Source organism: Methylobacterium sp. Leaf93 (genome assembly GCF_001422345.1).
Lineage (GTDB): Bacteria > Pseudomonadota > Alphaproteobacteria > Rhizobiales > Beijerinckiaceae > Methylobacterium > Methylobacterium bullatum.
The window spans coordinates 112,958-168,770 of the sequence record NZ_LMMS01000026.1; the positions used below are offsets into that span (position 1 = coordinate 112,958).

At 66.8% G+C, this 55,813-nt stretch carries 56 protein-coding genes and 1 tRNA gene (1 of these 57 only partly in view); 18 read left to right on the plus strand and 39 right to left on the minus strand.

All coding sequences use genetic code 11. The features are described 5' to 3' along the window. Positions 1–23: 23 nt before the first annotated feature. The 7 genes from ASF26_RS14240 (at position 24) to ASF26_RS14270 (ending at position 4,651) form a co-directional block, all read left to right on the plus strand. Positions 24–419 carry an AtpZ/AtpI family protein gene (locus ASF26_RS14240; RefSeq protein WP_056255212.1) on the plus strand — a complete coding sequence of 132 codons (396 nt, stop codon included), beginning with the start codon at positions 24–26 and terminating at the stop codon, positions 417–419. 82 nt (positions 420–501) lie between these two features. Next, positions 502–1,257: a F0F1 ATP synthase subunit A gene (locus ASF26_RS14245; RefSeq protein WP_018044492.1), complete on the plus strand. Its 756-nt coding sequence runs from the start codon at positions 502–504 to the stop codon at positions 1,255–1,257. 90 nt (positions 1,258–1,347) lie between these two features. Continuing rightward, the gene (locus tag ASF26_RS14250) at positions 1,348–1,575 is read left to right on the plus strand and encodes a F0F1 ATP synthase subunit C (RefSeq protein WP_018044493.1); all 228 of its coding nucleotides are present in this window, start codon (positions 1,348–1,350) and stop codon (positions 1,573–1,575) included. 106 nt (positions 1,576–1,681) lie between these two features. After that, positions 1,682–2,245, plus strand: coding sequence for an ATP synthase subunit B (locus ASF26_RS14255; protein ID WP_056255215.1), 564 nt, complete (start codon positions 1,682–1,684; stop codon positions 2,243–2,245). A 72-nt stretch (positions 2,246–2,317) separates the two neighbouring features. Then, positions 2,318–2,803, plus strand: a complete 486-nt coding sequence (locus ASF26_RS14260; RefSeq protein WP_198290853.1) for an ATP F0F1 synthase subunit B — start codon at positions 2,318–2,320, stop codon at positions 2,801–2,803. 148 nt (positions 2,804–2,951) lie between these two features. Next, the gene (locus ASF26_RS14265) at positions 2,952–3,878 is read left to right on the plus strand and encodes an ABC transporter ATP-binding protein (protein ID WP_056255220.1); all 927 of its coding nucleotides are present in this window, start codon (positions 2,952–2,954) and stop codon (positions 3,876–3,878) included. Continuing rightward, complete coding sequence (locus ASF26_RS14270; protein WP_200925938.1) at positions 3,875–4,651, plus strand: ABC transporter permease; 777 nt, start codon at positions 3,875–3,877, stop codon at positions 4,649–4,651. Before ASF26_RS14265 ends, ASF26_RS14270 begins: the two co-directional genes overlap by 4 nt. 6 nt (positions 4,652–4,657) lie before the next feature. On the opposite strand, the gene ASF26_RS14275 is transcribed toward ASF26_RS14270, so the two are convergent. Further along, positions 4,658–5,422: an alpha/beta hydrolase gene (locus ASF26_RS14275; protein WP_056255223.1), complete on the minus strand. Its 765-nt coding sequence runs from the start codon at positions 5,420–5,422 to the stop codon at positions 4,658–4,660. A gap of 264 nt (positions 5,423–5,686) precedes the next feature. Between ASF26_RS14275 and ASF26_RS14280 the strand changes: the two genes are divergently transcribed. Next, positions 5,687–6,133 (plus strand): SRPBCC domain-containing protein, encoded by a 447-nt coding sequence (locus ASF26_RS14280; protein WP_056255226.1) that lies wholly within the window; start codon positions 5,687–5,689, stop codon positions 6,131–6,133. A gap of 235 nt (positions 6,134–6,368) precedes the next feature. Here ASF26_RS14280 and ASF26_RS14285 read toward each other — a convergent pair whose 3' ends face one another. Beyond that, positions 6,369–7,715 carry an MFS transporter gene (locus ASF26_RS14285; protein ID WP_056255231.1) on the minus strand — a complete coding sequence of 449 codons (1,347 nt, stop codon included), beginning with the start codon at positions 7,713–7,715 and terminating at the stop codon, positions 6,369–6,371. Positions 7,716–8,134: 419 nt separating this feature from the next. On the opposite strand from ASF26_RS14285, the gene ASF26_RS14290 reads away from it, so the two are divergent. Then, positions 8,135–8,983 (plus strand): FkbM family methyltransferase, encoded by an 849-nt coding sequence (locus ASF26_RS14290; protein ID WP_056255235.1) that lies wholly within the window; start codon positions 8,135–8,137, stop codon positions 8,981–8,983. A gap of 253 nt (positions 8,984–9,236) precedes the next feature. Here ASF26_RS14290 and ASF26_RS14295 read toward each other — a convergent pair whose 3' ends face one another. From ASF26_RS14295 to ASF26_RS14350, 13 genes are all read right to left on the minus strand, one after another. Beyond that, entirely contained in the window at positions 9,237–10,769 is a 1,533-nt protein-coding gene (locus ASF26_RS14295) for an acyl-CoA carboxylase subunit beta (protein WP_018044502.1), read from the minus strand. Between the two features lie 117 nt (positions 10,770–10,886). After that, a complete protein-coding gene (locus ASF26_RS14300) occupies positions 10,887–11,681 on the minus strand; it encodes an ATP12 family protein (protein ID WP_056255238.1) in 795 nt (264 codons plus the stop codon). 75 nt (positions 11,682–11,756) lie between these two features. Further along, positions 11,757–12,470: an HAD-IA family hydrolase gene (locus tag ASF26_RS14305; protein ID WP_056255242.1), complete on the minus strand. Its 714-nt coding sequence runs from the start codon at positions 12,468–12,470 to the stop codon at positions 11,757–11,759. A 7-nt stretch (positions 12,471–12,477) separates the two neighbouring features. After that, the gene (locus tag ASF26_RS22135) at positions 12,478–12,861 is read right to left on the minus strand and encodes a hypothetical protein (protein ID WP_082477643.1); all 384 of its coding nucleotides are present in this window, start codon (positions 12,859–12,861) and stop codon (positions 12,478–12,480) included. A 106-nt stretch (positions 12,862–12,967) separates the two neighbouring features. Then, complete coding sequence (locus tag ASF26_RS14310) at positions 12,968–14,386, minus strand: RluA family pseudouridine synthase (RefSeq protein ID WP_056255246.1); 1,419 nt, start codon at positions 14,384–14,386, stop codon at positions 12,968–12,970. A 70-nt stretch (positions 14,387–14,456) separates the two neighbouring features. Next, a complete protein-coding gene (locus ASF26_RS14315) occupies positions 14,457–15,704 on the minus strand; it encodes an Hsp70 family protein (protein ID WP_056255249.1) in 1,248 nt (415 codons plus the stop codon). Positions 15,705–15,781: 77 nt separating this feature from the next. Beyond that, positions 15,782–16,339 carry a TerB family tellurite resistance protein gene (locus tag ASF26_RS14320; RefSeq protein ID WP_056146310.1) on the minus strand — a complete coding sequence of 186 codons (558 nt, stop codon included), beginning with the start codon at positions 16,337–16,339 and terminating at the stop codon, positions 15,782–15,784. Positions 16,340–16,491: 152 nt separating this feature from the next. Further along, positions 16,492–17,988, minus strand: a complete 1,497-nt coding sequence (locus ASF26_RS14325) for a carboxypeptidase M32 (RefSeq protein WP_056255251.1) — start codon at positions 17,986–17,988, stop codon at positions 16,492–16,494. Positions 17,989–18,055: 67 nt separating this feature from the next. Further along, complete coding sequence (locus tag ASF26_RS14330; protein ID WP_056255800.1) at positions 18,056–19,372, minus strand: replication-associated recombination protein A; 1,317 nt, start codon at positions 19,370–19,372, stop codon at positions 18,056–18,058. 344 nt (positions 19,373–19,716) lie between these two features. Further along, positions 19,717–21,168 (minus strand): DegQ family serine endoprotease, encoded by a 1,452-nt coding sequence (locus tag ASF26_RS14335; RefSeq protein ID WP_056255254.1) that lies wholly within the window; start codon positions 21,166–21,168, stop codon positions 19,717–19,719. A gap of 82 nt (positions 21,169–21,250) precedes the next feature. Further along, entirely contained in the window at positions 21,251–22,000 is a 750-nt protein-coding gene (locus ASF26_RS14340) for a hypothetical protein (RefSeq protein ID WP_156462998.1), read from the minus strand. 134 nt (positions 22,001–22,134) lie between these two features. Further along, a complete protein-coding gene (locus tag ASF26_RS14345; RefSeq protein ID WP_056255261.1) occupies positions 22,135–22,494 on the minus strand; it encodes a phasin in 360 nt (119 codons plus the stop codon). A 319-nt stretch (positions 22,495–22,813) separates the two neighbouring features. After that, entirely contained in the window at positions 22,814–24,058 is a 1,245-nt protein-coding gene (locus tag ASF26_RS14350; RefSeq protein ID WP_244475939.1) for a glycosyltransferase, read from the minus strand. Positions 24,059–24,273: 215 nt separating this feature from the next. Here ASF26_RS14350 and ASF26_RS22755 point away from each other — a divergent pair, with 215 nt between their 5' ends. After that, on the plus strand, positions 24,274–24,456 hold the full coding sequence (locus ASF26_RS22755; RefSeq protein WP_018044516.1) for a hypothetical protein: 183 nt from the start codon (positions 24,274–24,276) through the stop codon (positions 24,454–24,456). Between the two features lie 83 nt (positions 24,457–24,539). On the opposite strand, the gene ASF26_RS14360 is transcribed toward ASF26_RS22755, so the two are convergent. From ASF26_RS14360 to ASF26_RS14450, 19 genes are all read right to left on the minus strand, one after another. Next, positions 24,540–25,343 (minus strand): succinate dehydrogenase iron-sulfur subunit, encoded by an 804-nt coding sequence (locus ASF26_RS14360; protein WP_018044517.1) that lies wholly within the window; start codon positions 25,341–25,343, stop codon positions 24,540–24,542. Between the two features lie 62 nt (positions 25,344–25,405). Next, positions 25,406–27,226: a succinate dehydrogenase flavoprotein subunit gene (gene sdhA, locus ASF26_RS14365; RefSeq protein WP_056255267.1), complete on the minus strand. Its 1,821-nt coding sequence runs from the start codon at positions 27,224–27,226 to the stop codon at positions 25,406–25,408. Between the two features lie 28 nt (positions 27,227–27,254). Further along, positions 27,255–27,668 carry a succinate dehydrogenase, hydrophobic membrane anchor protein gene (gene sdhD, locus ASF26_RS14370; RefSeq protein ID WP_056255270.1) on the minus strand — a complete coding sequence of 138 codons (414 nt, stop codon included), beginning with the start codon at positions 27,666–27,668 and terminating at the stop codon, positions 27,255–27,257. Positions 27,669–27,680: 12 nt separating this feature from the next. After that, positions 27,681–28,082, minus strand: a complete 402-nt coding sequence (gene sdhC, locus ASF26_RS14375; RefSeq protein ID WP_056255273.1) for a succinate dehydrogenase, cytochrome b556 subunit — start codon at positions 28,080–28,082, stop codon at positions 27,681–27,683. A gap of 156 nt (positions 28,083–28,238) precedes the next feature. Beyond that, entirely contained in the window at positions 28,239–29,561 is a 1,323-nt protein-coding gene (locus ASF26_RS14380) for an SLC13 family permease (protein WP_056255276.1), read from the minus strand. Between the two features lie 158 nt (positions 29,562–29,719). Further along, positions 29,720–30,355: a response regulator transcription factor gene (locus ASF26_RS14385; RefSeq protein ID WP_018044522.1), complete on the minus strand. Its 636-nt coding sequence runs from the start codon at positions 30,353–30,355 to the stop codon at positions 29,720–29,722. Further along, entirely contained in the window at positions 30,352–30,882 is a 531-nt protein-coding gene (locus ASF26_RS14390; protein ID WP_056255278.1) for a hypothetical protein, read from the minus strand. The genes ASF26_RS14385 and ASF26_RS14390 overlap by 4 nt, the downstream gene beginning before the upstream one ends. Further along, positions 30,879–31,814, minus strand: coding sequence for a cytochrome D1 domain-containing protein (locus ASF26_RS14395; protein WP_082477644.1), 936 nt, complete (start codon positions 31,812–31,814; stop codon positions 30,879–30,881). Before ASF26_RS14395 ends, ASF26_RS14390 begins: the two co-directional genes overlap by 4 nt. A gap of 14 nt (positions 31,815–31,828) precedes the next feature. Next, positions 31,829–32,380 (minus strand): SRPBCC family protein, encoded by a 552-nt coding sequence (locus ASF26_RS14400; protein WP_056255281.1) that lies wholly within the window; start codon positions 32,378–32,380, stop codon positions 31,829–31,831. A gap of 3 nt (positions 32,381–32,383) precedes the next feature. After that, positions 32,384–33,373, minus strand: a complete 990-nt coding sequence (locus tag ASF26_RS14405; RefSeq protein ID WP_056255284.1) for a vWA domain-containing protein — start codon at positions 33,371–33,373, stop codon at positions 32,384–32,386. Beyond that, entirely contained in the window at positions 33,370–33,924 is a 555-nt protein-coding gene (locus tag ASF26_RS14410) for an MxaK protein (RefSeq protein WP_082477664.1), read from the minus strand. The genes ASF26_RS14405 and ASF26_RS14410 overlap by 4 nt, the downstream gene beginning before the upstream one ends. Positions 33,925–34,118: 194 nt before the next feature. Beyond that, positions 34,119–35,159 carry a vWA domain-containing protein gene (locus ASF26_RS14415; protein WP_056255285.1) on the minus strand — a complete coding sequence of 347 codons (1,041 nt, stop codon included), beginning with the start codon at positions 35,157–35,159 and terminating at the stop codon, positions 34,119–34,121. Positions 35,160–35,216: 57 nt separating this feature from the next. Continuing rightward, entirely contained in the window at positions 35,217–36,137 is a 921-nt protein-coding gene (locus tag ASF26_RS14420; RefSeq protein WP_056255288.1) for a hypothetical protein, read from the minus strand. 8 nt (positions 36,138–36,145) lie between these two features. Next, entirely contained in the window at positions 36,146–36,976 is an 831-nt protein-coding gene (locus ASF26_RS14425; RefSeq protein ID WP_244475953.1) for a DUF58 domain-containing protein, read from the minus strand. A gap of 38 nt (positions 36,977–37,014) precedes the next feature. After that, on the minus strand, positions 37,015–38,046 hold the full coding sequence (locus tag ASF26_RS14430) for a MoxR family ATPase (protein ID WP_056255292.1): 1,032 nt from the start codon (positions 38,044–38,046) through the stop codon (positions 37,015–37,017). Between the two features lie 110 nt (positions 38,047–38,156). After that, positions 38,157–38,447, minus strand: a complete 291-nt coding sequence (locus ASF26_RS14435; RefSeq protein ID WP_056255295.1) for a methanol dehydrogenase [cytochrome c] subunit — start codon at positions 38,445–38,447, stop codon at positions 38,157–38,159. Between the two features lie 90 nt (positions 38,448–38,537). Continuing rightward, positions 38,538–39,128 carry a cytochrome c(L), periplasmic gene (gene moxG, locus ASF26_RS14440; RefSeq protein ID WP_018044533.1) on the minus strand — a complete coding sequence of 197 codons (591 nt, stop codon included), beginning with the start codon at positions 39,126–39,128 and terminating at the stop codon, positions 38,538–38,540. 88 nt (positions 39,129–39,216) lie between these two features. Then, the gene (moxJ, locus tag ASF26_RS14445; protein WP_018044534.1) at positions 39,217–40,065 is read right to left on the minus strand and encodes a methanol oxidation system protein MoxJ; all 849 of its coding nucleotides are present in this window, start codon (positions 40,063–40,065) and stop codon (positions 39,217–39,219) included. A 240-nt stretch (positions 40,066–40,305) separates the two neighbouring features. Further along, complete coding sequence (locus ASF26_RS14450; RefSeq protein ID WP_056146245.1) at positions 40,306–42,186, minus strand: methanol/ethanol family PQQ-dependent dehydrogenase; 1,881 nt, start codon at positions 42,184–42,186, stop codon at positions 40,306–40,308. 548 nt (positions 42,187–42,734) lie between these two features. Between ASF26_RS14450 and ASF26_RS14460 the strand changes: the two genes are divergently transcribed. Both ASF26_RS14460 and ASF26_RS14465 read left to right on the plus strand, forming a co-directional pair. After that, on the plus strand, positions 42,735–43,037 hold the full coding sequence (locus tag ASF26_RS14460) for a hypothetical protein (RefSeq protein WP_244475940.1): 303 nt from the start codon (positions 42,735–42,737) through the stop codon (positions 43,035–43,037). 203 nt (positions 43,038–43,240) lie between these two features. Next, the gene (locus ASF26_RS14465; protein WP_244474540.1) at positions 43,241–44,017 is read left to right on the plus strand and encodes a trypsin-like peptidase domain-containing protein; all 777 of its coding nucleotides are present in this window, start codon (positions 43,241–43,243) and stop codon (positions 44,015–44,017) included. Positions 44,018–44,225: 208 nt separating this feature from the next. On the opposite strand, the gene ASF26_RS14470 is transcribed toward ASF26_RS14465, so the two are convergent. Together ASF26_RS14470 and ASF26_RS14475 are read right to left on the minus strand one after the other, a co-directional pair. Further along, on the minus strand, positions 44,226–44,486 hold the full coding sequence (locus ASF26_RS14470; protein ID WP_056255299.1) for a hypothetical protein: 261 nt from the start codon (positions 44,484–44,486) through the stop codon (positions 44,226–44,228). Positions 44,487–44,596: 110 nt separating this feature from the next. Continuing rightward, positions 44,597–46,033, minus strand: coding sequence for an amino acid permease (locus ASF26_RS14475; RefSeq protein ID WP_056255301.1), 1,437 nt, complete (start codon positions 46,031–46,033; stop codon positions 44,597–44,599). 209 nt (positions 46,034–46,242) lie between these two features. Between ASF26_RS14475 and rocF the strand changes: the two genes are divergently transcribed. Then, positions 46,243–47,172 carry an arginase gene (gene rocF, locus ASF26_RS14480; protein WP_056255303.1) on the plus strand — a complete coding sequence of 310 codons (930 nt, stop codon included), beginning with the start codon at positions 46,243–46,245 and terminating at the stop codon, positions 47,170–47,172. Between the two features lie 321 nt (positions 47,173–47,493). Here the strand turns inward: rocF and glnA are convergent, their stop codons facing one another. Then, positions 47,494–48,906 carry a type I glutamate--ammonia ligase gene (gene glnA, locus ASF26_RS14485; protein ID WP_056146229.1) on the minus strand — a complete coding sequence of 471 codons (1,413 nt, stop codon included), beginning with the start codon at positions 48,904–48,906 and terminating at the stop codon, positions 47,494–47,496. 253 nt (positions 48,907–49,159) lie between these two features. Next, positions 49,160–49,498, minus strand: coding sequence for a P-II family nitrogen regulator (locus ASF26_RS14490; protein WP_003600526.1), 339 nt, complete (start codon positions 49,496–49,498; stop codon positions 49,160–49,162). Between the two features lie 216 nt (positions 49,499–49,714). On the opposite strand from ASF26_RS14490, the gene ASF26_RS14495 reads away from it, so the two are divergent. Further along, positions 49,715–51,208 carry a bifunctional ADP-dependent NAD(P)H-hydrate dehydratase/NAD(P)H-hydrate epimerase gene (locus ASF26_RS14495; RefSeq protein ID WP_056255306.1) on the plus strand — a complete coding sequence of 498 codons (1,494 nt, stop codon included), beginning with the start codon at positions 49,715–49,717 and terminating at the stop codon, positions 51,206–51,208. Here the strand turns inward: ASF26_RS14495 and ASF26_RS14500 are convergent. Next, positions 51,201–52,715 carry a multicopper oxidase family protein gene (locus ASF26_RS14500; RefSeq protein WP_056255308.1) on the minus strand — a complete coding sequence of 505 codons (1,515 nt, stop codon included), beginning with the start codon at positions 52,713–52,715 and terminating at the stop codon, positions 51,201–51,203. The two genes, ASF26_RS14495 and ASF26_RS14500, sit on opposite strands and share 8 nt — an antisense overlap. A 196-nt stretch (positions 52,716–52,911) precedes the next feature. Between ASF26_RS14500 and ASF26_RS14505 the strand changes: the two genes are divergently transcribed. From ASF26_RS14505 to clpX, 4 genes are all read left to right on the plus strand, one after another. Next, a tRNA-Leu gene (locus ASF26_RS14505) sits at positions 52,912–52,996 on the plus strand. A 174-nt stretch (positions 52,997–53,170) separates the two neighbouring features. Next, entirely contained in the window at positions 53,171–54,607 is a 1,437-nt protein-coding gene (gene tig, locus ASF26_RS14510; protein WP_056255310.1) for a trigger factor, read from the plus strand. A 132-nt stretch (positions 54,608–54,739) separates the two neighbouring features. Beyond that, positions 54,740–55,366 (plus strand): ATP-dependent Clp protease proteolytic subunit, encoded by a 627-nt coding sequence (locus ASF26_RS14515; protein ID WP_026176059.1) that lies wholly within the window; start codon positions 54,740–54,742, stop codon positions 55,364–55,366. Positions 55,367–55,589: 223 nt separating this feature from the next. After that, a protein-coding gene (clpX, locus tag ASF26_RS14520; RefSeq protein ID WP_018044550.1) for an ATP-dependent Clp protease ATP-binding subunit ClpX crosses the window boundary here: on the plus strand, positions 55,590–55,813 show its start. The gene runs 1,048 nt beyond the window's last position; 224 of the gene's 1,272 nt are visible here — the first part of the coding sequence; it begins with the start codon at positions 55,590–55,592; the stop codon falls past the right edge of the window.

Here is a 55,813-nt window from a genome sequence, read left to right on the forward strand (position 1 = left end):
TCTCGCCAATGTGAGTTTTCGCCGTGAGCGGTAACGACGCAGGGGATGGGAATGGAGATGGACGGCAGAAACCGGACGAGGATCTCTCGGCGAGACTGAAGCATCTCGAGAAACGGATCGAGGAGAAGCGGCCCGCCGCTCCTTCCCGCCCCTCGTCGGGTGCTGGTGCCTCCAACGGGGCGTCATCCTTGGGTCTGGCGATGCGACTCTCCACGGAGTTCATCGCCGGTGTCCTCGCCGGAGGCATTCTCGGCTGGTTGTGCGATCAGTTTCTGGGGACGAAGCCCTGGGGTCTGATCGTTCTGCTCATGCTGGGCTTCGCAACCGGCGTCTATAACGTCATGCGTGTCTCGGGCTCGCTCTCGAGGCCGGCCGCGAAAGTCGCGGTCGACAAGAACCGGGATCGGGAACGGTCCTGACAGGCGAATTTTGCCGCTTTCGAGCGGTCCTGAGGCAAAGCGGGCATCTCGCCCGCTCGTGGACAGAAGGACGGTAGCGGCAATGGCCGTAAAGATGGATCCGATCCACCAGTTCGAGCTCAAGCCGCTCGTATCCTTCGGTCATATCGGCAATCAGGAAATCGCGTTCACCCAGTCGGCGCTGTACATGTTTGCCGCTGTCGGGATCATCGCGCTGATCACGATCGTGGCGACGGCGCAGCGCTCGGTGGTGCCGGGCCGCATGCAGTCAGTGGCCGAGGTGTTCTACGAGTTCATCGGATCGACCCTCCGTCAGTCGGCCGGGCACGGGTCCGAGCGGTTTATGCCGCTGATCTTCTCCCTGTTCATGTTCGTCCTCGTCCTGAACATGTTCGGCATGATCCCCTATGCGTTCGCCGTGACAAGCCACATCATCGTGACTTTCGCGTTGGCGCTCCTCGTGATCACCACCGTCATCGTCTACGGCTTCATGGCCCACGGCACGAAGTTCCTGAAAGTGTTCGTGCCCTCGGGTGTGCCGGGCTGGCTGATGCCGATGATCGTCGCCATCGAGATCGTCTCCTTCGTCTCGCGGCCGATCAGCCTCGCGGTGCGTCTCTTCGCCAACGTGCTCGCCGGCCACATCGCCCTCAAGATCTTCGCGGGCTTCGTGCCGGCGCTCCTCGCCGCGGGCGCTTGGGGTGCGATCTCGCCGCTGCCGCTGGCTCTCAGCGTCGCGGTGACGGCCCTCGAGTTCCTCGTCGCCGGTCTGCAGGCCTACGTCTTCGCGACGCTCGCCTCGATCTACCTCAGCGACGCCCTCCACCCCGGCCACTAGGCCCCGGCGGTATCCCCTTCCGTCCCCGGTCCGCGGTTGCGGCCGGATTTCTCTCCACGCAACGAACGAACCGACACCAGGAGCAATTTGATGGATCCCTTAGCCGCTAAGTACATCGGTGCCGGCCTCGCCTGCCTCGGAATGGCGGGCGCCGCCATCGGCCTCGGCAATCTCTTCGGCCAGTTCTACGCCGGTGCCCTTCGCAACCCGTCGGCCGCTGACGGCCAGCGCGGCAACCTGCTCCTCGGCTTCGCGCTGACGGAAGCGCTCGGCATCTTCTCGCTGCTCGTCGCGCTGCTCCTCCTGTTCGCCGTCTAAGACAGGCGACGTTCGTCGTCCCGACAGCAGACCCGGACCGGGCGCCCCATTCACCTGGACGCGCGCCCGGTCCTCATTCACGAACTTACTGTGAGCGAAAGACGTCATGGCTCAGCCGGCCCATCCGACCGCAACCCATGAAGGCATCATGGCATCGCCCGCGTCCGAACATGGCGGCGGTTTTCCGCCCTTCGAGAGCCATACCTTTCTCTCGCAGCTGATCTGGCTCGCGCTGGCCTTCGGCCTGCTCTACTACCTGATGGACAAGGTGGCCCTGCCCCGCATTCAGGCGATCCTGCATGACCGCGCCACGCGCCTCTCGTCCGATCTCGACGAGGCCCAGCGCATGAAGTCCGAGGCCGAGGCAGCCGGCGCCGCCTATGAGAAGTCCCTGGCCGACGCCCAGGCCAAGGCCCGCACCATTGCCGCCGAGACCCGCGCTGCCCTGAGCTCCGAGGCTGAAGCCCGTCGCAAGACCCTCGAGGCCGAGCTCAACGACAGGATCGCCGCCTCCGAAGCCACGATCCGCACCCGTACCGCCGAAGCCATGGGCAGCGTTCGTTCCATCGCCGGCGAAACGGCCACCGCCATCGTCGAGCGTCTCACCGGGACGGCTCCCGACCAGGCCAGCCTCGATACCGCACTGAACCGCGTCGCCATCCCGCACTGAGTGCGCCTGTAGCAGACGTGACCGGTCCGGCCCCGCCCGGCCGGAGGCCAACGAAATAGGACGACGAGAATGTTGTTGGATGCCGAGTTCTGGGTCGCCGTCGCCTTCGTCCTGTTCATGGGCGTCGTGTGGAAGGTCGGCGGCTTCGCTCAGATTACCAAGGCCCTCGACACCCGCGGCCGCCGCGTTCGCTCCGAACTCGACGAAGCCCGCCGCCTGCGCGAGGAGGCCGCCACGGTGCTGGCCGACTACAAGAAGCGCCGCAGCCAAGCCGAGTCCGAAGCCGAAGCGATTGTCGCCGGAGCCCGCGAGGAGGCCCAGCGCATCGCCGACGAGGGCCACGCCCGTCTGAACGAGTTCATCGCCCGTCGCACCAAGTCGGCCGAGACCAAGATTGCCCAGGCCGAGGTCCAGGCCACCGCACAGGTCCGCGCGGCCGCTGCCGACGCGGCCGTGAAGGTGTCCGAGGTGGTGCTCCGCGAGCGCATGCAGGGCGACGCCGCCCTATCGCTGGTCCGCTCCAGTCTCGATGAGGTCAAGGGCCGTCTCCGGGCCTGACGTTTTCAGAACGATCGTTTCATGAAAGCCGCCCACGGGGCGGCTTTTTTGTTGCCCGACGTGCCGCATCACACTCGCGGGTCGCACCCCCTGTCGTGGTATGGCGGCCCACACGTCCTTCCCCACAAAAATAATCCATGGAGATCAGATGCCGCCGATCATCTCCATATCCGGCCTGTCGAAGGTCTACGCCTCTGGCCTCCATGCCCTCAAGAATATCCACCTCGACATCGAAAAGGGTGAGATCTTCGCCCTGCTCGGTCCTAACGGCGCCGGTAAGACGACGCTGATCAGCGTCGTCTGCGGCCTCGTTCGTGCAAGCTCCGGTACCGTCACGGTGGATGGCCACGACATCGGAGCGGATTACCGCGAGGCGCGCAGGGCCATCGGCCTCGTGCCGCAGGAGCTCACCACCGACGCCTTCGAGACGGTGTGGGACACGACGAGCTTCAGTCGGGGCCTGTTCGGCATGAAACCCGACCCCGCCCATATCGAACGGGTGCTGCGCGACCTGTCCCTGTGGGACAAGAAGAACAGCCGGATCATGACCCTGTCCGGGGGCATGAAGCGGCGCGTGCTCATCGCCAAGGCGCTCAGTCACGAACCCCGCATCCTGTTCCTCGACGAGCCGACGGCCGGTGTCGACGTGGAACTGCGGCAGGACATGTGGCGGCTGGTACGCAAGCTCCGCGACCAAGGCGTCACGATCATCCTCACCACGCATTACATCGACGAGGCCGAGGAAATGGCCGACCGTGTCGGCGTGATCCGGAAGGGCGAGATCATCCTGGTGGAGGAGAAGGCTGAACTGATGCGCAAGCTCGGCAAGAAGCAACTGACGCTGCAATTGCAGAGCCCCCTCCGCGCCCTGCCGGACGAGTTGGCCCCGCACGGTCTGGCCCTGTCGGCGGATGGGCAGGAGCTCGTCTACACCTACGACACCAAGAGCGAGCGCACCGGGATCACCACGCTCCTCACCGACCTCGCCGCCGCCGGCATCCCCTTCCGCGATCTCTCCACCAGCCAGAGTTCGCTCGAGGACATCTTCGTGGATCTCGTGAGAGAGCAGGCATGAATCCGTTGTCGATGAACTGGCCGGCCGTCGGTGCGATCTACCGCTTCGAGATGGCCCGGTTCTGGCGCACGGGGCTGCAGAGCATCGTCGCGCCGGTCATCGCCACATCGCTCTACTTCGTGGTCTTCGGCGCGGCGATCGGGTCGCGTATGGCCTCGGTGGATGGCGTCGCTTACGGCGCCTTTATCGTGCCGGGGCTGATCATGCTCTCGCTCCTGACGCAAAGTATCGCCAACGCCTCGTTCGGCATCTACTTCCCGCGCTTTGCCGGCACGATCTACGAGATCCTATCGGCGCCGGTCTCTCCCTTCGAGATCGTGCTCGGCTATGTCGGCGCGGCCGCCTCGAAGTCCATCCTGATCGGGCTGATCATCCTCGCCACCGCCGCCCTGTTCGTCCCCTTGCGGATCGAGCATCCGCTCTGGATGGTGGCGTTCCTGCTCCTCACGGCGGTGACTTTCAGCCTGTTCGGCTTCCTCATCGGCCTCTGGGCCGACGGATTCGAGAAGCTCCAACTCGTGCCGCTCCTGGTCGTGACGCCCCTCACCTTCCTCGGCGGCAGCTTCTATTCCATCGAGATGTTGCCACCGTTCTGGCGGGCGGTGAGCCTCGTGAACCCGGTCGTCTACCTCATCAGCGGTTTCCGCTGGAGCTTCTTCGGCACCTCCGACGTGCGGGTCGAGATCAGCCTCGCGATGACCCTGGTCTTCCTCGCCCTCTGCCTCGGCAGCGTGACCTGGATCTTCCGCACCGGCTATCGGCTGAAGAGCTGATCCTCCTCAGGGTCGCCCGTCGAGGAAGGCCAGGACGCCCTGTCGGTGCTGCTTGTCGCCCACCGCCGTGCTGTGATCGCGGTTGGGAAGTTCCAGGCTCCTGGCATTGGGCATGAGGCCAGCCAGCGCCGGTGCCGAGCCGGCAACCGTGTCGAGCGTGCCCACCGTGACAAGGGTCGGCGCCTCGATCTGCGAGACCTCTTCCCGCGACAATGTCTGGCGCGAGCCGCGCATGCAGGCGGCCAGCGCTTTGAGATCGCTCTTCGTCTGCTCGGCGAAGGTGCGGAAAGCGGCGGCGGTGAGGTTGGGCGCCTTCTCGCCGGGGGGCGCTTCCAGGGCCTCGGCGATCCCGTTCGGCAGTCCTTTGCCCTCGACCAGATGCAATCCGAGACCGCCGAGAAGCACCGAACGTACCCGCGCCGGCTCATCGAGGGCGAGGTAGGCCGCTATCCGCGCGCCCATGGAATACCCCATGATGTCGGCGCGGGCGATGCCGAGATGGTCCAGCAGCCGCCGCGCGTCCTGCGCCATGATGTCGGAGCCGTAAGCCTCCGGATCGTAGAGCTTCTCGCTCTCGCCATGCCCGCGATTGTCGAGGGCGACGACCCGGCGCCCCGCCTCGGACAGGGTCTTCACCCAAAGCGTGTTGACCCAGTTCACGGAATGGTTCGAGGCGAAGCCGTGGATCAGCACGATCGGATCGCCGCTGCCGCCCTTCGCCGGTACGTCGATATAGGCGATGGTGGTCCCGTCGGAATCGAAGGTCTGCATCGGGCTTGTCTATACCTTTCATAGACGGCGCCATCGGTCGATGGACGGCCTCCATGGGCCGCCAAATTCGCCCCTGAACGGAACGGAGGCAAGGTGCGAATATCCGAAGGGGTGACAGGAAAGCTTTTTCCTCGTTTCGCGCGGGTTTGGCCGGCTCAACTCCCCTTGCTGCTCGGCGTCTCCGGCGCGATGAACGGGGGATCGTCACAGCCGCACCGCTCCGGTCGGGTCGTCCCGGTCGATTTGCGAGGATACGGACGGCCCATGATTCAGATCGTACCCGTTGTCGTCCTCAAACACGTCGTGCGCGCCCCGCATCCGGATGTTTTCCGTGCCTGGACCGATCCTCTGCTCATCATGCGCTGGCTCGCGCCCGGCGCCTCCGTCATGGAACGCGCGGAGACTGACCTGCGGGTCGGCGGCGCGTTTCTGTTCCGGCGGCGCGATCCGGACGGAGCGTCCCATTCCGTGACCGGGCAATACGAGGAAATCAGGCGGGGGCATTCCCTGCATCAGACCTGGACCTATGAGGGGCCGAACCCGCTCCTGCGCATCGGCGAAACCATCATCCATGTCGATCTGCTCTCCGTCGGCGACCGGGCTACGGAGATCACGCTCACCCATCGCCGCATTGTCAGTGCGGATGTCCGAAATGCCTATCGTGAGGATTGGCGCAGCTGCTTTTCGAAGCTCCAAGCCGCTTTGGCGTGACGGATTTCGAATGGATCGACAGCCAGTTACTTCCGCGCACCCACCTTCGAAGGGGGTGAAGCGCAGCAGAACCCTATTTCGGATCTATACCGACAGCCGCGCTGCGGCCCTTGCTGGTATCTGGATCACCTTCCGTTGACGCCCAGGTCTCCGGGAAGGGATCCGTTTCCTCTCCGGCCGAATCCAACGACCAAGGGACCGCAGCCTGCGCCGCGGCCCCCGGGGTGATCGTCGTTCAGGCGAAGGCCGGCTGACCGCTGGTAACGGCGCGCTGGGCGACCGCCTCGTCGTAGAGCTTCTGCTCAGTCTCCTTGTGCGTGAGCGAGAAGCGCACCGAGATTGCGCAGAGCGACGAGATCAGCACGGCGATGCCGAGGATGAACAGAGCACCGGGAAGGTTACCGACCCCCTTGAGCAGGAAGCCCGCCGCCACGGCGCCGACATTGCCGCCAGCGCCGATGATACCGGCAACGCCGCCGAGCGCTTTGCGGTCGATGAACGGAACGAGGGCGTAGGTGGCGCCGCAGGCCATGTGGGTGAACAGGCCGAAGGCGAGCATGGCGACGACGGCCAGTACCACCGAGCCGGCATAGGCGAAGGCGAGGAGGCCGATTCCTTCACCGACCATCAGGGCGAACAAGAGCAGAGTGCGGCCGTCGAGGCCCTTCGAGCGCGCGACCCGGTCCGAAGCGATGCCGCCGAGCGCGCGGGCGAACAGGGCCAACAAGCCGAAACTACCCGCGGCCATGCCGGCCTGGGTCAGATCGAGGCTGAAGCGCTCGACATAGTAGGTCGCCGCCACCGCATGGATGAAGATCTCGACGCCGAAGCAGGCACCGTAGGTGATGGCAAGCATCCACACCCGGTAATTCGTCATCGCCTGCTTGAAGACCGCCCAGCCACCCTTCTTGCCGGAATCCACCGCGACGCCGCGGGCGCGCAACTCCATGATGTTGCCCTCGGGCGTGTCCTGCGTGAACCGGTAGTAGAGAAAGGCAACGACGAGCATCATCACGCCCGGCACGATCATCGACAGACGCCAGCCCATGGTCTTCTCGACGCCGATGCTGAGGAGGGCCGCGAGGATCAGGGGCATGACGCTTTGGGTCACGCCGCCGCCGGCATTGCCCCAGCCGCCCACGGTGGCATTGGCGGTGCCCACCACGTTGGGCGCGAACATCACCGAGGTGTGAAACTGGGTGATGACGAAGCTCGCCCCGATGGCACCGATGGCGAGGCGGAAGAACAGGAAGCTCTCATAGGAGTTGGCGAAGGCGATGCCGATCACCGGGACCGCTCCGAGGATCAGAAGGCCGGTATAGGTCAGGCGGGGGCCGAACCGATCGCACATCGGCCCGATCAGCAGGCGTACCAGGATCGTGATGCCGACCGCGGCGATGTTGATGTTGTAGACCTGATCGTTGGTGAGCTGGAACTCGCCCTTGATCACCGGCATCAGCGGCGCGACCGCGAACCAGGCGAAGAAGCAGACGAAAAAGGCGAGCCAGGTGATGTGGAACGCGCGCATCTGCGGCGTGGCCAGACTGAACAGATCGATTCGGGTGGCTTTTTGGGACTGCATGCGGAGAGGCTCCAGGCGATCTGATGTCTCCCGGCACTCGGTGCGAGTGGCCCCCATGGCGGGGTGGGGAGAGATTGGTCGCTCACGCCACAGTGAGCACGAGCCGCCCGACTTCGATGGCGTCTCTCGCGGGCGCCGTTGCCCACGTCAGGGCGTCTGCACGGCGCGTGCCAAGTCGAACGATTCCGCGATGCCGCTCCGCCAACTCGTGTTTTCCCAGAGGAGGCACTATTCCACGCCCCGATTCAGGAGGTTTCCAGCCTCGCGGCCGATGCCTCTCTGATGATCGCTTGCGCAGACGATAATCTCGGGGCTGCGTTGTTTGTGGGCATGGCACCGATTTGTGCAGGTCCAGCAGACCGTGTCGAGCGACATGCGATGCTTGCCGTGCGCCTGTCGGGCTGGCATCACCCACCACGATGACTGACACGCAATCTTCCACCATCCAGCCTTTCGGCACCTACGCGCCCAGGGGGCTGGTGGCGCGTATCACCGACCGTACGGTGACGCTCTCCGGCAAGAGTTGGGCGGGGCGGCGCATCGGCTTCTTTCTGCGCCGGCTGGCCATCACGATGCTGCATGGACGGCCCCTCGACGTGGAGCGGTTCGGCGCGCGCATGCGGCTGCACCCCTACAATAACAATTGCGAGAAGAAGGTGCTGTTTACCCCGCAATTCTTCGACCCCGAAGAGCGGGCGCTGCTGGCCTCACGCCTGAAGCCGGGCTGCACTTTCCTCGATATCGGCGCGAATATCGGCGCCTACGCCCTGTTTGTTGCTGCTTTCGCCGGTCCGGGTGCTCGAATCCTCGCGGTCGAGCCGCAGCCGGACGTGTTCGACCGGTTGACCTACAACATCGCCCAGAACCCGTTCGGCACAGTGAAGGCGGTGGCCTGCGCGGTGGCCGACAAGGCCGGCGAACTGACGCTGTTCGTGGACCCGCGCAACCGTGGCGAATCGAGCCTGAAGATCGTCGGCACCAACGAGGGCGCGCAGATCCGCGTGCCGGCGGTCACCCTGCTTGGGCTCGCCCAGGGCGAGGGCATTACCCGCATCGACGCGATCAAGCTCGATGTGGAGGGCGCCGAGGATCTGATCTTGGAGCCGTTCTTCCGCGAGGCGCCGGTCTCCCTGCACCCTCGTCTGCTCGTCATCGAGGATGGCACGGCGCAATGGCAGATCGACCTCGTCGGTCTGCTCGAGGGCCGAGGTTATCGGCAGATCGCCCGCACTCGGCTGAACCTGATCTTCGAGCGGACGGTCGGCTGAGCACGCTCATCCATCCCATCGAACCACCTCATCCGGAGGTGCCCCGCGTATATGGGCCTCGAGGAGCTCTTTCGTTCGCTCAGGTCCGGCTGGAGCCTTTCTCATCGTCAGGTGCAACGGCACCTGACGATGAGGTGGAGATTGGGATGGCCGAAGACGTCATCCCCGCTCCCGCACCCTACGTCCCGGCCCACCGTCCGCTTCACGGTGGGCCCCTGGGGGCAGGCTTCCCCGGTGGGAAGCCTGTCACCGCTTAGAGCGGGATGTTGTCGTGCTTCTTCCAGGGCTGCTCCATCTCCTTGGTGCGGAGCATGCCGAGCGCCCGGGCGATGCGTTTACGCGTCGAGTGGGGCATGATCACCTCGTCGATATAGCCGCGCTCGGCCGCGACGAAGGGCGAGAGGAAGCGGTCCTCGTATTCGCTGGTCCGTGCTGCGATCTTGTCGGTATCGCCGATTTCGCTTCGGAAAATGATCTCGACCGCGCCCTTGGCGCCCATCACCGCGATCTGCGCGGTCGGCCAAGCGTAGTTGATGTCGGCACCCACATGCTTGGAGGCCATCACGTCGTAGGCGCCGCCGAAGGCCTTGCGGGTGATGATCGTCACCAGCGGTACGGTGGCTTGGCTGTAAGCGAAGAGCAGCTTGGCGCCGTGCTTGATGAGGCCGCCATATTCCTGGGCGGTGCCCGGCAGGAAGCCCGGCACGTCGACGAACGTCACGATCGGAATCGAAAACGCGTCGCAGAAGCGCACGAAGCGGGCCGCCTTGCGGGAGGCGTCCGAATCGAGCACCCCGGCCAGCACCATCGGCTGGTTGGCGACGAAACCGACGGTACGGCCCTCGATGCGGCCGAAGCCCGTCATGATGTTGCGGGCATAGGTCGCCTGGATCTCGAAGAAATCGCCCTCGTCGGCCACGCGCCGGATCAACTCGCCCATGTCGTAGGGCTTGTTCGGGTTGTCCGGGATCAGGGTGTCGAGGGACTTGTCGAGGCGCAGCGGGTCGTCGAAGCTCTCGATCTCCGGCACGCCGTCGATGTTGTTGGCGGGCAGGAAGTCGACGAGGCGGCGGACCTGGAGAAGCGCCTCCACGTCGTTCTCGAACGATCCGTCGGCGATGGAGGACTTGGTGGTGTGGACCTTGGCGCCGCCGAGTTCCTCGGCCGTCACCACTTCGTTGGTCACGGTCTTCACCACATCGGGGCCGGTGACGAACATGTAGCTCGTGTCGCGGACCATGAAGATGAAGTCGGTCATGGCCGGCGAGTAGACGTCGCCGCCCGCGCAGGGGCCCATGATGACGGAGATCTGCGGAATGACGCCGGAGGCGGCGACGTTGCGGCGGAACACCTCGCCGTAGCCGCCCAAAGCCGCGACGCCTTCCTGGATGCGGGCGCCACCGGCATCGAAGATGCCGATGATCGGGGCGCGCATCTTCAGCGCCATGTCCTGGACCTTGACGATCTTCGCGGCATGCGTTTCGGAGAGCGAGCCGCCGAAGACGGTGAAGTCCTTCGAGAACAGGAAGACGGTGCGCCCGTTGATGGTGCCCCAGCCGGTCACCACGCCGTCACCGGGGATCTTCTGCTTCTCCATCCCGAAATCTGTGGAGCGGTGCTGCACGAACATATCGAATTCCTCAAACGACCCATGGTCGAGGAGGAGCTCGATGCGCTCGCGCGCCGTCAGCTTGCCACGCTTGTGCTGGGCCACGACGCGGTTTTCGCCGCCGCCGAGGCGAGCCTGAGCGCGCCGCTCTTCGAGCTTCTCGAGAATGTCCTTCATGCGCGGTGAGCCTTGAGATGGGTGCGAGGAATTGGCGCCATACCGCATGTCTGGGCACGGCTTGGCGGTTCAGAGTCAAAAGCGCCTTAGCACGGAGGGCAGGCAGCGAAAATGGATTTAACGGGCAAGCTTTGCCAACTCCGCTGCAGACTCGAATTCGGCCCTGCGCAGGGCGTGGCGCGCTTCCGCCTCGGCGTCGCTGCCCCAGACACTGGCCTGATAGGCCTCGTCCACATGTGCCGCCGCCCAGGATTCCTGCGGGGTCAGGCGTCCGTGCAGGGTAGCCAGCGCGATGAGGAGGGAGCCCGTGAGCGTGGTCATCGTGTGGAGAGCCGCCAGCCGGAACGGCCCGTCGACTGCTTCGATCGCGCCGCGCAAGGCGGTCACCGACGTCTCGGGTTGGGTGACGTGCATCACCCCCTCGCTGAGGATGAGACGCGCATGAAAGGTCTCGTGTGCCCATTCGATCACCGGATCCCAGGCGCGGGCCTGATCGGCCACGAGGCGTTCCGGGTCGGCGGCGCGGTAGGCGACGAGATCCGTTCCGGCATAGGCCGAGAGGTCGTCGATCACCGCCTCGCGGCGGGGGGCGACGCCGTCGATGGCGGTGTTGGCGAGGCGCGTCAGCGGCATGGTCGACGGGTCGATGAACTCGACCTGCGCTGCCCATTCGGCGGCCACGGCCTCGGCCAGCGCCCGCGTCGGCAGGCGCAGCGGGTTGCGCGCCGGCGTGTTGGCGGACCGTCCATCGAGGGTCAGGCGAAACCCGCCTTCGTCATCTGTGAGACCAGCCTCCGCGTAGAACCGCTTCGGCAGGGCGGCACGCGTCTGCGCGCGCACGGCCCGGTGTGGGTCGTGAACGGGAGGGGCATCGGAGGCGCCGAGCCAGCCGGCGGGATCGTCGTTGCTCATGGGGCGGGGTTCTAGCGCATCACGCATCGGCCCGCGAGCGCTGAGCCGGGTCGGATCTCTGTTCCGGCACCGCCTCTATTCGGGCGAGAGGTCACGGATGCTGGTGTCCGCGCCGGCCTCGCCAAAACTTCCGGAGAACATATCCGCCAGCGCGGAGGCGGTTTCGACCACGGTCACCGCCCCGGCTCCGAGCAAGGCCCCCGGCGGGTGGTAGCCCCACGCGACACCGATGGCGGCCGCTCCGGCACTCACCGCCATGTCCATATCGTAGGTGGTGTCTCCGATCATCACCGTGGTCTCCGGCAACGCGCCCACCTCGGCCATCGCCTGGTGCAGCATCGCCGGGTCGGGCTTCGACGGTGCGTCGTCCGCGGTCTGGATGGTCGCGAAAACGTCGCCCCAGCGATGACTTTCGATCAGACGGTCGACCCCGCGTCGGGATTTTCCCGTGGCGAGCCCGAGCCGAAGGTCGTCGCGGGCACGCAGGCGTTCGATCAAGTCGGCCATGCCCGGAAACAGCGGTTCCTCATAGGCGGCGTCCAGGCGAAGGGTGTTGAAGGCGCGCTTGTAGCTCTCGGACAGGCCCTCCACGGGCCCATCCTCGCCAACGAGGCGCCGGAAGGCCTGCGGCAGCGAGAGCCCGACGACGGAGAGGGCCACCGCGCGGGCGGGCGCTTCGATGCCGTGCTCGGCGAAGGCCATGCCTTGCGCGGCGACGATGAGGTGCTGGCTGTCGACGAGCGTCCCGTCGACGTCGAAGACGACGAGCTTCACGGGAGCGTCCCGCATGACAGAATCACGGCTGACGTCCCTGAGGCGATGGCTGGGCCGGAACCTGACCGGGCTTCTGACGCTCGTAGCCGAGCTTGCAGCGAATCAGGAAGCGACGTCGCACGCCGCCGCGCAGGCCGCGCGCATGAGACAACCGATTACAGCTGGCATAGGACCGTCGCCTGCGGTCGCCCGCCCGCACCTGCGATCCATGGCGGCCTACGGCGGGAGGCGGTGACGCCGGATTCTGCGCCGCCGGAACGGGAGCCGCTTTTGCCGCAGGACTCGGCGGATTCTGCTGTGGACCCGTCGCCTGCGCCACAGCCTCGGACGTCAGCGACGCTGATCCGAAGCACACGAACAGGCCGATCAGGGCGGTGCTGGCCATGGTCGCGAACGTCATCGGCATTTGTTCTCGCTGCAACGACGGGTGAGGTCGACCACAAGGATAAGGCATGGCGCCCGATTGCCAAGGCGCATCCGCGGATGCTCCCTACGGATGCGGCCAAAGCGGATTACGCCTCCGGCGCCTCGACGATGGGATCGTAGCGCGAGGCGTCGAAGCCCAGCAGGTTCCAACTCTGTGCCATATGCGGTGGCAGGGGCGCCGTCACATCCACCGGCTTCAGCGTGCGCGGATGCGGGATGACGATGCGGCGCGCCAGCAGGTGCAAGCGGTTCTGGATACCTCCTGGCAAGGCCCAGTTCTCGACGCTGAAGTATTTCGGATCCCCGACGATGGGATGGCCGATATGCGCGGCATGGGCGCGGAGCTGATGCGTGCGCCCGGTCACGGGCTTCAGCGAAAGCCAGGACAGCTTCTGCGCCGCGTTGTCGACCATGGCGTAATATGTCAGCGCGTGGGCGGCGCCGTCGTCGCCGTGCTGGGCAACCCGCATCCGGGCGTCGCCGTCGGGGGCTTCCTCCTTGGCGAGGTAGGTCGAGATCCGGCCCTGAGGCACGCGCGGGACACCGGCGGTGAGCGCCCAGTAGACCTTGCGGGCGGACCGCGAGCGGAAGCTCTTGGCGAGGGTCGCCGCCGCGAGGCGTGTCTTCGCGACGATGAGACAACCGGCGGTGTCCTTGTCGAGGCGGTGGACGAGGCGCGGCTTCTGCCCGTCCGGTCCGGTCAGGGCCTCAAGCAGCCCGTCCACGTGGCGCACGGTGCCGGAGCCGCCCTGGACCGCGAGGCCGAAGGGCTTGTTCAGCACCATCATGTCCGCATCCTCGTAGAGGATGAGGGAGCGCAGGAAGTCGGCATCGGTGGCGTCACGCGCGACACTGCGCGGCCGTTCCGCCACGGGATCGAGCTTGAGCGGCGGCACGCGCACGCTCATGCCCGGCAGGAGGCGGTCGTTCGGCTTGGCGCGCTTGCCGTCCACCCGCAATTCACCCTTACGGACAATGCTCTGGACGCGGGTGAAGGGCAGCTGGGGGAAGCGCGTGGTCAGGAAGCGGTCGATCCGCATCTCGGCCTCGTCCTCCTCAACGATCAGCGTCTGCACGCCGGAGGCGAGGGTCGCGGAGGCGGCCGCGCGCTGCTCGCGCCGGGTCGGTCCCTCGACCGCCGGTTCCGGGGGCTTGGCGCCGGTACGGCGCGGACGCGGCGCATCGAAGGCTTTCGCCGCGACCTCGTTGCGGGGCGCCCGCGTCCGAGGAGCGCGGGGAACCGAGACTTCGTTGTCGTCCGGCGTCTCCGGGGCATCGCCGGGGCGCCAGGGCGCACGCTTGTCGGCGTCGCCGCGCAACTGCGCCGCACGATGGGCGGCGTCGAGGGCGCTGGTGCGCGGGCCAGTGCCTTCGCGGTCTGGCCGGCGGAACGCGCCGGGCTTGCCGGGACGGTAGGGCTTGCCGCTGCTGCCGGGCGGCCGGCCCTTGCCGGCGCCGGAACCTTTGCGTCCGGCATTGCCGCGTGATGGTGGTCTGGTGGTCATCGGGTGCTCGTAACACCCTCGCCCCTCTCGGCAAAGCGCTTCGAGATCGGGGCGCCGCGTGAACCGGAGATCAGGCCGCGCGGCGACCCGCCTCAATGGTGAGTCCCGTCCCGACGGAGCCGAACGTGTCGCCGTCGACAACGCGGGCGTTCGGCACGCCCGCCACCAAAGCGGCGCGGACATGCGGCAGACCCGTCGACCCGCCGGTGAGGAACAGGGCGTCGATTCCCTCCGGCGGCAATCCCGCCTGATTCAGGCAACGCCCGATTCTTTCGGCGATGCGCCGCGAGAGCTCCTCCGTCTGAGCCACGAGGCCGGCATGATCGAGAGTGGCGGCGAGGCCCGGCTCGACCCAGCCGAGGGCCACGCCGCCCTGGCCCGCATCCGAGGCTGCGATCTTGGCGCCCTCGACCTCCATCGCCAGGGAATGCCCGCGCTCGGCCTCCACGACGGTGTAGAGCCGAGCGATCAGGTCCGGCCGGCGCGCGTCGCGACGGACCTCCTCGATCTCGCGCAAGGTCTTGGCGTTGTAGAGCCGGTTGATGCTCGACCAGGTAGCGAGATCGTGGAAATACCCGCTCGGCACGTCGAGATCGCCCCGGTTCATCGGGCTGCCGAGGCCAAACAACGGCATCACCGTGCCGAGGCTAAGACGCCGGTCGAAGTCGGTGCCGCCGATGCGCACGCCGTCATTGGCGAGGATGTCGCCGGATCGGTCGACCTTGGCATGGCGCTCGGGGGAGAGCCGCACGATGGAGAAGTCCGACGTGCCGCCGCCGATATCGGCGATGAGGGCGATCTCCTCCCCCGTCACCTGCTGCTCGTAATCGAGCGCTGCGGCGATGGGCTCGTACTGGAACGAGACGTGGCGGAAGCCGATGCTCCGTGCGATCTCGCGTAGGGCATCCTCGGCACGGGCGTCGCCCTCCGGGTCGCCATCGACGAAATGGACCGGGCGGCCGTGGACCACTGTGTCGATGGCCGTTCCGGCCTGCGCCTCGGCCCGCGTCTTCACGGCGGAGAGATAGCGGGCGATGACGTCGCGGAAGCGGATGCGCTCACGCCCCACCGGCGTCGTCTCCTCGAGCAGGGAGGAACCGAGCACCGATTTGAGGCTGCGCATCAGCCGGCCCGGCGTGCCCTCGACATACTCCGCCATGGCTGCGCGGCCGACGAGGGGCGTCCCACCCGGCGGAAAAAAGATCGCGCTGGGAATCGTGACGTGGTCGCCTTCCAGCCGCAGCAGGGCCGGCCGTCGCTCGGTGACGAGGCCGAGCGTGGTGTTGGACGTGCCGAAATCGAGGCCGCAGGCCGCCATGTAGGATCTCCGGACGGTCTGTCCGCTGGAAAGGGGGCCGCCGACCTACAGGCTGCGCTCCGCCGGGTCCACCGGTCTCAGCGCCCGAAATCGCCGGCCCGGCTCGCCTTCAACGCAGGGCTCCCGCCGGTGAGCCGGCGCTTGAGCCGCACGATCGCCTCGCGCTGCAGCTCGCTCGCGGCGGAATGGGCGCTGGCGACTTGCGAGAGCATGTCGATGAAGTGCAGTCGCTCGGCCTCGGTCAGGTTGTCCCGCAGCAGGGGCAGCAATTCGTCGGCCACCAGCGAGAACGGCCGCCGAGCCTCGGTGTAGGTCCAGGCTCGCTCGAACATGGCTGAGATCGAATCGATCTGAAGCGGAGAATCCATGAATTCCAGAATCTTGGTCTTCTCGGCGGCGGTGACGGGGCTGCCCGTGCGCACCAGCTGGATCATGAGGATCACTGCAGCGAGCCTGACGTCCCGCACTCGCTTCAGCGGCGTGCCGATGATCTCCTCCAAGGTCGACTTTGCCCGGCGCTGAAGTCCCTTCGTGTCGCGATTGACCTCCCTCAGCGCCGTCGCGGTGCCATGTGCGCGAATGATCCAGAACAGGACGGCACCCACGATCCCGATCACTGCGACGATGACGACCATGTAAACGAGCCTTTCCCCGGAGCCAGGCCGGTCGGATAATTGAATCGGCCGTGAGCATAGCGCCATGGCTGCAGCGGCAAACCCCGAGGGAAGTCAGACCCTGCGAAGGATCGCCACGCCGCAACCGATTCGCATTCAGCTGATGCGAGCGTTCAGCCTTCCCCGAGATAGCGGTGGCGCAAGTGGCGCATGTAATCCTCTGCGCCCAGGGGCTTGCCGGTGGCTGCCACGAGCAACTCGTCCGTTTCCAGGAAACTACCGCGCTCGTGTACGTTTTCGCGCAGCCACCCGCGCAAGGCGGTGAAGTCGCCCTCCGCCAGATCGGCGGGGATGCCGGGCAGGCTCTCGCGTGCGGCCCGGAAGAGCTGCGCTGCCGCCATGGCGCCGAGGGTATAGGTCGGAAAATAGCCGAAGCTGCCGCCGGGCCAGTGGATATCCTGAAGGCAGCCGAGCCGGTCGCTCGGCACGACGACACCGAGCAAGCCGCGCATGCCTTCGTCGAACGCGCCCGGAAGATCGGTGATGGCGAGGTCGCCGGCGATCATCGCCGTTTCGAGGTCGTAGCGCAGCAGGATGTGCGCCGGATAAGTCACCTCGTCGGCATCGACCCGAATCAGGCCCGGCTCCACCCGCGTGTAGAGGCGGTGCAGGTTATCGGCGTCCCAGGTGCTCCCCTCGCCTCCGAAAACATCACGCAGACAAGGCGCGAGGTAGGCACAGAACTCGACGGAGCGGCAGGCTTGCATCTCGATCAGAAGCGACTGGCTCTCGTGCAGGCTCATCCCTCGGGCATTCCCCACGGGCTGGTGCAGCCACGCAGGCGGCCGGCCCTGCTCGTAGAGGGCGTGACCGGTCTCATGTAGCACGCCCATGAGAGCGCGGGTGGCGTCGGCCTCGTCGTAGCGCGTGGTGATGCGCACGTCGTCGGTGGCCCCGCCGCAGAACGGGTGCAGGCTGATATCGAGCCGTCCGCGCTCGAAATCGAACCCGGCAGCGCGCATCAGCGTCAGCCCAAGGGCCTTCTGCGCCTCCACCGGGAACGGTCCCGGCAGTGGCATCGGCGCCGGCATCATCGCCTGTCGGTCGCGGATCGTCCCGATCAGGCCCGGCAGGGTCGCGCGAAGCTCGGAGAAGAGCGGGTCGATCACCGCCCGGCGCATGCCGGGATCGTAGCCGTCGAGGAGCGCGTCGTAGGGCACGAGGCCCAGAGCGGCGCCCTTCGCCTCCCCGACCTCCCGTTGCAGGCGCAGAGTCTCGGCGAGATGAGGCGCCAGCATCGCGAAATCGGATGCCGCCCGCGCTTCGCGCCAGACCATCTCGGAGCGGGACGACGCCTTGGAACTCGCGGCGACGAGATCGCCCGGCACGGCCGAGGCATGAAGATAGGCGCGGCGCATCTCACGCAGGTTGGCCCGTTCCCAGGCACCAAGGCCGGCCTCGTCGTCCGAGGCCTGCGCAATCAGGTCACCGGTCTCGGCGGAAGTGAGGATCTCGTGGGCAATGACCCGCAACTGGGCGAGCTGCTCGGCCCGGCCTTCCGCCGCGCCATTGGGCATCAGCGTCTGGGCGTCCCAACCGAGGATGCCGGCGGCATCCTCGACGGCGCCGATGCGGGCAAAGCGGGTGGCGAGGCTACGATAGGCGTGCATGGTCGTGGCTGGCCTTCTGCATGACTGAGTGCCGCCCTGTCACGGGATCAGGGAGCGGACGACGAGATCAGCGCTCCTCGTCACGGCGTTGCTTCCTCAAGGTTTCCCAATGGGCGAGGCGGTCGCCGTAGCGGGTTTCCATGCCCCGGTCGGTGGGCTCGTAGAAATGCTGACGGCCGAGCGCTTCGGGCCAGTAATCCTGGCCCGAGAACGCATCCGGCTCGTCGTGATCGTAGCGGTAGCCCTCGCCGTAGCCGATCTTGCGCATGAGCTTGGTCGAGCCGTTGAGGATCGTCCGGGGCGGCGGCAGCGAGCCGTGCTCCTTGGCCACCCGCGTCGCCGCCTTGTAGGCATTGTAGACCGCGTTCGATTTCGGCGCGCAGGCGAGATAGACCGTAACCTGCGCCAGAGCGAGTTCACCCTCCGGCGAACCGAGGAAGTCGAACGCATCCTTGGCGGCGGTGGCGACGACCAGGGCCTGCGGGTCGGCGAGGCCGATATCCTCCACCGCCATGCGCACGAGGCGTCTTGCGATGAACAGCCTGTCCTCTCCGCCGTCGAGCATGCGGCAGAGATAGTAGAGCGCCGCATCGGGGTCGGAACCGCGCACCGTCTTATGCAGGGCACTGATCAGGTTGTAGTGGCCTTCCTGGCTCTTGTCGTAGATCGGCGCCCGGCGCTGGACGATCTCCTGCAGGGTCGCGGCATCGAAGATCTCGTCGCGCTTGGCCGAGCGCCAAACCTCTTCCGCCAGGGTCAGGCAGGCGCGCCCATCGCCATCGGCCATGCGGACGAGGACGCTGCGCGCTTCTTCGTCCAGCGGCAGCGGCCGTCCGGTCAACGCCTCGGCGCGAACCAAGAGCTTGGCGATGGCCGCATCGTCGAGGGAGCGGAACAGCAGGACGCGGGCGCGCGAGAGCAGCGCGGCGGTGAGCTCGAAGGATGGGTTTTCGGTAGTGGCGCCGACGAGCGTCACGGTTCCATCTTCCATGACGGGAAGGAAAGCGTCGAGCTGCGCCCGGTTGAAGCGGTGGATCTCGTCCACGAAGAGCAGCGTCCCCTGCCCCATCGTCCTGCGCTGGCGCGCCGCTTCGAAGACCTTCTTCAGGTCGGCGATACCGGAGAAAATCGCCGAGATCTGCTCGAACTTGAGATCGGTCTCGTGGGCCAGGAGACGCGCTACCGTGGTCTTGCCGGTGCCCGGCGGCCCCCAGAACACGAGCGAGCCGAAGGATTTTCCGTTGAGGAGCCGGGTCAGGGAGCCGTCCGGCCCGGTCAGGTGCTCCTGTCCCACCACCTCGGCGAGGGAGCGCGGGCGCAGTCGGTCGGCGAGCGGGCGCGGCGCGTCGTTCTGCAGGCCGGCGGAAGCGAAGAGATCGGACATCGACGCATAGAAGACGTGGCCTGCGTCATCCCGCAATCCGCAAATGGCTCCGTCCCCGCGTTTCGGCGGATCTGCCCCGGTGCAGCGGATGCTCCTTGCCGTGTTCGAAGAGTGTCCCGTCCGCCCCGTGGATGATGCATTTAGGCGGCCTTTTGGCTCCTCATGAGAACAAGATGAACGGGGTTTGGTCGAAGGTCAGTCGTGGCCATGCGATGGCCATGTCGTCGTCTCCCTCCGCCATGAGTTCGGCATGAGCCAGGCCGGGACCTAAGCCGCCTGACTCTCCCGCAAGCGTATCTGGACGGATGGCCCCGGATGCCGGCAGCGAAGACCGACCTAAGACCCTACCCTCCGAACACCGAGGTCAGCACGGCGCCGCCCCGATTGATCGCAATCTCCCACATGCCCGAACTTGACCGGGTCAAGCGCTCGAGGTCCTTGGTTGTGGTCACCGGGACGCCATTGATGGCGACGATCACGTCGCCGATCTGAAGGCCGGCGCGGGCCGCCATTGACCCTTCGTCGATGGACGAGACCGCGACGCCTTCGCTGGCGAAGTCCTTCTGCAACTCCTCGGCCACGGCCGGCGAGGTATTGACCAGGGTGGCCCCGAAAAAGGGCGAGCGCGTGCGCACCTTCACGGCGTCGCGCGGTCGCGTCTCGGGGGCCGAGGCGAGCTTGACCGAGATAGTGGAGCGGGTGGTGCCGCGTAGGATGCCGAACTTTGCGGTTCCGCTGATGCCTTTGAGGGCGAAGCGGTAGCCGAAGGCTTCCGGATCGTCGACGACCTTGTCGTCCACCGTGAGAATCAGGTCGCCGCGTTTCAGGCCGGCCTCTTCGGCCGGGCTCTTCGGCTGCAGGCTCGCGACCAAGACCCCGGTCGGATGGTCGAGGCCCATGCTCTCGGCAATGTCGGGCGTGACGTTTTGCACCCGCGCCCCGAGCCAGGGGCGACGCACGGTGGTGGCGCCACCCTTGGCCGTCTCGACCACGGCGCGGACCATGCTGGTGGGAATGGCGAAGCCGATGCCGTGACTTCCCCCCGATTGCGAATAGATCGCCGTGTTGATGCCGACGAGCCGACCCTTGAGATCGACAAGTGCACCGCCGGAATTTCCCGGATTGATCGCGGCATCGGTCTGGATGAAGAACTGATAGTCGGAGGAACCGACCTGGGTGCGCGCCAGTGCGGAGACGATGCCTTGCGTCACCGTCTGGCCGACCCCGAACGGGTTGCCGATCGCCATGACGAAGTCGCCGACCTCGAGAGCTTCCGAATCGCCCATGGGCATCGGTACGAGCCCGCCGACGGGGCTCTTGATCTTGATCACGGCGAGATCGGTGCGGGGATCGCGCAGGACGATGCTCGCCTCGAACTCCCGCCGATCTGAGAGCGAGACACGAACTTCGTTCATGTTGTCGATGACGTGGTTGTTGGTGATGACGAGGCCGGACTCATCGACGATGACACCGGAGCCGAGCGATTTCTGCGCCCGCTCGCCCGGCATGCCCTGGCCACGGCCCGAGCCCTGCTCACCGAAGAACCGGCGCATGAACTCATCCATGGCGCTGCGCGATGTGCCGCGCTGCTCCACATGCGAGGCGTAGACGTTCACCACTGAGGGCGCCGCGCGCTTCACTACCGGCGCGAAGGAGAGATCGACCTCGCCCTTCGAACTCGGCACGGCCTTGGCCGGTGCATGCGCCTCCGGTGTCTTCATCATCTGCGCCTGGGCACTAGGCGAGACGGCGATGGTCGCCGTGACGAGGCAGGCGAGCAGCGGCCGATGAAACATCGCGATCTCCCGGATGGCAGGCGGCGGAGCCGCTGCAGAATCCCGGATATCTAGACGCGCCGGGGCGTCAGCGCGAGGGGTGTCACGGACGGCGGAGCGTTGCGGCGATGCACCCTGCCCGGCGTGCGAGACTCGCGATGCAGCTTAAAGAGGCATCGGCTGCCCGCTGCATCTCGGTAACTTGGAGGCGCAGGACATCGGCCGGGTTCTTCGCCGTCGACAGGGCGCGCCAATGCGCGAATGTGGCGATGCTCTCGTTGCGGACATAGGTCGTCAACGTGTCATTGGCGGCCGAGATCTCGGTCAAGGCCGAGGCGGTGACGGCGACGGTGTTCGTCGGCGGCGAGACGAGGTCCTGGGCAGAGGCAATGGCGCATTCGATCTCGGCGGGCAGAAGGGAATCCTCAACTGCCTCGCTTTCGCCTTGCGGGCTATTGCCGGGAGGAGCGTGGCTCGACGCCTCCTGTTCAGTGGCTGCCGTCACGACATCGGCGGCAGGTGGACTGTCCTGAGACGGGGTGTAGCCCGAGGGGGCGGCTTCCGGGACGGCGTGAATGACTTCCGCCACATCCTGTCCAGTCAACAGCGCATCCGGTGACACGGTCTCCATCAATGTCTCACGCACGGGCAAGTTTTCACTCACGGGCAAGGCCTCAGAGTCGGGGGCAGCGACGTCGGGCGTGGATACTGAGACCGGCCCATCGTCCACAGCCAGGTTCTGCGAAACCGGCACCGGGTCGTCGGCAGCCGTATCAGCGTTGGAAAGTCGCGCCGATTGTCCGGCTTTGCCTCCCCCGCGACCGATCGAGCGTGCTTGTCGGCGTGTGGCCATGATTCGCGTCCCCTTCGTGCACAATCGACCGCGCATGGCCCGGCCCCGGCGTGCGCCCGTGTTCCAAGCACGTTACCGCGTCCATGCCATTTGCGCGAACCGACACCGGGCCAGTCCGCGCAGAGGGGCTAGGATCAGACGCTTTTGGCGGCGGACTGAGCCAGAGCGCCGAGATCCTTGACCTGAGATTGAAGCGTCGAAATCTGGCTGCGCAGGAACTCGCTCTGCAGCTCGAAAGCCTCTTTCAGATCGCGGGTGCGCACCAGCTTCTGGGCGAAGTCGAAGGTCGTGTTGGCATTGGTCTGAACCTGATCGAGGCCCTTGGCGATTACGGATTGGATCGCTCCCTGCGCCGTCGTCGACGAGGTCTGGAGCTGTTCGGCGGATTTCACCACCGTGCCGAGCAGGTTGGTCACAGCGGTGCGGGCCTGATCGACGCTCTTTTCTGCGAAGTCGCGCAATTCGGCCGGGATCTCATAGGTCGGCGCGTTCATGTCGGTCCTCACTGAATCAACGGGAGCGACACGGAATGGCGCGCCGCACCATCGATATGTTGCGTCGCAATATGAGAGTCAAGACGGCCTTGGAGCAAGGTCCGTCTGTAGCGGCGCAATCCGGGCCCTCGTTCGTAATCAACCAGGGGGCGATAGTCTTTGAACGTGCTGTTTCGTCAAGCACATCGAGGGCCGTCACACGAAAGGCGCGTAGTAATAACACGTCGGCGGCTGTGTTGTGAATGCAGGCAAGTAGGATGATTCCGCGCAACGGGGTCTGATCCCGAAGCACCACCGCGCGGGGTTTGTGCGACGGCAGCTATTCTGGTGTTCCGAGGACGTCAGTCGGTGTGGGCGATACGTTTCGCGCGATCCTTCGATAAAGGTGGTCGAGCGCATCTGCATGGGCGTCGATGGACATGGGAGCGTCCCAGTAATGGGCGTGAGCGGCGCGCCCGAGCGTTTCCGCCCTGATCGCATCGAGATTTCGGAACGCCGTCGCGAGGGCTGCCCGCTCCGGCGCGACCACATAGCCGGTGACGCCGTCGATCACTTTCTCCGCGGCCCCGGACCTATCCGACGCGACTACCGGCAGCCCGACAGCCAGGGCCTCGTAGACGGTCAGAGGGCCAGTCTCGAACCACCGAGACGGTGCGACCAGCGCCCTCGCCCGCTGAACGAGGATGGCGGATACCTCGTTCGGCGATCGCCATCCGAGCATTTCCACATGTGGCTGCACCCGCAATTCGGCCTCCAGCGGGCCGGTGCCGATGAAGAGCGCCGGTATGCCGGCATCCCGCGCCGCCTCGGCGACGAGATCTGCGCCTTTCTCGCGGGTCAAGCGGCCCACATAGGCGATGGCTTTCCCGGCCGCCGGATCGGCCCGCACTCCCTTCTCAACGCGCACGGGATTGTCGATGCGGTGATGGGTGATGGACAGGGAGCCGAGGAGATCGCCCATCCGACGGATGCTGGCATCGCAGACATGGACCACGTGGAGATGGCGGCGACGCAAGGCGCGGTTCTGGGTGATGCTCCGCCCGACCCGGATTGCCTTGTGAAGGCGGCTTTTCGGGTCGCAGGGAGCCAAGACACAGGATGCGGAGAGCGGCGTCAGTCCGCACGGGCGATCCTGATCGAAGCGGTAATAAACTCCGTTGGGGCAGGCCAGGAAGTAATCGTGCAGGGTCACGACCAGCGGGATGCCGCTGTCGAGCAGGACGGGGAACACGCTCGGCGACAGGCTGCGGGTCCATTGATGCAGATGGACGATATCCACCGGTCGCGGGAGGGCGCCGAGTACGGCGCGCAAACGGTCGGCTGAATCTCGGCTCCAGATGCCGGACAGCGCCGCCTCCAGGGCCGGGCGGTTCCAGATGTCGGTATTGCCGAGGCAGACGCGCCGGATGTTTGGATGATCGAGGAGCGGATCCGCTGGTCCGTCGATCGCCTGGATGAAGGTGATGTCGACCCCCGCTCCGGCGAGGCCGTGCGCCGACTCCACCGCAACCTTCTCGGCACCGCCGCTCGCCACGGCGAACTCTGCGAGGATCACGATATGCATGGTCTGCCCGGAACCTCGGCCGGCCTTCGGGCCCGTCATGCCCATGCCGTGGCGGCGACGCTAGGGGCTATCGCCTCACGTCCGGTAAACGCCACAGGCCGAGCGGCAAGCCGTTATGCCGGCGGCAACGGAAGGGATCGGGCATCGTCTCCTCGCGTTGGTCAAGGTGATTCCGCCGCCCCTGGCGGCGGTCAGGCGAGCCAGAGGAGGCACCCATGTCAGACCCCAAGCCAACATCCACGTCGGACACCGACGAGAAGCGTCGTGTGGATCCGGCGCCCAGCAATGACAAGACGAATCCCGAAAATCATCAGGACGAAATGAGCCAGCGACTGGACGAGGCGCTTGAAGAGACCTTCCCGTCCAGCGACCCGGTCTCAGTGAAGATCACGAAGTAATCGGCCATAGGGACGAAAAACGCCAAAGCCGAGATGCGGGGCATCTCGGCTTTGGCATCAATGCGCTGTCATGAGGTCGCGTATCAGACCTCGCGCGACACCATCATCTTCTTGATCTCGGCGATGGCCTTTGCCGGGTTCAGACTTTTCGGGCAGGCATTGGCGCAGTTCATGATCGTGTGGCAGCGGTAGAGCCGGAACGGATCGTGAAGGGCATCAAGGCGTTCGCCGGTATTCTCGTCGCGGCTGTCGATAAGCCAGCGGTAGGCCTGCAACAGGGCCGCGGGGCCGAGGAAGCGATCGCCGTTCCACCAGTAGCTCGGACAGGACGTCGTGCAGCAGGCGCACAGAATACACTCGTAGAGGCCGTCGAGCTGGGCGCGATCCTCCGGTGTCTGCTTCCATTCGCCTTCGGGCGCAGGCGTCTCAGTCTGGAGCCACGGCTCGACCGAGGCGTGCTGGGCGAAGAAGTTTGTGAGGTCGGGGACGAGATCCTTGAGGACCGGCATGTGTGGCAGCGGGTAGATCCGCACCGCGCCGGTTTTCTTGCCCTTCGCATGCTCCTGGCACTCATCGATGCCCATGGTGCAAGCGAGTGCATTCTGGCCCTCGATATTCATGGCGCAAGAGCCGCAGATGCCTTCGCGGCAGGAGCGGCGGAACACCAGGGTCGAATCGACCTTGGCCTTGATCCAAAGGAGGGCATCGAGGACCATCGGCCCGCAATCGTCCCGGTCGACCTGATAGACGTCGACCCGCGGATTTGCGCCGTCATCCGGGTTCCAGCGATAGATCCGGAATTCCTGAAGATTGTTGCCCCCCGTCGGCCGTGGCCAAGTCTTGCCTTCGGTGATCTGGGAGTTTTTAGGAAGGTTGAATTGGGCCATGGTTCGGGGTGCCTAAATCCGTCTCGTGAGTACCATCGTCCGGCGAAATCTCAGTCTTTTCCCTAGTAAACACGAGCCTTTGGTTCGATGTATTGAATCTCATTTGACATTGTATACGTATGAACCGGGCGGTAATCGATATTCACCCGCTGGGATTTGTCGTCGAGCCATGAAAGGGTGTGCTTCATCCACTCCTTGTCGTCGCGATCGGGGAAGTCCTCGCGGGCATGCGCCCCGCGGCTTTCCTTGCGGTTGGCCGCCGATTCCATGGTGACGACGGCCTGTCCGATCAGGTTGTCGAATTCCAGGGTCTCGAGCAGATCGGTGTTCCAGATCAGAGAGCGGTCGGTGATCTTGATATCGGACTCGCCCTGCCAGACCTTGTGAATCAGAGCCTTGCCTTCTTCCAGCACTTCGCCGGTGCGGAAGACAGCGCAGTTGTTCTGCATGGTCTTCTGCATCTCGGCGCGCAGTTCCGCCGTCGGCGTGCCGCCATTCGCGTAACGGAAGCGGTCGAGGCGGGCGAGCGCCTTGTCGGCGGAATCCTTCGGCAGGTCCATCTGGCGGGCGCCGGGCTCGACGATCTCGGCACAGCGCAGGCCGGCGGCCCTGCCGAACACCACGAGGTCGATGAGCGAGTTCGAGCCGAGGCGGTTGGCACCGTGCACGGAGACGCAAGCCGCTTCGCCCAGAGCCATCAGACCCGGCACCACCGTATCGGGATTGCCGTTCTTCAGGGTCAGCACCTCACCATGATAGTTCGTGGGGATGCCGCCCATGTTGTAATGGACTGTCGGCAGGACCGGGATCGGCTCCTTGGTGACGTCGACGCCCGCGAAGATCTTCGCCGATTCCGAGATGCCCGGAAGGCGCTGATGCAGAATCGCCGGATCGAGGTGGTCGAGGTGCAGGTAGATGTGGTCGCTCGTCTTGCCAACGCCGCGGCCGGCGCGGATCTCCATGGTCATTGAACGCGAGACCACGTCGCGCGAGGCCAGATCCTTGGCGCTGGGAGCATAGCGCTCCATGAAGCGCTCGCCCTCGGAATTGGTAAGGTAGCCGCCCTCGCCGCGGGCGCCTTCGGTGATGAGGCAGCCGGCGCCGTAGATGCCGGTGGGATGGAACTGCACGAATTCCATGTCCTGCAGCGGCAGGCCAGCGCGCAGCACCATGGCGTTACCGTCGCCCGTGCAGGTATGGGCAGAGGTCGCCGAGAAGTAAGAGCGGCCGTAGCCACCGGTGGCCAGGATTGTCATCTGGGCGCGGAAGCGATGGATCTCACCCGAGGCCTGATCGATGGCGATGACGCCGAGGCAGCGGCCCTCCTCGTCCATGATGAGGTCGAGGGCGAAGTACTCGATGAAGAAGTTGGTGTGGTTCTTCACCGCTTGGCCGTAGAGCGTGTGGAGCATGGCGTGGCCGGTGCGGTCAGCCGCCGCGCAGGTGCGCTGGGCGGTGCCCTTGCCGTAATCGGTGGTCATGCCACCGAAGGGGCGCTGGTAGATCTTGCCTTCCTCGGTGCGCGAGAACGGCACGCCCCAGTGTTCGAGCTCGTACACCGCTGCGGGCGCGTTGCGCACGAGGTACTCGATCGCGTCTTGGTCGCCGAGCCAGTCCGACCCCTTCACGGTGTCGTACATGTGCCAGCGCCAATCGTCGGGGCCCATATTGCCAAGGGAAGCCGAGATGCCGCCCTGCGCCGCCACGGTGTGCGAGCGCGTCGGGAACACCTTCGAGATGCAGGCCGTACGCAGGCCGGCCTGTGAGCAGCCCACGGTAGCGCGCAGACCAGCGCCGCCGGCGCCGACGATCACGACGTCGAACGTATGGTCGATGATGGAATAGGCCGGCGCGCCGTTGCCGCTGGTTCCGTTGGTGGCCATGGGCAGATCCTTCGGGTTCGGGGGCGGGTCAGACGAGCTTGCCGAGGCTCACGCGCAGGATTGCGTAGAGGCAGGCAACGGCGACGACGACCGCGTAGGCATTGTTGGCGAACAGGCTGGCGAGCTTCAGTCCCTTGGAGTGGACGTAATCCTCGATGATGACCTGCATGCCGATCCTCATGTGGAGCGTGACCGAGATCACGGCGAGGATCAGGACGAGCGCGACGAGCGGGTGCGACATCAGCGCGACCGCCTCCGGGTAGGGCCGGTTGGCCATCATCGCGACGATGACGATGAAGCCGACCATCAGTGGCGCGTTGGCGGCGGCGGTGAGGCGCTGCTGCCAGAAGTGACCGGCCCCATGGCCGGAGGCGCCGAGGCCCTTTACCCGGGCGCGCGGCGTCCGCATGGTCACGTTCGTGTTCTGACGGTTGTCTGCCATGGCGATCGCTCCTCAGCGCAGGACGAGGGCGAGCGCCCAGATCAGGACGGTCAGGATCACGGAGCCGATCAGAGTGGCGCGGGCGAGGCCCATGCGCTGCTCGCGGTCGAAGCCGTAGCCGAAATCCCAGATGAAATGGCGCAGGCCACCCAGCATGTGGTGCATCAGGATCCAAGTATAGGCGAAAAGAACCAGCTTCCCGATGATCGAGCCGAAGAACCACGCAACCCAGCCATAGGCTGCCGGACCGGAGGCGAGCGCCACGAGCCAGATCGCCACCAGGGCGGTGCCGCCGTACAGCGCGGTGCCAGTGACGCGGTGGAAAACCGACATCGCCATGGTCCAGGTCCAGCGGTAGATCTGGAGATGGGGCGAGAGCGGCTGGGCGACCGTGGGGCGGACGGTAGGTGCCATTCTGCGAAAGTCCTCGGCGCTGTGGAGCCAATGCCAGCAGGGATGCTGCTCAGATTGGACCGTCTCTAAAGGGGTACGGTCCATGCGCCAATGCGCAAGCCGTATTGATGTGCATTGCGGTGTGACACACTCAACAGATCGTCATTCGGCTCGCGCTCATGGAAAACGGCCCAGAATGTACCACCAGAGGTAGTCCAGCGGAGCGATGACGAAGAGTGAGGCGAGGCCGACCACGAGGGTCAGGATAGTCGCCGACCGGAGCGGTACCCGCCCCAGATCCATCGCCATCACGATGGGTGGGGCTTGGTAGGGCAGGAACAGAGTCGAGTATCCCACGACCTGGATCATCACCACGTTGGCGAGGTCCAGTCCGCTCGCGCGCGACATCTCGCCGGCCAAGGCCGTGTATAGGGCCGGTGCGCCGTTGGCCGTGACGACGATCGCGAAGAGCGACGCGATGGCTGTCAGCACGCCGAAGTTCTGGGCCGGCGCTCCGGGTTCCAAGGGCGCGACCGCGAGCAGAGCATGGCCGAGCCTTGCGCCCAGACCCGTCTCGTTGACCACTGCCACCAGTCCCAGCAGCGCGGCGACGTAGAAGCAGGTCCGCAGGTTCACCGCGCCGAAGGCTTCCGCAGGCAATACGCCGATGCGGGGAAGGAGGCAGATCACCGCCGCCGTCAAGCCGACCCAGGCCGGGGCGATATGGTGGAGGCTGTCCGTTACCCAGAAGGCCAAGGTCAGGGCGAGAATGATCGTGAGTCGCCGCTCCTCCGGCGAGAATGCCGGTGCGGGCTCGTCCGTATCCACAGCGGCGGCGCTCATCTGGTCCGGGAACAAGCGCACGATGGCTGCCACGAGGATCATGCCCTTCACGCCGGCGAGGACGGGTGCGTGGAGCAGAAGGTAGGGCAGATAGGCGAGGTGCAGGCCGTATTGCGTCTCTGCGGTGCCAGCCATGACGAGGTTGGGGACGTTGGCGGGCAGGATCGCCGCGGACAAGAGCGGCGTCGCCAGGGCTACCGCGAGAACCGCCCCGCTCCGGCCGGGGCGACCGGGCCCCAGGCCGAACGCGTCACAGAGCGCCAACACCACCGGGATCATCAGCGCAATGCGCCCGAGGTTCGAGGGCATCACGAAGGCAAGGGCAAAGGACAGGGCGACGACGGCGCCGATGAAGCCCGTGTAGGAGCCCGATAGCCGGCCGGCCAGGCTGCGCGCCAGGCGGGTGCCGAGGCCGGTCCGGGTGATCGCGAGGCCGACCACCATCCCGCTCAGCACGAGCCAGAAGGCCGACGAGGAGAAGCCGGAAAAGACAGTCGATGCAGGCGCGAGCTTCAGAAGCATCGCGGCGGCAAAGAACAGCATCGCCGTGACCACCTCGGCAACGATGCCGGTCGCCCACAGGCCCATGCAAACGACGAGCAACATCCCGGTCACGAGAACCGTCTGTTCATCTGCGAGGATGGACGCCGCCTGCATCTGCGGGGAATGCTCCGCTGGAGCCGGGCAGAATGGGTCTCCCGTCTCACCGCGCGGACATTGATCTCGAATTGGAGTGGTTCGCAATTCGGATATCGCCGACCGATCCTTCGCGAACGGCGAAGGATAGCCGATGCGCCGGGCGTCGAGAACGCGGTTCAGCGCACCCGTTTTTCCTGGTCCACGGCAAAGCGAATGAGATCGGCCAAGGTCCTCAACCCGAGCTTCTGACGCATGGCGGAGCAGGTGTTGAGGACAGTGCGGTACTTGATCGACAATGTGTCGGCGATGCTCTGATACGAGGTCCCACGGCTGAGGAGGGAAAGGATCTCACGCTCTCGGTTGCTCAGATCCGCCAGGGGTGAGCGGCGGGCTCCGGCCTGCAGCACCGCGATCTCTACCGCGAGGTCGTGATCGAGGTAGCTTCGCCCGGCGCGTACCGCTTCGAAGGCCTTGAGGAATTCCGCTGTCCGAACATCCTTGAAGACGTAGCCGATGGCTCCGCTCTCCAGGGCGCGCGAAACGATGACCGGGTCGTTGTGCATGCTGAAGGCGAGGATGCGCGTCTCCCGCGCGAGGGTGTGGATGCGCCGGATCAGCGATAGGCCGGACAGCCCCTCCCCCTGCAGGCTGAGGTCGGCCACCACCATCGGCGGGCGCAGGCGGTGAAAGATCCGGTAGGCGGACATGATGTCGGTGGCTTCGTGGATGGTCTCGACACCGGCATCCTCCATGAGGCGCCGGAAGCCGCGCAGGACCACGGGATGATCGTCCACCACGAGAACGGCGGTCACGGCGATACGCGTCCCTCGCCCTGGAGCGAGTAGCGCTCCTTCAGCCGCGTGAGGGCGGTCGCCCGGTCGGCTCCCTGCTGGCGGGTGTTGTAATAGTGCTGGCACATCTCGCCGAAGAGCTGCTTGCGGTGGGTGGCGGCGGCGACCTCCTCCAGCCCGTCGAGAAGATCGGCATAGGGTTCGGGCTTTCCCGCCTCGGCCAGCATCTCGCCGAGCTGGACGATGCGGTTGGCCATCATGCGCGGATCCTCGATGAAGACCGCCTTGGCGCGGGCGAGGCTGTGGCGGAGATGCTCGGTCTGCGAGCCCACCTCCGCGGCGGGCCTGCCGATCTCGCGGCTCGCGAGCCACCGGGCCGGCTCGGTGGGGTCCGTATGCGAGAGCCAAGTCGGAACGTCCGCATCGGATTTCGTGGCGACGAGGGCCTGATCCTCGGTCTTCGCTGCCTCGCTGCCGGCCTCCTCGCCTTTGTCGCAGGCCGCCAGGGCAAGGGGGAGGCACAGGATCGCGTGGCTGATCCGTTTCATCGCACCGCCTCCGGGTTCGCGCCGACGGCGAGGCTGCGTGGCCCCTCCGCCACGGGGATGCGGGCGGTTTCCTTCAACGATCTCAGGTCGATGACCGAGACCGAATCCGAGAACCAGTTCGCCACATAGGCGAAGGACCCATCGACGGCGATCCCCTCGGGATAGCGCCCGACCGGGATCGTCGTCTTGAGATCGAGGCTGTCTGAGTCGAGCACCGCCACGGTGCCCGCCTGCTGGTTGGTGACGAGGACGAGGCTGCCGTCCTCGCTGGTCGCGACGCCGTAGGGCATGCCGCCGATCCTCACCGTGGTCGTCACCGTCAAGCTGCCCGTGTCGACGACGCTGAGGTCGCCGCTGCGGACATTGCCCACGTAGAGCCTGTCTTCGCCCGGGCTCAGGCCGAGGGCGAACGGCCCCTCGCCCACCGACACCGTCGCCACCCGCTCCATGCGCGCGGTGTCGATGACACTTACCTGCCGGCTCTCGCGGTCGGCCACGTAGAGCCGGCCGCGCCGATCCAGGACGAGGCCGGCCGGGTCCTTGCCCACGGGGCAGTCGCCCTCGACGGCTCCGGTCGATGCGGAGAGGCGGACCACCCGTCCCCCGGCCCAGTCGCCGACGAAGAGGCTCAGCCCGTCCGCCGAGGCGGCGATGCCGAAGGCCTGTCCCGGAAACGGCAGGCGTCTCAGCACGGCGCGGGTTCGTCCATCGACCACGTCGATTCCGGCATGGTCCGGTTGACTCAGGTAGAGGCGGCCGTTCGGTCCGGTCGCTACCTGCGCGATCCCCTGCCCCACCGCGATGGTAGCCGCGACCGTGGTTGCCCCGGCCTCGATGCGGCTCAGCGTCCCCGCTCCCTGGCTCGCCACATAGACGGGCCCGGCCTCCACCCGAGGGGTGGAGAGCGTCAGGACGAGACCGGCAAGGAGCATCGGGCGCGAAGGATTCATCGCGCCGTCTTGCCCTCCAGGCGCGCCTTCAGACCCTGGAGCCCGTTGCTGAAATAGAGGTTCATGGCATCCTTGCCGGCGGCGTCGCTGAGCTCCTCCGGTGGCTCGTTGCCGGTGTCGCCGCGATAAAAGCGGCCGAGCCACTCGACCTTCGAGCCCTCGCCGTCCGGCGAGACGGTGATCGTGGCCGAGTAGGAGGAGACCGGCAGCGCCTTCAGGTCGGCATCGCCGAGACGGTAGGAATAGCTGCGCTTGGCTGCATCCCACTCGTCGAGTCCTTCGTCGAGGGTGCCGCCGTTCTTCAGGGTCAGCGTCCGACGACCGCCCGAGGCGTTGCCGCCGGTGCCGACGCTCTTGGCCACGTCCGGATGCCAGTTCGAGATGCCGGCGAAGTCGCCGACCACGGCCCAGACGGCATCGGGCTTTGCCGCGATGGCGATGGACTGGTCCACCTTCTGCGGCGTCGGGCCGTGCGCGAGGGCCGTGGTTGCGAGGAAGGCGGTGGCTGCCAGGGGAGCGAGGAACGCGGACGGCAGGGCAAAACGCATCGATCAGACCTTTTTTACCGGGACAAAACGGCCGGCCCCGAACAGAGGGGCGGCGAAGACGGCGAGGATCAGCGCGAGGGCGATCCCGCCGAAGACGGGGCGCAGGTCGAGGCTGCCCGGGAGCGGGCGCGGGGTCGCCGCGCCCGTCAAAGCTTTCCCAAGCCCCGAAGGGCCATCGAGATGGGCGTAGGTCAGGCCCGTCGCCTGCGCGAGGGTCTTGAGATAAGGCTCGCGCACGGATGAAAGATGCTCGGTGCCCGAGGCCGCCGCGGCCCCGAAGGGGGCATTGCGCGGGTTGTAGCCCTCGCGGCTCTCGGCATCGGCGGGGGGCGGCCCGAACCGGTTCTCCTGCTGGACGTCGCCCGATCCGTAGAAGCCGGTCTCACGGCCGCGATCGTTGTAGCGCGGGATCGGCGACAGGGCGTAGGCCCCCGCGCCGACGATGAGCCCGCGCACGGCGCCCGGCTTTCCGTCGAAGGTGGGGCCGCCGGTGCTGGGCAGGGGCGGCGCTTCGTGGCCATCGGTGATGAAGACGAGGTCGGTGCTGAGACCGGCCGCCATCTCCACAGAGCGAAACAGGCCGGCCGAGATGCGGCTGTCGCCTTCCCAGGCCATGCGCCAATCCAGGGCACTCAGCGCACCGTCCAGGGGGCCGAAATCGGCGCAGACTTCGATGGGGGTGAACAGCAGGAATGGCCGGCGTTCGGTGAACAGGGCCAATGCCACGCGCGATCCGCAGGGCAGCGCGGTGACGAGTTCGCGCAGGGCTGCTTTCGCCGTGTCCAGACGGCTCTGCGGTTTGCCGTCTGGGCCGACGTAGTCGCGGACGTTCATGCTGCCGGTGATGTCGAGGACCGCCAGAATCTCGACGCCATTGCGGGTCAGCGGCAGGGGGCGAGCCACGAAGGTGAGCGCCACGAGCGCTAGTGCGGCGGCCAGGAGCTGGAGCCGCCGGTCGCGCAGGTTTCGGCGGATGAGGCCGGGCGCGCTCACGGCTCGCCTCGCGGCTGGCCGGGGATCTCTGTCCAGATCTTCTTCGGTTCGGCCTTCAACTCGTCTCCGGTCTTGCGGTCGAATTCGGGAAAGTCGCGGAGCAGGCGCGAGGCCACGTCGAGGTTGAACTTGGCGTCCCAGAGGTCCGGCCGACCCTGGAGCGCGCGCCGATAATCCTGACGGGCCAAGGTGATGAGCGGTCCGGCCGGATCGAGGTTGCTCCGTTCCAGATGGTCGAAGGCCTGGCGCAGGCGGGCATTGCCGAGCGCATAACGGGCGCGCGCGGAGAGGTCGGTCTCGCCCCGGCGGTCGAGGGATTCGATCAGCGGCTCGATCTCCTCGGTCACGCCGCGGCGGGCGAGGTGCTGTACCCGCGCCAGCAAGAGCGGAGCCGGCGCGTCGATGGAAACGGGGACGTCCTTGCCGGCCACCAGAGCGGCGATCGTGGCGTTGTCCCGCGCCATGCGCCAAGCCGCCGCGCCGAATCCGAGGGCCACGAGAAGCAGCAGAATCGGCAGGGCGAGGAGAAGGTGCGGGCGGGCGCGGCGCAGGGCGCCGCCCAGTCCGGCACCGGCTCCCCCTCTCCCTTCCGCGGGAGAGGGTGGCCCTCGCGTGAGCGAGGGTCGGGAGAGGGGAGCGCGCTGTCCGGAGAGGTCGCCCCCTCTCCCGGTCGCTCCGCGACCACCCTCCCCCGCAGAGGGGGGAGGGTTGGCGCGCTGCGGCGATATTGGTTTTAAGAACGCCTTCATGCGGCGAGCCTCTGCGGGTGCGGAGCCGGCGCGGCGGAGGCGGAAGCCACCGGTCGGCGCAAGCTGAGATCCGCCTCGGCGAGCTTGGCCGCGACCAGCAGGATCAGGCCTAACAGGCTGATTCCATAGGCCCATCCCGCAAGGTCGCGGCGTGGCCGCTGCTCGATATAGGGGATCGGGTCTCGCTCCAGACGCTCGATCTGGCCGATGGCATCGGCCACCGCCTCGGCGCCCTCGGCCTCGAAGGCGCGGTAGGGTGTCCCGAGGCTCTTGAAGAACAGGTCGAGATGACGTTCGGGCGCGGCCTGAGGGGTGTCCTCGCCCGATGGCCGGTCGGAGATGGAGGGCGAGCCTTTCGTCCGCAGGAACAACCAGTAGAGGTTGGGACGAATACGCGCGAACTCGGCGCGCAAGGTCCCCTGGACGCGGGGGTCGATCACCGCCGCGCCATCGGAGACGATGAGCAGCGCGCGCGAGACGTTGGCGGTACTGGCGCCGAACTGCGAGAGCGCCATGCCGAGGCCGCGCGCCACGTTGGTGTAGTCGAGGCCCGGCCGGTCGATGGCGGCGATGGCCGCGCGGACCGCCTCGTGCCTGTCGGTCATCGGCAATACCAGCATGGGGGCGGTGGAGAAGGCCGAGACGGCGAACTGGTCATGGGCGCGGCTGCCGACGAACTCGCCGAGCAGCCGGCGCGAGGCCGCCGCCTTCGATTCCTCGGCACCGGAGGGCTGCAATCCGGCGAAGGTCTCGTTCATGCTGCCAGAGCGATCGACCAGGATCGAGACCTGGGCGCCGATGCCCGTCCGGGTGATGGTCTCGCCCTGGCGATAAGGGCCGGACAGGGCGACGACGAGGCCGGCGATGGCGAGGATGCCGGCGAGGCGCAGGCCCCAGCCGATGAGGCGCGACAGGCTGTCGACGGGGCTGGCCGCGATGCTGGACAGCGGGGTGACCCGCTGGCTCGACGCGGCGAGCGGCAGCAGCGCCAACGGCAGCAGCCAGAGCACCCAGGGAAAATCCGCCATCAGGCGCATGAGACCACCGCCATCAGACCCATGATTCGACCGCCATCGGACGGGTTTTCGGCTCGTTCATGATTCCCGCTCGATGGCGGTGAGTTTCCGGGTCAGGGCCACGATGTCGGCCAGCGGCAGGCGCCGCATGGCGGCGGCCGGACCGGGACCGAAGAAGCTGTGGCGCGAGGCGTCGAGGAAGGCGGTGAGGCCGGCCCGTTCCCGCGCATAGGCGGGGTGGCGGGCGAGAAAGGCCGGCAGGTCGTCGGCGAGGACCCGGCGACCGTCGGTTTCGTCCAGCGCCCGGTGAAGCGCGAGAAGGGCGGTCTCGTAGGCCGCCTCGTCGTCTCTCCGTCCGGCGAGGGCGCGCAGGCGGCGCAGGCACGCCGCGAAGGCCCTTCCTCCGCGTTTGGCGAAGGGCCACCATGTCCGGTCCCAGGCGAGACCCGCGAAGGCCAGCAGGGCCATGGCCATGAAGCCGGCACTTCCGACGACGAGGGGTTGCGTGTCGAGGGAGGCGACCCGCCCGTCCGGACGCAGGTAGGTCTTCGGGTCTTCGCGGGCCGGCGGCTGGACCTCGCGCAGGGGCGAGATGTTGAACGACCAGGGCGGGACCTGGGCCTTGGCCGTGGTCGCGCCCTTGTCCGTATCGCTCACGAAGGTGACGGTGAAGCCGGGGATCTCGAGGGCACGGGCATCGAGGGCGGCGTAGAAGTTCTGGTAGGTGAGATCGAGGCGTACCCGGCTGCCGCCGCCCGCGGATGCCTGCGTGACCGCGACGGTGCGAAGGTCGAGCCAATAGGTGATCGCGCCGGGCTGGGGCAGCGAGGCGGCCTGCAGGGCAAAGCCCGGCTCGACCTCGATATCGACCTGGGCGCGGACGAGATCGCCGAGGAAGTAGCCGAACGGGCGCGGCGTGCGCACCTCGACGGTCCGCACCTGGGAATGGGCGGCGAGCGTCGAGCAGAGCAGGAACAGGAGCGGGGCGAGGCGGCGCATGGGATGCCTCAACTCGCCAGGAGGTGGCGGCTGACCGCGTCCGGGTCGAAGCGGCCCGCGAGGCGGAAAGGCGGTCGGCCATAGGTGGAGGCGATGCGGCGCAGGGTCTCCGCCCGCTCGGCTTCGCGCGCGATCCAGCGGCGGCGCAGGCTGGGGCGCATGAAGACCACGCGGCGGCCCGCGCCTTCGAGATCGTCGAGTTCCATCAGGCCCCATTCGGGCAGGCCGTCATCCTCAGCGGAATCGGCCAGGACCACCGGCACGAGGTCGTGGCGCGACAGGCTCGCGAAGGTCTCGGCGATGAGTGCCTCCGGCCAGCGGAAATCGGAGACCAGGAACACGACCTTGGGCCGGCCGACGAGGCGGCGGGCCGCTTGCCCCATTCCGTCCGCGCGGTTCCCGGTACAGGCGGCGCCCGCCAGCCGGGAGACCACGTCGCCGGCCATGCTGCGGCGTCGGCTCGCGGGCAGGAACACGTCCTCGCGCAATGCGGCGTCGCAGCCGATCAGGCCGAAAGCGTCGCCGATGCGCGTGGCCGAGGCGGCGAGGCAGCCGCAGAAGGACGAGACGAGCCCCATCCTGTCCGCCTCGCCGGAGAAGCGCATGGAGGCGGAGAGGTCGACCAGCGCCCAGACTTCGAGCGCCGTGCGGCTCTCGAAGCGCCGGACATAGGTGCCTTCGAACGGATCGCGCAGGGTGGCGCGGACGTCGATGCGGCGGGCATCCGGCATGCGCAGGAACGGCACCTGGTCGCGGAAGGTGCCGAGGCCGCCGGCATCGCGACCGCGATGGGCGCCCGCCACCGTGCCGGGCACGCGGCCGCGCGGGCGGTAGACGATGTCCGGCGTCGGCTCCTGGCGCGTTGTCTCGGGCGCCGTCACGGGGCGGGCACGGTGTCGAACACGGCGCGGCAGAGCTCCGGCACGATGGTGCTGCGGCGCATCTCGTAGATCGGCTCGAGGAAGACGCGGTGAGCCATCACTTCGGGAAAGATCGCGCGGATATCCTCGGGCACTAGCCAGTCGCGGCCCTCCAGCCAGGCGCGGACGCGGGCGGCCCGGACGAGGAAGGCGACGCCGCGCGGCGAGGCCCCGCCCTGGATCAGGGCCGACATGTCGATGCCGGGAAGGCGGATGCCGGCCTCGTGGGGGCGGACCAGGGCCTCCCACAGGCCGACCACGTAGGCCTCGATGGCCGGGCTCGCCTGGATGCCGTGCTGGATCGCCGCGCCGATCCCGGCCATGGCGGCGTGATCAAGGACGCCGCCGTCGATGCCGGTGATGAGGGCATCGGTGTCGTGGAAGCGCGGATCGAAGACGAGGGCGCGGCGCGCCTCGGCATCGCGCGGGGCTTCGAGCCCGATCTCCATCAGGAAGCGGTCGCGGGCGGCGGCCGGAAGCTCGAAGGTTTCCTCGCGCTCGACGCGGTTGCGGTCGGCGAAGACCTGGAGGTTGGGGAAGCGGTATTCGCGGTTGAACGCGGTGAGGCTGCGCTCGGCCATCAGGCGGAGAAGGAGCGAATGAACCTGCGGACGCGCGCGGTTGATCTCGTTGAAGAAGAAGATCGAGAGGTCTTCGGATTGCCTCAGCACCGGCCCCGGCTCCACGCGCGGGCGGCCGTCATCCGCGAGATAGGTGTGATAGATGAGGTCGGACGGCATCATGTCCACCGTGCCCTCAATGCGCTCGTAGGCGCCCCCGAGCGCCCGCGCCACGGCGCGCAGTAGGGTGGTCTTGCCGACGCCGACATCGCCTTCCAGCAGAACGTGGCCCCGGGCGAAGAGGGCGATGGTGAGAAGCCGGATCGCCCGGTCCTGGCCCACCACGGCGCCGCGAACCGCGCGTTCGAAACGGCCGGCCGCCTCGCGCCAATCGGTGAGCATCGCGTCGCCGGAGCGGATGTCGTTCATGGGGTTTGCCTTTGAGGACAGCGGCCGCGATCCCCGGACGGAGCGGTCCAGGCGCCTGAGGGGATCGCGGTCACCGTGATGGCCGCCCAAAGCGATGGGCGGCGACGACGTCAGTTGGAGGAGATCTTGGTGACGTCGTATTCGAACTTGCCGGTCTTCTTGGCGGCTTCGATGCGCTTCTTGTTGCGCTCTTCCATCTGCTTGATCGAATCGGCCTGCTTGTTCAGCTCCTTCGGATCGTGCTTCGGGTCGTATTTCGTGCCGGCGATCTTCTCGGGGAAGCCGGGCTTGGGCTGCCAGCAATCGCCGGCGGCCTTGCACTTGGTGCCGTCATAGGCGAGCGCGGGAACGGCGAGCAGCGCGCCCGCACCGATTGCGAGAGCCGTGATGAGTGTCCGCATGGTCGTTTCCTCTGGTTTGATTGTTACGGCGTTCGCCGCTTCTCGCTCACCGCGCGAGGCATCCTCGCGCGACGTGACTTCCCAAGACCGCTACTCCAGCGGTGGGCACTGGCCCGGAGCGTCCTTGGGGAAGGTCTCGCCCTGCTTGTAGGGCGTGTATTTCTTCTTCTGCTCGTCGTTGAGCCAGACGGCGTCCTTGACCGGGCCGGTATAGAGGTGCCGGATCCAGGCGATCGTCTGCAGCATCTCGTCGGGCGTCAGGTTCTCGTTGTGCGGACCCATCATGCCGTTGGCGCCGCCGAAGATGGTGGCGAACAGGCCGGTATCTTCGGTGTTGGACGGATAGGTCCAGTAATTGTCGTTGAGGCCGGGGCCGAGCTTGCCTTCGGCGAGGTGCCCGTGACAGCCGGAGCACGAAGTCGCGAACAGCGACTCGCCGTTACGCAGGCAGGACTTGTCGTCGATGTAGAGGTTCTTGCCGGTCTGGAAGAACTCCTTGACGGCGGGAGTGTCGCGGCCACCCTCCTTGCCCTCGGAGGTGTTGAGTTCCTCACCGGTGACGGTGTTGCGGAAGGTCATCCCCGTTGATGGGCCCGCATTCGGCTGGGCCAGGGCCGCCACGCCGATGGAGGTGAATCCGAGGGCGAGGAAGGCGGCGAGGACACGGTTCGTGTGACGCATCGATTTGCTCTGTTTATCCCCGGACTTGCGGCCGAGGTGGGCGTACCGGTGCTCAGCGCACCGGCGACGCGGGACAGGGTTCGGAGGATCAGTTGGAAACGGGGGTGACGGGCACGCCGTCCTGGCGCAGGATCGCCTCGATCTGCGGGCGGGCTTTGGCAATCGCGGCATCGAGGGCCGCCTTCAGGGCCTGGTCGTCGCGGCGGACGCCCATGGACTGGTCGAAGCTCTGCGGCACCTTCTGGCCGTCGCTGCGCACCGTATCGTCCGGCACCGGATTCATGCGCAGGGGCTGGCTCGAATCCTTGACGTAGCGGGCGACGTCCGGCGCGAAGGCCACGGCCACGTCGGCCTTGTTGGCGACGACTTCGCTGACCATGCGGGCCGGGTCGATCTGCGTGTAGGTGTTGCGGGCCGCGCGGAAGTTCACCAGCGAGTAGAGGTAGGCCATGTCCTCCTCGTAGCGGCCGATATCCTTCAGCATCGCCTCGCCCGGCGTGCCGAAACCGACGACCATGTGGTCGATGGTCTTGAGGCGCGGGTCGGTCCAGGACTTGATGTCGAGGTCCCGGTCGGCGCGGGTGATGAAGACGTAGCCGCTGCGGTAATAGGGCTTCGTGGCGAGCACGCGCGGGTCGTCGCTGTCGAGGCCCACCACCACGTCGCACAGCTTCTTGTCGAGGCTGTCGCGCACGAGATAGATCGCGGCCTTGTCGGACCAGACGAACTGCGCCTTGCGCCCCATGGCCTCGGCGACGGCGGAGGCGATGCGGTTCTCGAGCCCGGAGCCGTCCTTCATCGAGAGCGGCGGCTGGTTGGCCGCGCAGACCCGGAGGACGCTGTCGTCGGGCGCGGATTTCGTGTCGGCCTGCGCGAACGCGGCACCGCCCAAGGCGAGGACAGCCGCGACGGACAGACATCCTTTGGCGAAGGACATGAGAGCGTTTCCGTTGTTTTTTATGGGTCGGATTCGTTGGGATCGAGGCGGCGTGAGCGGAGCGCCGCTCTCCTCCCCAGCGGATCTCGGGCCTGCCCGAGATCCGTCGAGATTGCGGGGAGGAGTTGGAGGTGGGGGTGGCTCTGCTGGCCTCCGCGGCCTGCGGGTCACCCAACCACCCCCACTCCTGACCTCTCCCCACAAGGGGGAGAGGGACGCGCTCGTTTCCCGATGCAGCCGTTACTTGGCCGCCGTCTGGTACTCGCCGACGCTCGGATCGTCGTACGGACCCTTGCCGTTCAGCGAGAACACCATCACGCCGCCGCCCATCTGGGTGTAGTTGGCGAGCTTCTTGAAGGCGCCGACCGCGCCGAGGCCGGCGGTCGGATCCTGAAGGTCGAACACGAGGCCGACACCCGGCCAGCCGCCGACGCCGTAGTAGATGGCGACGTACTGATCACCCTTGTGGCTGTAGGTGATCGGGTAGCCGATGGCGCCCGACGGCATCTTGAACTTCCAGAGAAGGTCTCCGTTGTCCGAGTTGCGCGCCTTGATGTAGCCGTCCAGCGTTCCGTAGAACACGAGACCGCCGGCGGTCGCCGTCGTCCCGCCCCACACGGCGAAGCGCTCCATCTTCTCCCATTTGAACTCGCCGGTGATGGCGTTGTAGCCCTTGATCTGGCCCAGACCTTCGTAGTTCTGGCGATCGCCCTTCGGGCCGGGATACATGTTCAGAGTGGCGCCGACGAAGAACTGACCGGCACGGTAGGGAAGCATGAAGGGCTCCCAATCCATGCAGATGTGGTTGATGCCCATGAAGAAGAGCTTGCGCTCGGGATCGTAGGAATCGTGGCCCTGGTTGTGGTAGCCCATCGCCGAGGGACAGATGTCCTTGGCGAGGTGGTCCATGCGGGTGCCGTATTCGGGATCGCGCACCGGCTGGCCGGTCTTCAGGTCGACCGACTTGAACACGTTGACGGTGTCGTCGATCTTGTTGGCCGAGACGAGCGAGCCGTCCGTCCGGTCGAGGGTGTAGACGATGCCGTTCCGGTCCGGATGGGTCAGGAGCTTGCGGTCCTTGCCGTCCTTGTCCTTCTGGTTCGACAGCATCATCACGTTGACGCCGGCGTAATCCCACTCGTCGTGCGGGGTCTTCTGGTAGCCGAACTTGGCCTCACCCGTATCGGCGTCGCGACCGAAGATGGTCATCGTCCACTTGTTGTCGCCGGGACGCATGGTCTCGTTCCACGGCGCCGGGTTGCCGGTGCCGAAGTAGATCAGGTTGGTGCCCGGATCGTAGGCGTACCAGCCCCAGTTGGTGCCGCCGCCGATCTTCCAGGCATCGCCCTCCCAGGTGGAGGTGCCGAGGTTCTTCTGGCCGTAATGGGGGTTCTTGATGTTGAAGTCCGCACCCAGCAGCAGATCCTTGTCCGGGCCGGTGGCGTAGGCGCGCCAGACCTGGGAGCCGGTCTTCACGTCGTAGGCGGTGAGGTAGCCGCGCACGCCGAGCTCGGCGCCCGAGGAGCCGATGATGACCTTGTCCTTCACCACGTAGGGGGCGATGGTCAGGGTGGAGCCGACCTTGATGTCGGAATTCTCGACCTTCCACACCGTCTCGCCGGTCTCGGCGTTGAGCGCCATGACGTTGCCGTCGAGCAGGGTCTTGAGGATCAGCGCCGGGGTCTTTCCGTCGCCGGGCCAGTAGGCCAGACCGCGGTTCACGAGATCGCAGCAGGCGACGGCGCGGGCGGCCGGGTTCTGCTTGGGCTTGTCCTGCCAGAGGATCTTGCCCGGATCGTCGAGGGCGAGGGCGAACGTATTGTTCGGGAAGGAGGTGTGGATGTACATCTTGTTGTCGACGACGACGGGCGCGCCCTCGTGGCCGTTGAGCAGGCCGGTCGAGAACGTCCAGGAGACCTTGAGGTCCTTCACGTTCGTCGTGTTGATCTGCTTGAGCTTGCTGTAGTTGTCCGAGTCGTAGTTCTTGCCCGGCATCACCCAGTTTTCATCGCTGTTCGACAGATCGATGAGCTTGTCGTTGGCTGAGGCGATCCCTGACAGTCCGATCGGTGCCAGGGCCAAGACGGCCAGCACCGAGACTGAATTCAGTAACCTGTTCATTCTGCGTCTCCTGCCCTTCTGCCGCGTGCTCGACCCCAGGGGATCGGCCGCAGCCATTGCTTTCGCCGGTTCAGCAAACAGTCAGTCGATCGATGTTATGAACGTATTTATAAGAATAACCTGACGCTGGCCGCTCTTATAAAAGACTTATTACTGATCCATCGGCTAGCTATATAATCATTTGCTTTGCCTGATGTCTTTAGCCACTTCAACCTTTTTTTACAGGACGATTTGGCAACTTGAACCATACCTTTGTGCAGCTGTTCCGGGTCGATCCGGAAGGCATCCGTCGATGCGCCACATGCGGGCGGGGCCGGTCTTTCCCTGCGGGTCGAAGGGCTTAGCCGGCTCGGCGATGGCGATCCGCGCGATGGGGCGATCCGGCGTCCGGCAGGGCATCATGCCTGGGCGCAGAGGCCCGGCGGTCATAATGCGCAAGATTTTTGCACCGTTCCGCGTCAGGAAAAGCGTCCTGTGCCCTCGAACCCACGCTTTACTCAAGGTGGACCGGCGCTAAACTAAGCCCGGGTAGGAAACAAAAACGAGACATGCCGATGATCAGAAGAACAGCTGCGCTCGTGATTTGCCTGATTGTCCTGCCATCCATTGCCAATGCGGCACGGTTGACCATGGATGACAAGGTGTCGCGCTGGCCCCGTGCCTCCACGGACGAGAAGATCGATTTCGCCACGCGCATGGGCAAGGCCTTCTCCAGCCTCAACGCCGAGCTCGACAAGAACTACTTCATCCGCTGCCTGGAAGAGACCGCGAACATCGGCAATCCGGGCGAGATCAAGCTGGAATCGGCGGTGAAGATGTGCGTGTCCGTGAAGAAGGACCCGCCGGAATAGGCGGCCTTGGCGCAGGCCCGTGTTCAAGGCGCGAGGCCACGGATTCCGAACCGCCCTCCTCCCCGGATCGAGCGGCGATGGCGCAGCATCAGCATCGGTTCACATCGCAGATGACCCATGTCGCAGCCGACAGCTCGATCCGCCGGAGGCACCGTGCCCGGTTCCGCCTGACACCCGGAGCGGCCCTGGCCGGCCTCGCGCTCATGGTGGCGGGGGCGGCGTCGGCGGAGGAAGGGCGCATGGCCGCTCTCTATCCGCATGACGGGCGCCGCGACCTGACCGGCGCCGACATCACACGCTATCCCGGCGCGGGCGTCCTCTTCTGCCATCGCCGGCCGGACGGCATCCCCCAGAAGGCGGCGGCGGCCTGGCTCGTGGGGTCGCCGCGTCTCGTGGTGATGAACGCGCACAATTTCCGCAACCGCCGCATGGAGGTGACGCGGGAGGTGGAGGATTGCTTCTTCCAGATCGGCGGGCGGAATTACGGCTTCGTGCCGGCGAGCCTGCGCCTCGGTGCGGCGCCCGACGCCAAGGCCCTGCACATCACCGACGATTGGGCCCTGCTCGATCTCACCGAGGCGGTGGTCGGCGCGCCGCCGCAGCCGGTCCCCGACGCGCCGATTCTGGCCACGGGCATCGCGGAGATCCCGGTGGTGATGGTCTCACCCGGCGGGCACGAGAACTATCGCGGGCCGAGCAGCACCGAGACCTGCGCGATCCACCAGATCGATCCGCCGACGGAGGACGACATCCGCCGCGCCCGGCACAATTGCAACGACGGGTTCGGCGGCTCGGGCTCCGGCCTGTTCGATCTGTCGGGCCGTCTCGTGGCGATGCAGAGCGCCTCGCTCTCCATGAACTCGCGGCGCCCCTTCGATCTCGAGTTCCATTACGGCTCCGCCCTGCTGTTCGAAGGCGCCCTCCTGGCGGCGATCCGGCAGGCCGTGACGGCGGAGGGCGAGGCCGCGAAGACCCGGTGAGGCGCGGGGGCGTCTCACCGCCTGAGTCCGTCGTTTTTCCAGGGCTTTACCTCATCCTGAGGTGCCGCGAAGCGGCCTCGAAGGAGGCTTCCAGGGATCGCTGTGGCGTCTGGAGGGCTCCTTCGAGGCCCGCTGACGCGGGCACCTCAGGATGAGGTGGTCCGCTGGGATGATCGGCTCCGGCATGAGCATCCGATTAAACCGGCGCTCAGTGCACGGTCGGCGCCGGCTCCTCCGGCGCGAGGGTGACGACTTCGGAGAACGGGAATTCGAGAACCGTTTCCCCGGCTTCGTCGGTGACCACCAGGATGGCTCCCATCAGGCGGGCCTGGGCCTCCGATTCGGCCATCGTCGCCTGGATCGTGTCGCGGGCGACCTCCCAGGCATGGTCGGCATCCCGCAATTCGGTGCCGGTGGGATCGACGATGACCTCCCGGCCGATATGGGTGTGAAAGAAAAATCGGGGCATCGGCGCGTTCGATCCGCTCGAGGAACAGCTGCCATCACCTGTAAGCTGCGGCGCGGCGGCGCAAGGCCTGACGGCCCAACCTATAGGGCGAAACGATCGTCCGCGCCTCCTCAGCCCCGAGCCAATCGCGAATGACGCTGCGAATAGGCGGCATAGATCCCCAGGGCGGCGGCGATCCAGATCGCGAAGAGCAGGTAGGTGTCCCGTGGCAGCGCCGCGATGAGCGCGAGGCAGCAGGCGAGGCTCGCGAGGGGCACGAGGGGGTAGAACGGCACGCGAAATCCCCGCGGCAGGTCGGGCCGCGTTCGGCGCAGGATGACGACGCCGAGGGAGACCGCCGAAAAGGCCACGAGGGTGCCCATGCTGGTGAGGTTGGCGAGCACGTCGAGGGGGACGAGGGCCGCCAGCGCGGCGACGAAGAGCGCCACCACCAGCGTGTTGGCGTTCGGGCTTCGGGTCCGCCGGTCCACCCGCTGGAACAGCGTCGGCAGCAGCCCGTCCCGGCTCATGGCGAAGAGGATGCGGGTCTGGCCGTACATCGTCACCAGGGTCACGGAGAAGATGGAGGCCACCGCCCCGATCGACAGGACGAGGGCCGGCCAGGCCGTCCCGGTAACATTGCGCAGGATCACCGCCAGCCCGGCATCCTGCCCGGCAAAGTGCGTCCAGGGCTGGGCTCCGATCCCCGCGAGGGCGACGAGGAGGTAGATCGCGGTGACGATGACCAGGGAGAGGAGGATGCCCAGGGGCAGCGTGCGGGCCGGGTCGCGCACCTCCTCGCTCGCCGTGGAGATCGTATCCAGGCCGATATAGGAGAAGAAGATCGTCGAGGCGGCGGTGCCGATGCCGGCAAGCCCCAGCGGCGCGAAGGGCGTGAGGTTCGCAGGCCGGAACGCCGTGAGGGCGACGACGGCGAAGAACACGAGGACCGCGAGCTTCAGGACCACGAGAACCGCGTTGATCGCGGTGGACTCGGCGGCACCCCGCAGGAGCAGCAGGGTGCACAGGCCGATGAGGACGATGGCCGGCAGGTTGACGTAGCCGCCCCGGCCGGGGGGCTGACTGATGGCATCCGGCATGGTCCAGCCGATGAGCGCACTGAGCACCTCATTGAGATACTGGCCCCATCCGACGGCGATGGCGGAGGCGGCGACCGCGTATTCGAGGAGGAGGCAGGCCCCGACGAGGAAGGCCGCGAGTTCGCCCAGCGTCGCATAGGCATAGGAATAGGACGAGCCCGAGAGCGGAAGCGCCGAGGCCAGTTCCGCGTAGCAGAGCGCCGTGAGTCCCGCCGTGACGGCGGCCAGCACGAACGAGACCAGGATGCCGGGGCCGGCCTCCGGCACCGCCGCGCTCAGGATCACGAAGATGCCGGTGCCCACCGTGGCGCCGACCCCGAGCATGACGAGGCGGAACAGGCCGATGGAGCGTTCGAGGGGCCGCGCTCCGGCGTCGGTATCCTGTGCCGTGGGCGAGACGGGTTTCCGCCGCAGCACCGCCCGGCGCCAGTCGCTTCGTCCCTCGTCCGATCCGATCACCGACCCCATCGCTACACGACCTCACAGCGACCGGGACGAGGGGTGCCGATCTTGTTTCTTTGCTAACGGCAGCAAGCGCCATGCCGCCTCCCACGACTCCGAGGGCGTGATCGAACGGATGCCGAGACTGGTCCCGATCCTGCCACGCGGCCGTGACCCCTCCTCACACGGGTGTCGTGCGCGGCCCGTATCGTGTCGGCGGACCGGAGAATGAACCCATGGACGAGAAACGCTGCATCCTCATCGGCGTGCCGGTCCAGGAGGGGACGAGCCGGCTGGGCTGCGACATGGGCCCGAGCGCCTACCGGGCCGCCGGTTTGGGCGGCGCCCTCACCGCCCTCGGCCTGGTGGTGGAGGATCGCGGGAACGTCGCCCCTCCCCCCGGCGAGGCCGTCGCCCATCCCAATCTGAGCGTGACCAACCTCTCTGACTTCGCGCGCTGGACGTCGGCGCTCAGCGAGGCCGCCTATCGGGCCGGGGGCGAGGGCCTGCCGATCTTCCTCGGCGGCGATCACAGCCTCTCGGCCGGTACGGTCTCGGGCATGAGCCGGCGGGCGGCCGAGGCGGGCTGCGAGTTGCATGTGCTCTGGCTCGACGCGCATCCCGACCTCCACACCCTGGAGACCACGACGAGCGGCAATCTCCACGGGGTGCCGATGGCCTATGCTCTCGGCCTGGACGGGTTCGGCCCCTACCTGCCGCCGCCCGCCGCGCCGGTGAAACCGCACAACGTCTGCATGATCGGCCTGCGTAGCGTCGATCCGGCGGAGCGGCGGACGATCCGCGAGGCCGGGATCACCGTGCACGACATGCGCGCCATCGACGAGTTCGGCATCGGCATCCTGCTGAAGGCCTTCCTCGAACGGGTGGCCGCCGCCGGCGGATGGCTGCATGTGAGCCTCGACGTGGATTTTCTCGATCCCGGCATCGCGCCGGGCGTCGGCACCACGGTTCCGGGCGGGGCTACCTTCCGCGAGGCGCATCTCGCCATGGAGATGCTGCACGATAGCGGCCTCGTCCGCAGCCTCGACCTCGTGGAGCTCAACCCCTTCCTCGACGAGCGCGGCCGCACCGCGATCCTGATGACGGATCTCGCCGCCAGCCTGATGGGACGCAGCGTCCTCGACCGGCCGACGCGGAGTTTTTGACCGACCGGGTTCACCCGTCTGCTCCTTCAGGCGAAGCGCGTCCCTCTCCCCCTTGTGGGGAGAGGTTAGGAGTGGGGGTGGTTGGGCGACCCTCAAGCTGCGGAGGCTGGCGGAACCACCCCCACCTCCAACTCCTCCCCACAAGGGGGAGGAGGGCCGCGTATCCCACGAACGATATGAATATTGTAGGCAAGCAACGGAGGGAGTCGGCATCCCCGGTCGCCTCGGTGCCGGAACGCGAAACGCCGGAGTCCCTTTCGAGGCCCCGGCGTCGCGGATTGTCCGAAAGGTCGAGCGCCAATGCGCCCGGCCGGCCCGCTCTCAGAGCGAGTAGTACATCGTGAACTCGACCGGGTGCGGGGTCATCTCGTAGCGCATCACTTCCGTCATCTTCAGTTCGATGAACGAATCGATCTGGTCGTCCGAGAACACGCCGCCGGCCTTCAGGAAGGCGCGGTCGCGGTCGAGGTTCGTGAGGGCCTCACGCAGGCTGCCGCAGACGGTGGGGATCTTCTTCAACTCGCGCGGGGGCAGGTCGTAGAGATCCTTGTCCATGGCCGGGCCCGGATCGATCTTGTTGATGATGCCGTCGAGGCCGGCCATCAGCAGGGCCGAGAAGGCGAGGTAGGGGTTCGCCATCGGATCGGGGAAGCGGACCTCGACGCGCTTGGCCTTCGGGTTCGTCGTCCACGGGATACGACAGGAGGCCGAGCGGTTGCGGGCCGAGTAGGCCAGCAGCACGGGGGCCTCGTAGCCGGGCACCAGACGCTTGTAGGAGTTGGTGGACGGGTTGGTGAAGGCGTTCAGCGCCTTGGCGTGCTTGATGATGCCGCCGATGTACCAGAGGCATTCCTGACTGAGATCGGCATATTTGTCGCCGGCGAAGATCGGCTTGCCGTCCTTCCAGATCGACTGGTGCACGTGCATGCCCGAACCGTTGTCGCCGAAGACGGGCTTGGGCATGAAGGTCGCGGTCTTGCCGTAGCTCTGGGCCACGTTGTGGATCGCGTATTTGTAGATCTGCATGTGGTCGGCGAGCAGGGTCAGCGTGTCGAACTTCATGCCGAGCTCGTGCTGGGCCGAGGCGACCTCGTGATGGTGCTTCTCGACCTTCACGCCCATGGACTGCATGGCGGCCAGCATCTCGCCGCGCATGTCCTGCGCCGAATCCTGCGGCGGCACGGGGAAGTAGCCGCCCTTGGTGGCGACGCGGTGGCCGAGGTTGCCGCCCTCGTAATCGGTGAAGCCGTTGGTGGGCAGTTCCACCGAATCGAGCTGGAAGCCGGTATGGTACGGGTCGGAGCCGAACTTCACGTCGTCGAACACGAAGAACTCGGCCTCGGGGCCGACATAGATCGTGTCGCCGATGCCGGTGGACTTGAGGAACGCCTCGGCGAGCTTGGCGGTGCTGCGCGGATCGCGCGAATACGGCAGGCCGGACGAGGGCTCGAGCACGTCGCAGACGATCGACATGGTGGAGGCCGAGAAGAACGGGTCCATGCAGGCGGTCGCCGGGTCGGGCATCAGCAGCATGTCGGATTCGTTGATCGCCTTCCAGCCGGCGATCGACGAGCCGTCGAACATCGTGCCTTCGGCAAAGATTTCCTCATCGACGAGGGACACGTCGAACGTGACGTGCTGCCACTTGCCCCGGGGATCGGTGAAGCGGAAATCGACGTACTTGACGTCGTTGTCCTTGATTTCCTTGAGGACCTGATCGGCGGTCTTTGCCATCCCTGTGTCTCCTTCGAGGCTCGGCCTGTTTCGGCCGTGGTTTTGCCGCACCACGCGGTGGCGTGCCGCGGATTGGGAAGGGGCGTGCGCGAAGGGACTTAGCTTCTGGTGCGGCGCGAGGCTAGAGCCGTGCGCCACCGTATCGTGACAGGTCGACGCCTTCGCACCCCGTCATGCCGTCGGATCCTTGCCGTCAGATCCTTGCCGCCCGACCATCGCCGCCGGCCGGCCGATGCCGTGCCGGGAGGACGCGTCAGATGGCGTCGGTGCCGGTCTCGCCGGTGCGGATGCGGATCGCTTCCTCGATGGTCGAGACGAAGATCTTGCCGTCGCCGATGCGTCCGGTCTGGGCAGACTTGCGGATGGCTTCCACGGCGCCTTCGACCAGGGCGTCGGAGAGGACGATCTCGAGCTTCACCTTGGGCAGGAAGTCGACCACGTATTCGGCGCCGCGATAGAGCTCGGTATGGCCCTTCTGCCGGCCGAACCCCTTGGCTTCGATCACGGTGATGCCCTGAAGACCGACCTCTTGAAGGGCCTCCTTCACCTCGTCCAGCTTGAATGGCTTGATGATCGCTTCGATCTTCTTCATGCCGAACGGGCCTGACCTGAATGCTGCTCCGGGTCCTTTTCCTACCATCGCGGCTCGGCCTTCGCCACGCCGTTTTCCCGGAGACGGGTGTTAAATTGCCTATTCGGTAGGCATTGAATGCAAATCGTTTCAGCCACGACCGCTTTGCGCCTGAAATAGCGGCGCGGCATGAGCGGTGCGCAGGCATGGTCACACGAGACAAGGCGAAAGTTCGCAATGCCGTCACACCGTCTCATCACCGTCGACGCGATGCGCAGGATGGATGCCGCCGCCATAGCGGCGGGCGTTCCGGGAATTGAGCTGATGCGCCGGGCGGGCGCCGCTGTGGCCGCCAGGGCCGCCGCGATGGTGGCCGCGCCCTCCCGCATCCTCGTCCTCTGCGGACCCGGCAACAACGGTGGGGACGGTCTCGTCGCCGCCCGTCTCCTCGAACGAAACGGCTACGCGGTCGACCTCGTCTGCACCGTGCCGGTGGACAGCCTGACGGGTGATGCCGCCCTGGCGGCGGCGGAATGGCAGGGGGTGGTGCTCACCGAGGCCGATCCGGCGGGCGCCGCCCTCGTCATCGACGCCCTGTTCGGGGCGGGCCTGTCCCGCGACCTCGACGGCGCGGCGAAGACCCTGGTCGAGCGGGTCGCCGCCACAGACGTCCCGGTCCTCGCCGTCGATATTCCAAGCGGGATCGACGGCGATACGGGCGCTTTGCGCGGGGTGGCGCTCAGGGCGCGCGAGACGGTCACCTTCGTCGCGCTCAAGCCCGGCCACCTGCTGCAGCCGGGCCGCGCCCATTGCGGCCATCTCCATGTGGCCGATATCGGCATCGGCGACGCCGCCCTCGAAGCGGGGCTGGCCGGCACGCCGAGGGTCTGGCGCAACGGGCCGGATCTCTGGGGCGGCGATGTCCCGAGGCTCGACGCCGTCAGCCACAAATACACCAGGGGGCATGTGCTGGCCCTGTCCGGTCCCGCCTTCAAGACCGGGGCGATCCGCCTCGCGGCACGGGCGGCGTTGCGGGTCGGGGCCGGCCTCGTGACCATCGCCTCCCCCACCGCTGCCATGGCCGAGAACGCCGCGCATCTCACCGCGATCATGCTGACCCCGTGCGAGACCGCCGACGACCTCGACGATCTCCTCGTGGACGAGCGCCTCAACGTCATTCTCGCTGGCCCCGGCATGGGGAGCGGCGAGGCGACCCGCGAGCGTGTCGCCGTGGCGGCTGGCGTCGGGCGAAGCCTCGTCCTCGATGCCGACGCGCTCACGAGTTTCAAGGGCCAGGTCGACGAATTGGCGAGCCTCATCGCGGATGGCGGGGGCCAAGCGGTGCTGACCCCGCATTCCGGTGAGTTCGGCCGCCTCTTCGCGGGCACGGACGCCGTCGATCCGAAGGCGAGCAAGCTCGAACGGGCGCTGAGGGCGGCGTCTGTCGCCGGGGCGGTGGTGGTGTTGAAGGGCGCCGATACCATTATCGCCGCGCCCGACGGACGCGCCGTCATCAATGACCACGCTACGCCCTATCTCGGCACCGCCGGTTCGGGCGACGTCCTCGCCGGCCTCGTCGCCGGCCTGCTGGCGCAGGGCATGCCGTCCTTCGAGGCCGCCTGCGCGGCGGTTTGGCTCCACGGCGATGCTGGGCTGCGGCACGGGCCGGGCCTCATCGCCGAGGATCTGCCGGAGACGATGCCAAGGGTTCTCGCCGCCCTGGTCAGGTGACCTCGAAGCTCGTCCACAGCCCGGTGTCGAACCGCTCCAGCACTGTGGAGCCGATGACCCAGCGGCCGGGATTGTCCGCCTTGAAAGCGATCCGGGCCGTGCGACCTTCGAGCAGCTGGAACGTGTCGAGCCAATAGGGCTCCCAGCCGTCGTCCAGCGGGTGGAGCAGCCGGAAGGCGTGGCCGTGGACGTGCAGGGCCTGCGGGAAGGCGGTGTCGTTCCGGATCGCGAGGACCACCACCTGGCCGCGCTTCACCGTGAAGGAGGGAGCGGTGCCGGACGCCCCCGTGATCCCGTTGATGGCCCAGACCCGGTTCGGATCGCCGGTATAGGCCGGTTCGGCGTTGGGCTTGTCCTTGTCGAGCTTGGCGCCGCCGGTGATCGCGATGTCGCGGCGCACCGCGTTCTGGAGCTTGACCTCGGCGGGCAGGAGCTTGTTCTCGCCCACCGGTGCGATCGGCGTACGCTTCTCCGTCACCGGCTGACCCTTGGCGGTGAGCGTCGCCAGGACGAGGCCGTTGCCCACCAGGGCATTGACGGTGACGCTGGCGCCGGCCTCCGCCGGCATGTCGAGCATCAGGTCGTAGCGGGTGCCGGGGGGGAAGGGCAGCGTCGCGCGCAGGGGCTCGAACGTGTCGGTGGGCTGGCCGTCCACCGCCACCACGTAGACCTTGGCGCCCTCGAACCGGATGCGGGTTCCGCGCGCGTTGCAGACATTGCCGAGGCGCAGGCGGATGCGCGATCCCGGACGGACCTCGATCGCCTCGGGGACCGGCTTGCCGTTGATGGTGACGAGGTTGCCGAGGCGCCCGGAGGCCGCGGCGAAGGCGGCCTGGCCGAACGGCATCAGCGTGCCGTTCTCCTCCAGCCGCCAATCCTGCATCAGCAGCGCGAGGTCCTGGTCGAGGGAGGGCGGCGCGGTCTCCTCGACGATCAACGCCCCGGCGAGGCCCCGCCCCGACGGTTCGCTCGAACCGCCCACCACGAGGGGACGGATGAGGAACGTGCCCGCATCCGGCGGGACGAAGGAATAGGTGAAGTCCGCCCCCGGAGCGATCGGCGGCTGGGTCACGCCGCCGACGCCGTCCATGGCGTTCTGGTTGCGCACCCCGTGCCAGTGGAGGGAGAGCGGCTTGTCCGTCTTGTTCTCCACGCGCAGGCGGACGGTCTCGCCGAGCTTCGCCCGGATGACGGGCAGGCTCGCCTTGCCGTCGAAGGTCCAGACCGGCGTCTCGGCGGTGGGCTCCGGCTTCAGGCGGTTCGTCCCCGGCCCAGCGACGAGGAGGCGCGGTTCCGGCAACGGTTCGGCAGGCTTGGGCTCGGCCTGCTTGGCCGGCGCGGGGGCCGGCTTGGGAGCGGCTTTCCCCGATCCCGTCTGCGCCTCCGCGCGCGGGATGAGAGCCGGTCCGGCAAGGCCGAGGGCCGCGGCCCGGCCGATCAGGGAGCGGCGGGACAGGCCGCCGGTCTCCGAGGGGGAACGGCCATTCTTCGGGTCGGAACTCGGCATGTCACCTCGGACGGAAGTCGATGGACGGGCGGTCGCAGCCGCCCCGCCGGCATGCTTGTAGACGGCGCTCCCGCGCGGCGCCAACCGCCGCCGCGCGCCTGATCGGCGACGCCTTATTTTTTTGCTGCGGACTTGCGCGCGCATGCTATAGGACCGCGCTCTGGCGGCTGAAAAGGCGCGCCGGGCGTTGGCGCTTGCGGGCGTGGCGGAACTGGTAGACGCGCTGGATTTAGGTTCCAGTGTCGCAAGACGTGGGGGTTCGAGCCCCTCCGCCCGCACCAGCCTCCGCCGTCGGGAACGGATTGGCTCACAGCGATGGCCGGCCCGCTCTGCCGCTCGGAGTCGGCCTCCGGTCGGGCGCGCTTCGTCAAACGCCGCCTGTGGTGTCACGCCCTGACGGCGGTGCCACGCAAGAATTTTTGACCGATCACACGGACGACAGCGGGAAGACGACGATGCAGGTGACCGAGACACTCTCCCAGGGTCTGAAGCGCGAGTTCCAGGTGCTTCTGGCCGCCAAGGAGCTCGAAGAGCGCCTGACGACCGAGCTGTCCACCCTCAAGGACAAGGCCCAGATCAAGGGCTTCCGCCCCGGCAAGGTGCCGGTGGCCCATCTGCGCAAGCTCTACGGCCGCTCGGTGATGGCTGACGTGCTGCAGAACGCGGTCAACGAGGCCAACCAGAAGATCGTCACCGACAACAACCTCAAGCTCGCCCTCGAGCCGAAGATCGAATTCCCCGGCGAGGCCTCCATCGTCGACCGGGCGCTCGCCGCCAAGGACGACGTGTCCTTCAACGTCGCCCTCGAAGTGCTGCCGAGCTTCGAGCTCGCCGACCTGTCCGACGTCACCCTGACGAAGCAGGTGGCCAAGCCCAGCGACGAGGAAGTCGACGAGGCGATCACCCGCATGGCCTCTTCCAACCGCGCTTTCACCCCGAAGGACGAGGGCGCCGAGGCCGCCACCGGCGACCGCGTCACCATCGACTTCGTCGGCAAGATCGACGGCGTCGAGTTCGACGGCGGCAAGGGCGAGGGCGTGGACCTGGAGCTCGGCTCGGGCTCGTTCATCCCTGGCTTCGAGGACCAGCTGGTCGGTGCCAAGGTCGGCCAGTCCCTGGTCGTGAAGTCCACCTTCCCCGAGGCCTACGGTGCCGAGCATCTCGCCGGCAAGGACGCCGAGTTCGACGTGACCGTCACGGCGATCCAGGCTCCGGGCGAGACCAAGATTGACGACGAGCTCGCCAAGGGCTTCGGCATGGAATCGCTGGAGAAGCTGAAGGAGGCCGTCGCCGGCGCCCTCGGCGGCGATTTCGAGGCTCAGTCGCGCCGCAAGCTCAAGAAGGAGCTCCTCGACGCGCTGGATGGCAAGTACGCCTTCGAACTTCCCCCGAGCCTCGTCCACCAGGAATTCGCCGCCGTATGGGCCCAGGTCGAGCAGGACCTGAAGACTCGTGGCAAGACCTTCGAGGACGAGGGAACCACCGAGGAAAAGGCCACGGCCGAATACCGCAAGATCGCCGAGCGGCGCGTCCGTCTCGGCTTGGTGCTTGCGCAGGTGGGCGAGACCGCCGATATCAAGGTCAGCGACGACGAGGTGAACCAAGCCCTGATCGCCCGTGTCCGGCAATATCCCGGGCAGGAGCAGCAGGTCTGGGACTTCTACCGGAAGAACGCACAGGCCCTGGCCGAGCTTCGCGCACCCCTGTTCGAGGAGAAGGTCGTCGACCATGTCCTCGCCCAGGTGAAGCTGGTCGAAGAGCCCGTCTCGAAGGATGCTTTGTTCGCCGACGAGGATGCCGATGCGGCCAGCGCCGAATCGACGGAGTCGAAGGCGGATGAATCCCAGGCTCCTTCGGGCGACGATCTGCCGGCCGTCGCCAAGGCCGATTGAGCTCGAGGCTCCCAAAAGGGCGGCGGGCTTGGATGTAAAGGCGGCGTTCACCGCCGCCGTAGTTCGCTGACACGTCCGGCCCGCGCCCTGATTCGCGCGGCCGGACCCCTTGAAGCCTGGGGCACGAGAATGATGAGAGATCCGGTCGACTATTATAACAGCGCACTCGTTCCCATGGTGGTCGAGCAGTCGAGCCGCGGCGAGCGCGCCTTCGACATCTATTCCCGCCTGCTGCGTGAGCGGATCATCTTCCTCACCGGCCCGGTGGAGGATTACGGCGCTTCGCTGATCGTCGCGCAGCTGCTGTTCCTCGAAGCCGAGAACCCGAAGAAGGAAATTTCCTTCTACATCAACTCGCCCGGTGGCGTGGTGACCTCGGGCCTTTCGATCTACGACACGATGCAGTTCATCCGCTGCCCGGTGACGACCCTCTGCGTCGGCCAGGCCGCCTCGATGGGCTCGCTGCTGCTCACCGCCGGCGAACCCGGCCATCGCTTCGCGCTGCCGAACGCCCGCATCATGGTCCACCAGCCCTCCGGCGGGTTCCAGGGCCAGGCGACGGACATCCTGATCCATGCCCGCGAGATCGAAGCGCTGAAGAAGCGTCTCAACGAGATCTACGTGAAGCATACCGGACGCGACTACGACACCATCGTCCAGGCGCTCGAGCGCGACAATTTCATGACCGCCGACGCGGCCAAGGAATTCGGCCTGATCGACGAAGTGATCCAGAAGCGTCCCGAGCCGGCCGCCGCCTGATTTCGACCGCGCCGTGGCCGCCTGGCGGCCACGGCGCGTCCTTTAGAGGCGGGCCGCGCGTGCGGCTTTGCCTTGATCCCGTCGCGGCAGCATGCTTGCATCGCGAGTCTGACCTACCGGCAGAAAGCGCGCAGGTGACTGTTTCTTTAGGCGGGCGCCCTTAGATCTTAAAAGATGCGCGTGCGCCCCGGGGCTGGCGTCGCACCCGCGAACGGAGACCGACATGAGCAAGACTGGCGGCAACGACTCGAAGAGCACGCTGTACTGCTCGTTTTGCGGCAAGAGCCAGCACGAGGTCCGCAAGCTGATCGCGGGCCCGACGGTGTTCATCTGCGACGAGTGTGTCGAACTGTGCATGGACATCATCCGCGAGGAATCGAAGTCCTCCCTGGTGAAATCGCGCGACGGCGTGCCCACGCCGAAGGAGATCCGCCGCGTTCTGGACGA

Bases quoted from the DNA above. Each gene is read 5' to 3' on its own strand.
- ASF26_RS14245 (WP_018044492.1), top strand. From the start codon at position 502: ATGGCCGTAAAGATGGATCCGATCCACCAGTTCGAGCTCAAGCCGCTC.
- ASF26_RS14250 (WP_018044493.1), top strand. From the start codon at position 1,348: ATGGATCCCTTAGCCGCTAAGTACATCGGTGCCGGCCTCGCCTGCCTC.
- ASF26_RS14255 (WP_056255215.1), top strand. From the start codon at position 1,682: ATGGCTCAGCCGGCCCATCCGACCGCAACCCATGAAGGCATCATGGCA.
- ASF26_RS14265 (WP_056255220.1), top strand. From the start codon at position 2,952: ATGCCGCCGATCATCTCCATATCCGGCCTGTCGAAGGTCTACGCCTCT.
- ASF26_RS14270 (WP_200925938.1), top strand. From the start codon at position 3,875: ATGAATCCGTTGTCGATGAACTGGCCGGCCGTCGGTGCGATCTACCGC.
- ASF26_RS14275 (WP_056255223.1), bottom strand. From the start codon at position 5,422: ATGCAGACCTTCGATTCCGACGGGACCACCATCGCCTATATCGACGTA.
- ASF26_RS14280 (WP_056255226.1), top strand. From the start codon at position 5,687: ATGATTCAGATCGTACCCGTTGTCGTCCTCAAACACGTCGTGCGCGCC.
- ASF26_RS14285 (WP_056255231.1), bottom strand. From the start codon at position 7,715: ATGCAGTCCCAAAAAGCCACCCGAATCGATCTGTTCAGTCTGGCCACG.
- ASF26_RS14290 (WP_056255235.1), top strand. From the start codon at position 8,135: ATGACTGACACGCAATCTTCCACCATCCAGCCTTTCGGCACCTACGCG.
- ASF26_RS14295 (WP_018044502.1), bottom strand. From the start codon at position 10,769: ATGAAGGACATTCTCGAGAAGCTCGAAGAGCGGCGCGCTCAGGCTCGC.
- ASF26_RS14300 (WP_056255238.1), bottom strand. From the start codon at position 11,681: ATGAGCAACGACGATCCCGCCGGCTGGCTCGGCGCCTCCGATGCCCCT.
- ASF26_RS14305 (WP_056255242.1), bottom strand. From the start codon at position 12,470: ATGCGGGACGCTCCCGTGAAGCTCGTCGTCTTCGACGTCGACGGGACG.
- ASF26_RS22135 (WP_082477643.1), bottom strand. From the start codon at position 12,861: ATGCCGATGACGTTCGCGACCATGGCCAGCACCGCCCTGATCGGCCTG.
- ASF26_RS14310 (WP_056255246.1), bottom strand. From the start codon at position 14,386: ATGACCACCAGACCACCATCACGCGGCAATGCCGGACGCAAAGGTTCC.
- ASF26_RS14315 (WP_056255249.1), bottom strand. From the start codon at position 15,704: ATGGCGGCCTGCGGCCTCGATTTCGGCACGTCCAACACCACGCTCGGC.
- ASF26_RS14320 (WP_056146310.1), bottom strand. From the start codon at position 16,339: ATGGTCGTCATCGTCGCAGTGATCGGGATCGTGGGTGCCGTCCTGTTC.
- ASF26_RS14325 (WP_056255251.1), bottom strand. From the start codon at position 17,988: ATGCACGCCTATCGTAGCCTCGCCACCCGCTTTGCCCGCATCGGCGCC.
- ASF26_RS14330 (WP_056255800.1), bottom strand. From the start codon at position 19,372: ATGTCCGATCTCTTCGCTTCCGCCGGCCTGCAGAACGACGCGCCGCGC.
- ASF26_RS14335 (WP_056255254.1), bottom strand. From the start codon at position 21,168: ATGTTTCATCGGCCGCTGCTCGCCTGCCTCGTCACGGCGACCATCGCC.
- ASF26_RS14340 (WP_156462998.1), bottom strand. From the start codon at position 22,000: ATGGCCACACGCCGACAAGCACGCTCGATCGGTCGCGGGGGAGGCAAA.
- ASF26_RS14345 (WP_056255261.1), bottom strand. From the start codon at position 22,494: ATGAACGCGCCGACCTATGAGATCCCGGCCGAATTGCGCGACTTCGCA.
- ASF26_RS14350 (WP_244475939.1), bottom strand. From the start codon at position 24,058: ATGCATATCGTGATCCTCGCAGAGTTCGCCGTGGCGAGCGGCGGTGCC.
- ASF26_RS22755 (WP_018044516.1), top strand. From the start codon at position 24,274: ATGTCAGACCCCAAGCCAACATCCACGTCGGACACCGACGAGAAGCGT.
- ASF26_RS14360 (WP_018044517.1), bottom strand. From the start codon at position 25,343: ATGGCCCAATTCAACCTTCCTAAAAACTCCCAGATCACCGAAGGCAAG.
- sdhA (WP_056255267.1), bottom strand. From the start codon at position 27,226: ATGGCCACCAACGGAACCAGCGGCAACGGCGCGCCGGCCTATTCCATC.
- sdhD (WP_056255270.1), bottom strand. From the start codon at position 27,668: ATGGCAGACAACCGTCAGAACACGAACGTGACCATGCGGACGCCGCGC.
- sdhC (WP_056255273.1), bottom strand. From the start codon at position 28,082: ATGGCACCTACCGTCCGCCCCACGGTCGCCCAGCCGCTCTCGCCCCAT.
- ASF26_RS14380 (WP_056255276.1), bottom strand. From the start codon at position 29,561: ATGCAGGCGGCGTCCATCCTCGCAGATGAACAGACGGTTCTCGTGACC.
- ASF26_RS14390 (WP_056255278.1), bottom strand. From the start codon at position 30,882: ATGAAACGGATCAGCCACGCGATCCTGTGCCTCCCCCTTGCCCTGGCG.
- ASF26_RS14395 (WP_082477644.1), bottom strand. From the start codon at position 31,814: ATGCTCCTTGCCGGTCTCGTCCTGACGCTCTCCACCCCTCGGGTGGAG.
- ASF26_RS14400 (WP_056255281.1), bottom strand. From the start codon at position 32,380: ATGCGTTTTGCCCTGCCGTCCGCGTTCCTCGCTCCCCTGGCAGCCACC.
- ASF26_RS14415 (WP_056255285.1), bottom strand. From the start codon at position 35,159: ATGCGCCTGATGGCGGATTTTCCCTGGGTGCTCTGGCTGCTGCCGTTG.
- ASF26_RS14420 (WP_056255288.1), bottom strand. From the start codon at position 36,137: ATGCGCCGCCTCGCCCCGCTCCTGTTCCTGCTCTGCTCGACGCTCGCC.
- ASF26_RS14430 (WP_056255292.1), bottom strand. From the start codon at position 38,046: ATGAACGACATCCGCTCCGGCGACGCGATGCTCACCGATTGGCGCGAG.
- ASF26_RS14435 (WP_056255295.1), bottom strand. From the start codon at position 38,447: ATGCGGACACTCATCACGGCTCTCGCAATCGGTGCGGGCGCGCTGCTC.
- moxG (WP_018044533.1), bottom strand. From the start codon at position 39,128: ATGCGTCACACGAACCGTGTCCTCGCCGCCTTCCTCGCCCTCGGATTC.
- moxJ (WP_018044534.1), bottom strand. From the start codon at position 40,065: ATGTCCTTCGCCAAAGGATGTCTGTCCGTCGCGGCTGTCCTCGCCTTG.
- ASF26_RS14450 (WP_056146245.1), bottom strand. From the start codon at position 42,186: ATGAACAGGTTACTGAATTCAGTCTCGGTGCTGGCCGTCTTGGCCCTG.
- ASF26_RS14460 (WP_244475940.1), top strand. From the start codon at position 42,735: ATGCCGATGATCAGAAGAACAGCTGCGCTCGTGATTTGCCTGATTGTC.
- ASF26_RS14465 (WP_244474540.1), top strand. From the start codon at position 43,241: ATGGTGGCGGGGGCGGCGTCGGCGGAGGAAGGGCGCATGGCCGCTCTC.
- ASF26_RS14470 (WP_056255299.1), bottom strand. From the start codon at position 44,486: ATGCCCCGATTTTTCTTTCACACCCATATCGGCCGGGAGGTCATCGTC.
- ASF26_RS14475 (WP_056255301.1), bottom strand. From the start codon at position 46,033: ATGGGGTCGGTGATCGGATCGGACGAGGGACGAAGCGACTGGCGCCGG.
- rocF (WP_056255303.1), top strand. From the start codon at position 46,243: ATGGACGAGAAACGCTGCATCCTCATCGGCGTGCCGGTCCAGGAGGGG.
- glnA (WP_056146229.1), bottom strand. From the start codon at position 48,906: ATGGCAAAGACCGCCGATCAGGTCCTCAAGGAAATCAAGGACAACGAC.
- ASF26_RS14490 (WP_003600526.1), bottom strand. From the start codon at position 49,498: ATGAAGAAGATCGAAGCGATCATCAAGCCATTCAAGCTGGACGAGGTG.
- ASF26_RS14495 (WP_056255306.1), top strand. From the start codon at position 49,715: ATGCCGTCACACCGTCTCATCACCGTCGACGCGATGCGCAGGATGGAT.
- ASF26_RS14500 (WP_056255308.1), bottom strand. From the start codon at position 52,715: ATGCCGAGTTCCGACCCGAAGAATGGCCGTTCCCCCTCGGAGACCGGC.
- tig (WP_056255310.1), top strand. From the start codon at position 53,171: ATGCAGGTGACCGAGACACTCTCCCAGGGTCTGAAGCGCGAGTTCCAG.
- ASF26_RS14515 (WP_026176059.1), top strand. From the start codon at position 54,740: ATGAGAGATCCGGTCGACTATTATAACAGCGCACTCGTTCCCATGGTG.